Here is a 55,215-nt window from a genome sequence, read left to right as displayed (position 1 = left end):
TGACCTGCGAGGGGAGAGTGTGCAGAACCCCACACCAGCCCCTGCCCGCACACGACGACCGGGCGGCGCGGGACCGAGGTCCCGCACCGCCCGGCGGCACGGTGTGCGATCGGGCCCTCAGGCCACGATCAGATAGATCCCGTAACCCACGGCCGCCGCGCACGCCGCGAAGCAGGCGTACGCTCCGGTGACCGCGAGCCCGGCGGACCCGCCCTGCGCCACCGCGCGCTCGCGGCGCGACAGACCGGTGATGCCGAGGGTGAACAGGCCGACGAGTGCCACGGTGACCACGAGGCTGACACCGAAGACGGAGCCGAGGGCCGCCCAGTCGATCTTCATATCGGAGACTCTTCCTTGTAACCGGTGGACGGGGTCAGAGCGTGGTGGTCGTGGTCGGCGTCCGTTCGGCGGTGGCCTGCGCCGGGAACGCGGGGACCGGCTCCTCGGACGCGGTGCCACCCGTCGGCGGCGGCGTCACCGCGGCGATCGCCGTGGTCACCACACCGGCCGGCTCGGCCTCCACGGTGTCCTCGGTGTCGTTGACGTTGGTATGGTCGACGACCTCACGCCGCGAGAGCTTCCAGATCGCCGCGCTGGAGGCGATGAGGAAGACGGCCACCACGGCGGTGCCCCAGCTGCCGAAGCCGGTGACGTACTCGGCGAGCGCGCCCACCAGAGCGGCCGCCGGCAGCGTCAGGCCCCACGCGACGAACATCCGCGTGGCGGTGGACCAGCGGACCACGCCGCCCTTGCGGCCGAGCCCCGCGCCCATCACCGAGCCGGACACGGAGTGCGTGGTGGAGAGGGAGAAGCCCAGGTGCGAGGAGGCCAGGATGACCGTGGCCGCGGAGGTCTGGGCGGCGAAGCCCTGCTGCGGCTGGAGGTCGGTCAGTCCCTTGCCCATGGTGCGGATGATGCGCCAGCCGCCCAGGTACGTGCCGAGCGCGATGGCGAGACCCGCCGAGAGGATGACCCACATGGGCGGGTCCGAGTCGGGGGCGACGGCGCCGCCGGCGACCAGGGCGAGGGTGATGACACCCATCGTCTTCTGTGCGTCGTTGGTGCCGTGGGCCAGGGAGACCAGGCCCGCGGAGGCGATCTGACCGGCCCGGTAGCCCTTCTTGGACGCCTGGCTGTCGGCCTTGCTGCCGAGGGAGTAGGTCAGCCGGGTGGCGATCATGGCCGCGATGCCCGCGACCAGCGGGGCGGCGATCGCCGGGATCAGCACCTTGGTGACCAGCACGTCACCGTGCACCGCGCCGACGCCCGCCGAGGCGATCGTGGCGCCGATCAGACCGCCCATGAGGGCGTGCGAGGAGCTGGACGGCAGTCCGACCAGCCAGGTCAGCAGGTTCCAGAGGATCGCGCCGACCAGGGCGGCGAAGATGACCTCGGGACGGATGCCGGCCTCGTCGACGAGGCCTTTGGAGATCGTGTTGGCGACTTCGACGGACAGGAAGGCGCCGACCAGGTTGAGGACCGCGGACATGGCCACCGCAACCTTGGGCTTCATGGCGCCCGTGGAAATGGTCGTGGCCATCGCGTTCGCGGTGTCGTGGAAACCGTTCGTGAAATCGAACGCGAGTGCGGTTACCACCACAATCGCGAGGATCAGCGAGAAGCTTTCCATTTACCCAGGCAATCGTTCGAGGTCATTGGCGAGACGAACGTAGGCAACCTGAGTGAACGGAAGATGAACTGAGAGGGGCGCAGGGGTGACCGTGAAGGAGGGTTGCCGTTCCGCCCGTCGCGCTCTCCCGGCCGGGCGCCGCCGTCGCCGCCGCGGGGGCCCGCCGGCCGGGTCCGCGGAGCGGCCGGAAGTCGCCCCGCCGGGCACCGCGCCGCGCCTCCGGCTGGCAGGATCGCGGCATGGCTGAGCAGCGGAGCGACGGACAGGCCGGGGGCGAGCGGGACGGCGGAGCGGGGGCGGGGGAGCCGCGGCGCAGGAGCGCGCGCCCCGAGGAGGCGCGGGCCTGGGAGGACCTCGTCGCGACGGCCCGCCGGACGGTCGCGGACGGCCTCGTCGTCGGCACGTCCGGCAACGTCTCGGTGCGCGTCGGCGACACGGTCCTGGTCACGCCCTCGGGCGTGCCCTACGACCGGCTGGCGCCGGGCGACGTGACCGGCGTCGACCTCGACGGCCGGCAGGTCCTCGGCACGCTCGTCCCGACCAGCGAACTGCCCATGCATCTCACGGTCTACCGCACCACCACCGCTACGGCCGTCGTCCACACCCACGCCGTGCACGCGACGGCCGTCTCGACCCTCGTCGACGAGCTCCCGCTGATCCACTACATGGCCGCCGCGCTCGGCGGCCCCGTCCGGGTCGCCCCGTACGCCACGTACGGCACCGACGAGCTGGCCGAGCACATGCTCCGCGCCCTCGCCGGCCGCTCCGGCTGCCTGCTGCGCAACCACGGCACCGTCACCCACGGCACCACCCTCGCCCAGGCCTACGACCGCACCGCCCAGCTGGAGTGGATGTGCCGCCTGTGGCTGACCGCCTCCTCGGTGCCGGGCCTGACCCCCAGCCTGCTGTCCCGGGGCCAGCTCGCCGAGGTGGAGGAACGCCTGCGCGGCTACGGCCAGCGCGGCTGAGCCCTCCGCACGCCCCCCGACGGCGTCACCCCGCCGCCGTCCCCCCACTGGTCGGCCGCGACCCGGGCCGGGACACTGGAGCCGTGCGCACTGTCAAAGCGACGGCCGCTGCCGTCACCGCCCTGCTCGGAGCCGGTGCCGCCGCGGTGGCCGCCGGCCGGCTCGCCAGCGACGCCGCGCTCAAGGCGCCCCCGGGCAGGCCCCTGCCCACCGAACCCCGGCTCACCGTGCACGGCACCGCCGCCGGGCACATCACACTCACCCGGGACCTCGCCGCCCTGCGCCCCGGCCGCTACGGCCTCTCCGGCGACGGCTGCCACGCGGTCGTCGGAGAGGTCCTGGCCGACGCCCCGCACACCGCCGACACCGTCGTGCGCCGCCTGGAGAGCGTCACGCACGGCACCCTGAACCGCGGCGACAAGGTCTGGCTCACGCCGAACGTGCACGTCGGCAACCCCGGCGCCGCGCTCGGGCTCGAACACGCCGACGTCGACGTCCCGGGCGAACTCGGCGCCCTGCCCGCGTGGTTCGTACCGGGCAAGCGGGACACCTGGGTGATCGCCGTGCACGGCCTGGGCACCACCCGCGAACTGGCCATGAACGTCATGGGGTTCCTGCACCGCAGCCAGTTCCCCGTGCTCGCCCTCGCCTACCGCGGGGACCTGGGCGCGCCCCGCCCGCCCGACGGCCTGAACCACCTCGGCGAGACCGAGTGGCGCGACCTCGACGCGGCCATCCGCCACGCCGTGCGCCACGGCGCCCGCCAGGTCGTCCTGCACGGCTGGTCCACCGGCGCCACGATGGCCCTGCGCGCCGCCGCGCGGTCCGGGCTGCGCGAGCGGATCTCCGGGCTCGTCCTGGACTCCCCGGTGCTCGGCTGGGAGACCACCCTGCGCGCCCTCGCCTCGGCCCGCCACACCCCGGGCGCGCTGCTGCCCCTGGCCGTCCGCGCCGCCCAGGGCCGTACCGGCCTGTCCGCCGACCGCGTCGCGCGGGCCGTCCCCGGCGACGGCCTGCGCGTCCCGGCCCTCCTGCTCCACGGGCCGGACGACACCGTGGCTCCCTGGGCACTCTCCCGCCGGCTGGCCGGCGCCCGCCCCGACATGGTCACCCTCCACACGGTCCGCGCCGCCCCCCACGGAGCGATGTGGAACGCCGACCCCGAGGCCTACGAGGAGGCTCTCCGGCGTTTCCTGACGCCCCTGATGTGACCGACGTCCACAGCCGCCCGCGGACCGGCCCCCTCGAGGTGATCTCCCGCACACCCCCCGTTCACGCCCCCTTCGCCCCGTCGCAACCGGCTCTCGTGCCGTCCTCCGCCGACCGGTCGCGATGATTCCGTTTAGCGTCGTACCACTGGCCGGTTCCCGGCCTTCGACCACTCCCGGCACCCGGTGCGTTGGCCATCCTCGTCGCCCGCCGTGACATTCCGTTTGGGTTTTCGGACCGTCAACCGGAAGACTGCACCCGTGACGTCCCGTATCCCGCGCGACTCCAGGCTCCGACTCGTCCGCCCGCGACCCCTGGCCGCCGCCCCTCCAGCGATGAACCAGCGGCGCTCGCGCCGACCCGCCCCGCGCCCCCCGGAGGGCACCCCGGCCCCGGCGGAGCTGGCCAGAATGGCACGCTCAGGTCTCGCCGCCGCGGCCCGTGTCGCCCGCTGGGCCGACGCCGCGCTCGGTCCCGGCCGGGACAGCGCCACCGACGACGGCAAGGCCACCCTCTCCGACCCGACCGCGGAACGCGCCGCACGAGAGCTGGGCCTGACCCCCGCTCAGGTCCGGGCCGACTGGGACACCGCCCGCCTCGCCGGTCTCGTCGAGGTGCACGGCGACAGCGCCCGCCCCGGATGGCGGCTGCGCGCCTGGGACCGTGACGACAGCGCCGTGCTGCGCGGCTGGGTCGCGCTCTTCGACGCCTGGTCCCTCGCCCACCCGGAGCCCGCCGACCACGAGCCCGCGGCCGTCGCCGAGGTCGTCTCGGCCATGCCGCAGGTGCTCTCCTTCCTCCAGCTGTCCGCCGGGCCCGTCCCCGTGGAGCAGCTCCTCGACCTCCTGGAGCAGCGCGTCACCGAGCTGCGCACCGCCCGCTGCGAGATCCCCTACGGACCGCAGCCCGAGCCGCCGGCCGAACCGGAGCCCACCGACGCCCCGCTCGCCCCCCTGCTCGACTGGGCCCTGCGCGCCCTCGCCTCCGTCGGCGCCCTCACCTACGGCGACGGCCAGGCCACGCTCACCCCGCTCGGCAACTGGGCCGTCTGGGTCAAGCTGGAGCAGATCTGCGTCGCCGCGCAGAGCCCCGCCGGGAACATCGAGCAGGCCGCCGACGACATGCTCCGCGGCTGCGCCCAGCTGCGCCCGAACGCGGCCCGGGCCGAGTACCGCGCCTGGCTCGCCGCCCGCCCCGTCGGCAGCGCCGTCACCGAGCTCCTCGACGCCGCCCGGGGCGAGGACGCCCTGCTGCGCGGCCTCGCCTTCGAGGCCCTGCGCGTGGTCGGCGCCCCGGCCGAGCCGGACGTCCGCGCCGTGCTGAACGAGCCGACGCTCAGGCCGTACGCGCTGCTGTGGCTGGCCGAGCACGACGGGGCCGACCCGGAGGACGCCCACGAGGTCCTCACCCGTGAGGAGGCGACCTGGCTGTGGGTGGACACCGCCGCCGCCGTCGCCGACCACGGTGAGGCGCCGCTGCTGGTGCGCCACCTGGAGTCCGCGGTGCAGCCCACCGTGCCGATGCTCCTGGACGAGGTACGCGCCGTGGGGCACCCGCGCACCGTGCAGGTCCTGGTCGCCCTGGCCGCCGCACATCCCGACCCGGCCCTGGCCAAGGCGGTGCGCCGGGCCGCCTTCCAGGTGCACACCGGCGGCAGCTGACACCCGGGGCGAGGCGCGGCCCGCCCTGCGGGCCGTCAGCCCGGCAGGTCCGGCGCGTACGTCCCGAAGCTCCACACGTTGCCCTCGAGGTCCCGGGCCATGTAGTCCCGCGAGCCGTAGTCCTGGTCCGTCGGGGGCATCAGGATCTCCACGCCGTGGTCCACGGCGTGGCGGTGATGCCCGTCCACGTCGTCCACGACGACGTAGACGCCGGTGGTGCCCGCGTTCTTCATGGCCGTGTCGAACAGGCCGCCCCGGCCCTTGCTGCCGACCATCACCGCCCCGTTGCCCTGCGTCAGCTCGGCGTGCATCACCGCGCCGTCCTCGCCCTCGTACACCGACAGCTCCGTGAAGCCGAAGGCCTCCGTGAGCTGCCGGATCGCCGCCTTCGCGTCGGCGTACAGCAGCGTCGGGTAGATGCTCGGACGCCCGCCGGACGTGCCTGTCATGACGATCACTTCCCCGGGTCTCGCGGCGCGTGTCCCCCTCAGTGTTCCACCGGCCACCGGCGACGGCCCCGCCTCCGGCCACCGGTGATCGAACACCCGCACACAGAAAAAGTGGTTGCACGCCCCCGTTAGACTGTCCCCCATGGCCATTCTCCTCGCGCATTAGACGGCGGGAACGCCCGCCCGTCGCCCGCCACCGCCCTTCCAACGGCGCGCTACGTGCGGCACCCCCCCGATTCGTCCATCCCGCCCCCGTATCCGCCTGGAGTCTGTCCGTGATCTCCGCTTCCGGTATCGAGCTGCGCGCCGGTGCCCGCGTCCTCATCGAAAACGCCTCGTTCCGCATCGCCAAGGGTGACCGCATCGGACTGGTCGGCCGCAACGGCGCCGGGAAGACCACCCTCACCAAGTGCCTGGCGGGCGAGGGCATCCCGGCCGGCGGCACCATCACCCGCTCCGGCGAGGTCGGTTACCTCCCACAGGACCCCCGCACCGGCGACCTCGACGTCCTGGCCCGCGACCGCATCCTGTCCGCCCGCGGCCTGGACGTCCTGATCCGCAAGATGCGCGACAACGAGCAGCGCATCGCCAACGGCCAGGGCGCCACCCGCGAGAAGGCGCTCAAGCAGTACGAGCGCCAGGAGACGGAGTTCCTGACCAAGGGCGGGTACGCCGCCGAGGCCGAGGCCGCCACCATCGCCGCCGCGCTCAATCTGCCCGACCGGGTGCTCGGCCAGCCGCTGCACACCCTCTCCGGCGGTCAGCGCCGCCGTATCGAGCTGGCGCGGATCCTCTTCTCCGACGCGGACACCCTGCTGCTCGACGAGCCCACCAACCACCTCGACGCCGACTCGATCGTCTGGCTGCGCGACTACCTCAAGACCTACCGCGGCGGCTTCATCGTGATCTCCCACGACGTCGACCTGGTCGAGACGGTCGTCAACAAGGTGTTCTACCTCGACGCCAACCGCGCCCAGATCGACGTCTACAACATGGGCTGGAAGCTCTACCAACAGCAGCGCGAGGCCGACGAGAAGCGCCGCAAGCGCGAGCGGCAGAACGCCGAGAAGAAGGCCTCCGCGCTGCATTCGCAGGCCGACAAGATGCGGGCCAAGGCCACCAAGACCGTCGCCGCGCAGAACATGGCCCGCCGGGCGGACAAGCTGCTGGCCGGCCTGGAGGCCGAGCGCAAGTCCGACAAGGTCGCCAAGCTCCGCTTCCCCGAGCCCTCCCCGTGCGGCAAGACCCCGCTCATGGCCGAGGGCCTGTCGAAGTCCTACGGCTCGCTGGAGATCTTCACCGACGTCGACCTGGCCATCGACAAGGGCTCGCGCGTGGTCATCCTCGGCCTCAACGGCGCGGGCAAGACCACCCTGCTGCGCCTGCTCGGCGGGGCCGAGAAGCCCGACACCGGCAGGGTCATCGAGGGCCACGGCCTCAAGCTCGGCTACTACGCGCAGGAGCACGAGACCCTCGACCCGGAGCGCACGGTCCTGGAGAACATGCGCTCGGCCGCTCCCGACCTGGACCTGGTCGAGGTCCGCAAGGTGCTCGGATCGTTCCTGTTCTCCGGCGACGACGTCGACAAGCCGGCCGGGGTCCTCTCCGGCGGCGAGAAGACCCGCCTCGCCCTGGCCACCCTGGTGGTGTCCTCGGCGAACGTGCTGCTCCTGGACGAGCCGACCAACAACCTCGACCCGGCCAGCCGCGAGGAGATCCTCGGCGCGCTGCGCACCTACAAGGGCGCGGTCGTCCTCGTCACCCACGACGAGGGCGCGGTCGAGGCGCTCCAGCCGGAGCGGATCATCCTGCTGCCGGACGGCGTGGAGGACCTGTGGGGCGCCGACTACGCGGATCTCGTCGCCCTCGCCTGACCGCCCGTCGCCTCCGCTTGATCGAATGCGTGATCAACGGCGTATGGATCATTCGGCCTAGCGGTGATCCATCATCTGTGTGAGATCTCCTCGTACCGAGGTGTGTCCTACATCGATTTCGCGGCCGACCCCCCGATTCTGCGGGGCTCGGCCGCGCCGCCTTGCTGACCTGGCCTTTTCACGCGCCGTCCGTTCGGCCGAACCGCCATCACCCTTCGGAATTCCAGATTCCGGATGTGGGGACGCGCTCCCGTCGTCACAACCTTGTCTCACGGACCTTGCCGAATGGGTGGCCATGACGGCCCGGAGGGGTGATCATGAGGAGACCAGAGCGCACTTCCCATGAGGAGGCACGGGTGGCCGAGACTCTGAAGAAGGGCAGCCGGGTGACCGGCGCCGCGCGCGACAAGCTCGCGGCAGACCTGAAGAAGAAGTACGACGCCGGTGCGAGCATCCGGGCGTTGGCCGAGGAGACCGGCCGCTCGTATGGCTTTGTGCACCGCATGCTCAGTGAGTCGGGTGTCACGCTGCGAGGGCGTGGCGGGGCGACCCGGGGCAAGAAGGCCACGGCCTGACCCCGGGTGGCCCCTCGGCTTCGATGGTGGCCACCCGGTCGGTCGACTGATCGGCCGGGTGGTTACTGTGCAGTCACTTAGGTGTGTCCTGCCACGGCGGTGAAGCCGTCGTGCGGCACGCAGACGACCGCACACATCGGAGGCGTCCCATGGCTTCGCCCGACCAGGACCTCGTTCCCGTACTCGACAAGGACGGCGTACGGCTCACCGTCGACGACGCGATCGCCACGGTGACGCTGACCAACCCCGCCAAGCGCAACGCGCAGAGCCCCGCTCTGTGGCGGGCGCTGACCGAGGCCGGCCGGCAGTTGCCGGGCACCGTCCGTGTCGTCGTGCTGCGGGCCGAGGGCAAGTCCTTCTCGGCCGGGCTCGACCGGCAGGCGTTCACGCCCGAGGGCTTCGACGGCGAACCGTCGTTCATCGACCTCGCGCGCGGCGCCGACACCGAGCTGGACGCGACCATCGCCGAATACCAGGAGGCGTTCACCTGGTGGCGGCGCAGCGACATCGTCTCCGTCGCCGCTGTCCAGGGGCATGCCATCGGGGCGGGCTTCCAGCTCGCCCTCGCCTGCGACCTGCGCGTCGTCGCCGACGACGTGCAGTTCGCCATGCGCGAGACCAGCCTCGGACTCGTGCCCGACCTGACGGGCACGCATCCGCTGGTGGGACTCGTCGGCTACGCCCGCGCGCTGGAGATCTGCGTGACCGGGCGCTTCGTCACGGCCGAGGAGGCCGTGAACACCGGTCTCGCGAACCTCGCCGTGCCGGCCGGCCAGCTCGACGACACCGTGCGCGACCTCGCCTCGGCCGTGCTCGCCGCGCCCCGTGACGCGGTCGTCGAGACCAAGGCCCTGCTGCGCGGCGCCCAGGACCGCACGTACGAGGAGCAGCGCACGGCGGAGCGCCAGGCCCAGGCCCGCCGCCTGCGGGACCTCGCGGGCATCGGGGACTGAGGGCCGCCGGGCCGGCCGGGAGCGCGGTCAGCCGATCGCGCTCACCACGACTGCCACCGTCGGGTGATCCGGCAGCACCCTCCTGACCGCCGTCCGGACCTCCCGGGCCACGTCCCGGGCCCGCCGGTCCGCGCCCACGGCCAGCTCCAGCCGGACATGGCGGTGCGACAGCGCGGCGTCCTCCCCCGGGAGTTCCTCGATGTGCACCGGGTGGCCCAGCGTGCCGGTCAGACGCAGCACGCCCGGGACCCCCAGCGCGGCGGCGGCCACCCGGGCCTCGTCGCCCTCCTCGGCCCGCGCGGCGCCCGGCAGTTCGGGAAGGGGCGCTGCGGGCCCGGCGCCGGCCCGCTCCTGATCGTCCAGCAGCCCCGTCACTCGCAGATCCACCTCCGTCACCGTCAGACCCAGCCGCTGGGTGGCTGCGGTCGCCAGCGTCGCCCGCAGCAGGGACGCCGTCGCCGGCAGGGGCTGCGAGGCCGTCGCCGCGATCTCCGCCGTCACCTTCAGCGGCCCCGGCGGCAGGGCACTCGGCGGAGCCGGTACGGCCGGCTCCGCGGTGTCCTCCGTCTCGCACAGCGCGACCCGCAGCGTCGCGAGGCGTACGCCCGGCGCGTCCCCCGCCGCGCCGCGCAGCACCGCCTCGACTGCCCGCTCCGCGATCCACGCGCCGTCCCGCGCGTCACCCAGCGGCAGGAGCCTGCCGATTCCCAGTTGATGTCTCACTGCCTGCGTCCATCGATCGGCCGTCATTCCTCCAGCCTGCCGCATCAGAGGCGCGCTCCCACGTAACCGTGCTTACGGTGGTCCAAGGACGACAACCGAGAAGGACGTGCGGCGATGACTGACATGACCGAGAACCGGGGCGGGGAGTCCGAGACGGCGGCGGCGCGCAGGAGCCCGCTGGTCAAGCGCGGTGGGGGAGACCCGGGTTCCCGGGGCCGGACGACCATCGCGGACGGCGTCGTGGAGAAGATCGCCGGACTCGCCGCGCGCGACGTCGACGGCGTGCACGCCATGGGCAGCGGTCTGTCCCGCACCTTCGGCGCCGTGCGCGACCGGGTGCCCGGCGGCGCCAAGTCGGTGACGCGCGGGGTGAAGGCCGAGGTCGGTGAGGTGCAGGCCGCCCTCGACCTGGAAATCGTCGTCGAGTACGGCGTGTCGATCGCCGATGTGGCCCGCGGCGTACGGGAGAACGTCATCACCGCCGTCGAGCGGATGACCGGTCTCGAGGTCGTCGAGGTCAACATCGCGGTGAGCGACGTGAAGCTGCCGGACGAGGAGGAAGAGGAACCGGAGCGCCGGATCCAGTGAGGCAGGGGCATCGGACACCACAGCGGCTGAGGAGCTGAGACGCGCATGAGCATGGCCGTGGTCGGCATGATGGCCGGCATGGCGCTGGCCTTCGCTGGATATTTCGGCGGATTCGGCGCCTTCCTGCTGGTGGCGGCACTGGGCGCCGTCGGCTTCGTCGTCGGGCGGTTCCTGGACGGGGACATGGAACTCGGCGACTTCTTCCGTCCCCGTGAACGGCGGCGGTGACGCCCGTGAGCACTGCGGCCGGTGAGCTCGACCGACCACGGACCGTCGTCCCGGCGGGTGAGCGCGGCGCGACCCGGATCGCCGACCGGGTCGTCGCGAAGATCGCCTCGCAGGCGGCCCGGGAGGCCGTCGGCACGCTGCCGCCCGACGCCGACCGGCCGTCCGCGTCGGTCGTCGTCCACCACGAGGTGGCCCACGTCCGGGTGCACATCGAACTCGACTACCCGTGTGACATCGGCGCCCGCTGCCGCGAGGTGCGTCACCGCGTGGTCGAGCGGGTGCGCACCCTGGCCGGCATGCAGGTGCCGGAGGTCGTCGTCCAGGTGGAGCGGCTGCATCTGGTCGCGGCGCCCGGCGCCGTACAGGGGAGGACGCGATGAGCGAACCCCGCGGCACGGAACCCCCCGAGGGCGCCACACAGCGCCTGCCCGTGCTCGAACCGCGGGATGCCGGGCACGGGGACGGCCTCGACGGGTCCGGGACACCGGCCGGTGACGCACCGCCGCCCGCGTCCGAGGCCGGGGGCGGCGGCCGTGCGGGCCGCTTCTGGTCGGCGCGCCGCGTCCCCGCTGGCATCGTCGCCCTGCTGCTCCTGGGCCTCACCGGCCTGTTCCTCTACGACATCGTCTCCGTGCGGGCGGGCCGGCCCGGCATGTACTGGCGCCGGGAACTGGCCCGGCAGCTCGCCGAACGCCCCCTCGACGACACGTGGGTGCTCGTCGGCGCCGCGGTCACCGCGGTACTGGGCCTGTGGCTGCTGAGCCTGGCTCTCACACCCGGCCTGCGGGACGTCCTCCCGATGCGGCGCACGCACGGCGACGTGCGCGCCGGACTGCACCGGGACGCCGCCGCGACCGCGCTGCGGGACCGGGCCATGGAGGTGGCCGGCGTGCAGTCGGCACGGGTCCGGGTGCGCCGGAGGCGGGCGGACGTCCGCGCCGCGGCGCACTTCCGGGACCTGGACGAGGTACGAACCGATCTGGACGCCGTGCTCGCCGACGCGGTCCACGGGCTGGGGCTGGCCAAGCCGCCCTCGCTGTCGGTGCGCGTGCGGCGGCCCGGCCGGAAGGGGTGAGAGCGGTGCTCAGGACCGTCAACCGCGTGTTCCTCGGCCTGGTGGGCCTGGTGCTGCTGGTGCTGGGCGGCTCCGTCCTCGCCGTCGGCCTGGGCGCCCCGGTGCCCTCGTGGTGGATCCACGACAGCAAGCACGACGTGCTGCTGAGCGATGCCGAACGCACCCGCTGGCGCGACGAAGGCTGGTGGTGGCCGGTCGTCATCGCCGCCCTCGCGGTCCTGCTGCTGCTCGCCCTGTGGTGGCTCGTCGCCGTACTGCGCCGGCGCCGCCTCGCCGAGGTGCTGGTCGACACCGGTGACGGCGAGGGCGCGTTGCTGCGGGGCAGGGCCCTGGAGAAGGCCCTCACCGAGGAGGCGGGCCACGTCGACGGCGTGGACGGGGCCCGCGCCCATCTGAGGGGCCGCCGCAGCACCCCCGAGGCCCACGTACGCCTCGCGCTGGAGCCGCACGTGGACCCGGGGACGGCCCTGCACGAGTTCACGACCGGAGCCCTGACCCATGCCAGGGCATCGGCGGGCCTGGCCTCACTGCCGGCGGAGGTACGGCTGAGGGGCGTCAAACACGGCGCGGAACGGGTGAGTTGAGCCCCCGCTCCACCCCGGCCCGACGGCGTACGGCCGCTCAGAACCCGTGCCGCGCTCCGCCGTCGACCGGCACCATGACGCCGGTCAGATAGGAAGCCGCCGGCGACATCACGAACGCCGCCACCCGCCCGAACTCCTCCGGCTTCCCGTACCGCCGCAGCGGGATCCGCGACTCCGAAGCCGCCCGGGTCGCCTCCGGGTCCGCCGACAGCGCGTCCAGCTGCCGCACCCGGTCGGTGTCGATGCGCCCGGGCAGCACACCGACGACCCGGATGCCGCGCGGCCCCAGCTCGTCGGAGAGCGACTTGGCGAAGCCCGCGAGCCCCGGCCGCAGTCCGTTGGAGATGGTCAGCCCCGGAATCGGCTCGTACACCGACCCGGACAGCACGAACCCGATGACACCCCCGGCCTCCATCTCGGCCGCGGCGGCACGGGCGAGCCGCACCGCGCCGAGGAACACCGACTCGAACGCCGTCTGCCACTGCTCGTCGGTGTTGTCCGCGACGAACCCGGCCGGCGGCCCGCCCACGCTGACGAGGACACCGTTGAAACGGCCGAAGTGCTCCCGCGCGGCCCCGATCAGCCGGGCCGCCGCGTCCGGGTCGGCGTTGTCGACGGCGACGCCGACCGCGTTCGGTCCCAGCTCGGCCGCCGCCTCGGCCACGCTCTTCTCGTCCCGCCCCGAGACGACCACCTTCGCCCCGTCCGCCACGAGCTCGCGCGCGGTGGCGTTGCCGAGGCCGCGCGTGGCCCCGGTGACGACGTACACCCGGTCCTTCAGTCCAAGATCCATGGTCCCTATCCTGCCCCGTCCTCGCCGAACAGGGCGAGGGCGGTGTTCACCAGACCGATGTGGCTGAACGCCTGCGGGAAGTTGCCCAGCTGCCGGCCGGTCACCGGGTCGAACTCCTCGGACAGCAGCCCCACGTCGTTGGCGTGTCCCACCAGCCGCTCGAACAGTTCGCGGGCCTCCTTCGTGCGGCCCGTCATGTGCAGGGCGTCCGCGAGCCAGAACGAGCACACCAGGAAGGCGCCCTCGTCGCCGGGCAGCCCGTCGACCTGCGCGTCGTCCGTGCTGTAGCGGCGCAGGAAGCCGTTGTGGGACAGCTCCTCGCGGACCGCGTCGATCGTGCCGATCACCCGCGGGTCGTCCGGCGGCAGGAATCCGACACGCGGGATGAGCAGCAGCGCGGCGTCCAGTTCGCGTGAGCCGTAGGACTGCGTGAAGGTGTTGCGGTCCCGGTCGTAGCCCTTCTCGCACACCTCCCGGTGCACCTCGTCGCGCAGCTCCCGCCAGCCGTCCAGGTCGCCGTCCAGCTCCGGATGGCGTTCCAGGGTGCGTACGGCACGGTCGGCGGCCACCCACACCATCACCTTCGAGTGCACGAACTGGCGCCGGCCGCCGCGCACCTCCCACAGCCCCTCGTCCGGCTGCTGCCAGTGGGTCCGCAGGAAGTCCAGCAGGGCCGACTGCAGCGCCCACACGTCGGGCTGGGGGGACAGGCCCGACTCGCGGGCCAGGGACAGGGAGTCCATGACCTCGCCGTAGACGTCCAGCTGGAGCTGGTTGACCGCGTCGTTGCCGACGCGTACCGGGGCGGAGCCGTCGAAGCCGGAGAGCCAGGGCAGCTCGAACTCGGGCAGCCGCCGTTCACCCGCCAGCCCGTACATGATCTGCAGGTCGGCCGGGTCGCCCGCGACCGCGCGCAGCAGCCAGTTCCGCCAGGCCTCGGCCTCCTCCTGGTAGCCCGCCGCGAGCAGCGCGTTCAGGGTGAGGGTGGCGTCGCGCAGCCAGCAGTAGCGGTAGTCCCAGTTGCGCACCCCGCCCGGCTCCTCCGGCAGCGAGGTGGTGGGAGCGGCGACGATGCCGCCGGTCGGGGCGTAGGTGAGCGCCTTGAGCGTGATCAGGGAGCGGACGACGGCGTCCCGGTAGGGGCCGTCGTAGCGGCAGTGCGACACCCAGGCCCGCCAGTCCTCCACGCTGTGGCGCAGCGCGTCGTACGGGTCGACGAGCGGGGGGCGCTCCTCGTGGGAGGGGTGCCAGGTCAGGACGAAAGCGACCTTTTCCCCCTTCTTGACGGTGAACTCGGCGTGCGTGGCGAAGTCCTCGCCCCAGCTGTGCACCTCCGGCTCACTGCGCAGCCAGGTCGAGTCCGGACCGGCCACGGCGACGCGGTGCCCGTCGGAGCGGCGCATCCAGGGGACGATCGAGCCGTAGTCGAAGCGCAGCTTGAGGACGCTGTGCAGGGTCACCTCGCCGTCGAGGCCCTCGACGACGCGGACGAGGTCGGGGGCGCGGTCACGCTGCGGCATCAGGTCGGTGACCCGGACCGCTCCGTGTTCGGTCTCCCACTCGGTGTCCAGGACGAGGGTGTCGCGGCGATAGGCGCGCCGGGTGCAGCGGTCCGCCCCCACGGGGGCGATGCGCCAGTGGCCGTTGTCCTCGTCGCCGAGCATTCTGGCGAAGCAGGCGGCCGAGTCGAAGCGGGGCAGACACAACCAGTCGACGGACCCGTCCGTGCCGACCAGGGCCGCGGTCTGTTCGTCGCCGATGAGCGCGTAGTCCTCGATGCGGGGGTGCACGGAGTGCGGGTTCCCGGCAACTCGCCGCGGCAATCAGGGCGGGGGCCGGGGGAGTGACGTGTCCGTGCCGGCAAGGGCGCGGTGCCGCGCGCCCCCCCGCACGCGCCTGGACGGGCGGGTGGCTAGACCGCCGCCGGTTCGTTCTCCGTCGCGCCGGACGCGGCCGCCGCCTCCTGGGCCCGCTCCCTGGCCTCGCGGCGGGCGAGGACCACCCAGCCGACCGGTACGGCCGCGGAGAACAGCCACCACTGGACGGCGTACGCGTAGTTCAGCGCGGCGTCCTCCTTGCCCGGGTCGCCCAGCAGCTCGGGGACGTCGCCCTTGGGCTCGGGAGACGTCTGGGCGAGGTAGCCGCCGAGCACCCTGGCGTCCAGGCGACGGGCCTGCTGCTCGCTGTTGATCAGCATGATCTGCCGGTCCGGCAGGCCCTTGAGGTTCTTGATGCCGCTGCCGGCGGTCGTCTCGTCGGGCATCAGCCGCCCCTCGACGGTGACCTCGCCGCCGGGCGGCGCGGGGACCTTCGGGAACGTGGTCTGACTCGGGCCGTCGGAGGGGATCCAGCCCCGGTTGACCAGCAGCACCTTGCCGTCGTCGAGGACGAACGGGGTCAGGACGTGGTAGCCGACCTCGTCGTCGGAGTTGGTGCGGCGCCGGACGACGACCTCGTCCCGGGCGTCGAAGCGGCCCTTCGCCGTGACGGTGCGGTAGCGCTCGGCACTGGTGACGGTGTGCCCGGGCGAGGTCAGCTTCTCCACGGGTACGGGCTCGGCCGCCAGCGCGTCGGTGACCAGCTGGTTCCGGGCGGTGCGCTCCTCGTAGCGGTGCATCTGCCAGATGCCCAGCCTGATCATCGTGGGGATGAGGAGCAGGGCGATCAGCGTGAGGATCACCCACTGCCGGGACATCAGGAAGCGGTACACCCCACGACCGTACAACTCGGTCGTGGGGTGCATTCAGGCGGGTACGGGTTCACACCTTGTCGACAATTCCCACCTTTCCCTCCGCGCGGGCGCAGTGGGCGCCGCAGTACCAGTGGCCCTCGACCTCGACGCCCTGGCCGATGATCTGCACCCGGCAGTGCTCGCAGATGGGGGCCATGCGGTGGATCGCGCAGGCGAAGCAGTCGAAGACGTGCACCGCGCCCTGCGCGTGCACCTCGAAGGTCATGCCGTACTGATTGCCACATACCTCACAGGTCGCCATGCGCCACAGGGTGAGCCGTCGCACCCGCGCGGGCGAGCGGCCACCGGGCGAGTCGCCCGGCAATCACCCGTCCGTACGGTCACCCCCCGGACGCCGGCTCCACATCCGCGAGGAGTTGCCCGAACGCCGCCTCGTCCACGACCGGCGTCCCGAACTGCCGCGCCTTGACCACCTTCGAGGTGCCCGAGTCCGGGTCGTTCGTGACGAGCAGGCTGGTCAGCCGGGACAGGCTCGTGGCCACATGCAGCCCCGCCTCGGTCGCGCGGTCCTCCAGCAGGTCCCGCTCGATCGAGGTGTCGCCCGAGAAGGCGACCCGCATGCCCTGCTTGAGCCGCCCGCCCACCTCGTAGCGCCCGGGGTTGGGGTAGGGGCAGGCGGGGCGCTTGCGGGACGGCCGCCAGCTGCTGGGCCGGTAGGCGCCGTAGCCCCCGGGGCCCGCCTGCTGCCCGATGCGGGGCGCGGCGGGGCGGTCGCTCCACTCGGTGAGCGGCCGGCACTCGTGCAGCGGCAGCCGTACGTTGTTCGCCGCCGCGGCCCGCAGGCTCGGCCGGAACGCCTCCGCCAGCACGCGCGCGTCGTCCAGCGCGTGGTGCGCCCGCTGCTGGACGACGCCGAAGTGCGCGGCGAGGGACTCCAGCTTGTGGTTGGGCAGCGGCAGCCCGAGCTCCTTGGACAGCGCGATGGTGCACAGCCGCTGCCGCACCGGCGCCTCGCGCTCGGCGCGCGCGTACTCCCGGGCGATCATCTGCCAGTCGAAGACGGCGTTGTGCGCCACGAGCACGCGTCCCGCCAGCCGGGCCGTGAACTCCTCGGCGATGTCCGGGAAGAGGGGGGCGCCCTCGAGCGCCTCGCTCGTCAGCCCGTGGATCCACACCGGGCCCGGGTCACGCTCGGGGTTGACCGTCGTGTACCAGTGGTCCTCGACCTCGCCGCGCTCGTCCAGCCGGTAGACCGCCGCGGAGATGATGCGGTCGTCCCGGGCCAGGCCCGTGGTCTCCACGTCGACGACCGCGTACCCCTTGGGATACGCGGCCGGCCACGGCGTGGCAGAGAACACTGCGGTCGTCAGGTCTTCCAGCATGGTTCCTGAGGATACGGGCCACGACTGACACCACCGCCCGCCAGGTGCGCCCGGCCGCTCCTCCGATGCCCCCTCAGACGGGTTGTCCGGTCTGTCCGTTCGTGGGTCGTACGTCTGATCGGTACTCAGTCGATCAGCCGGCGTCCTGTCCGCCGGTGTCACCAGCGGATGGGCACCGGAACCACCGTCAGCAGTCCGGACGCCGCCACCACCAGGCCCAGCGCGACGACCTCCGCACGGGCCGGGGCGCAGGCGGTCAGCGGGTCGGCCGCCCGGCGCAGCCGATGCCGGGCCCACAGGGCGAGGACGGCGACGGCGGCCACGAGGAGCACCTTGGCGAGCAGCACCCGCCCGTACGCCGTCCCCGTCAGCTGGTCCAGGATCGTCTCCGGCGGCATCCGGCGCAGCGAACTGCACACGCCCGTCGCGGTGATGGCGGCGAGCAGCACGGCCGCCACGCGCGCGTAGAGCCCCAGCAGACTCACGCCCGCCGACGTACCGCCGCGGCCGTGCCACAGCCGCAGCAGGCGCAGCGCGTGCAGCAGGCCGCCCGTCCACAGTGCCGCGCAGAGCAGGTGGACGAGCGTCAGCCCGGAGCCGACGAGGGGGCTGTGCTCGGTCGTGGGGTGGGCACGCAGGGCCTCCGCCACGACCACGGCGGCCAGCGGCCACACCTGCGTGACCGGCCGGCGGGAGACCGCGCACAGCCACGCGACCAGGAACGCGTTGACCTCCAGCAGGGCGAGCTTGCCGTCCCGGGACGCGTAGAGCCCGCCGAGGTCCACGTCCGCCACCTCACCCGGCATCAGATTGCCGGTGGCCACGATCGAGGCGAGTCCCAGGGCGGCGAGGAAACCGGCGACGGCCGCGGGCGGGGACCAGCTGCGGGGCGTGCGCGGGGAAAGGGACTTCGAGCCGGGCAGCGAACGCGCCAGCCGGTCCACGAACAGTTCGCCGACGGGTATGCACAGCGCCGCGAACAGCACCGTGCGCAGCAGGCCCACGCCACCCGCGCCGGGCGCCTCGGCCTCCCCGGTGCCGTGCAGCGCGGCGGCCGGACCGAGCAGCGGGATCAGCGCGGCCGACGCCACCAGTGCCAGGACGGCGAGGGCCCGGCCCGCACCGGCACGCCGTCCCGCCGCCCCCGGGGCGGGTCTTGTCGAGGTCACCCCAGGATCTTCACCAACCTCCACACGGCCGGGCAACTCGACGGACCTCGGCCGCGGACACGATCCGGGCCGGACGGGTGTCCCCGTCCGGCCCGGATCGCCTTCACACGAGCTCTACTTGGTCACCGCGTCCAGCGCGTCCGCGATGCCCCAGCCGTAGAAACCGTTGCGGTTCTTCGAGCCTTCGCACACCGCGTCGATCTTGCCGTCGGCGTTGATGTCGTACGGGTCCGTGCACGCCTTGGCGTCGGCCTCGGCGTACAGCAGGGCCTTCACCAGGGCCGGAGAGGCGTACGGGTGCGTCGACTTGATGAGGGCGGCGACGCCCGCGACGTGCGGGGACGCCATCGACGTACCGGCCATGTAGCCCCACTTGCCGCCCGGCAGCGTGCCCAGGATGAGGCCGCTCGTGGCCGGGGCGTCCGGCTTCTGGTAGGCGGTCGAGTCACCGCCCGGAGCGGCTATGTCGACGACGCCGAGACCGTGGTTGGAGAAGGACGACTTGATGCCCTTCGCGCCCGTCGAGGCGACCGTGACGACACCCGGCAGCTGGGTCGGGATGTCGAGGCACTCCGAGGGGTCGACGACCCGGTCGCCCGGCGTGCTGTCGTTCGGGGACGACGAGTCGGTGATCTCGTCGGAGGCGAGGTCGTAGTTCTCGTTGCCGGCCGCGGCGACGTTGACCGCGCCCTTCTTCTCCGCGTACCGCGAGGCCCGGGTGACGGCCTCGACGAGGGCCTTCTGGTCCGGGTCGTTCTTGCAGTTGAAGTACCAGGGGTCGGTGTAATAGCTGTTGTTCGTCACGTCGACCCCGTGCTCGGCCGCCCACACGAAGCCGCACACCACGGCCTCGGTGTAGAAGAAGCCCGCCGTGGTGGACACCTTGATGCCGGAGACCTTCACCCCGGGCGCCACACCGGTCATGCCGACGCCGTTCTTGGCGGCGGCGATCTCACCGGCGACGTGGGTGCCGTGCGGGCTCTCCTCGGCGCTCGGCCGCCAGGCCCCGTCGGTCGTGTCCGGCTTGCCCGACACGCAGTTGACCGACGCGCCCCGGTCGAAGTTGGGCGCGATGTCGGGGTGGGTGTCGTCGACACCGGTGTCGATCACGGCGACCGTGACCTTCTTGCTGCCCAGCGTCTTCTCGTGCGCCTTGTCCGCCTTGATGGCCGGCAGGTCCCACTGCTGCGGCTCCAGCGGGTCCTGCCCGGCGGGGGCCTCGGCCGCGGCGACCTCCGCCGCGCTCAGCACCTTCGGCGCGCCCAGGTCGCCCGTGGAGGCCGAGGGCAGCGGCGCGGTGCGGGTGGCACCGGCGGACTGCACGCCCCGCACGGTGCGGATCTTCTCGGCGAAGTCGGCGTTCGAGGAGTGGACGACGATGACGCCGATCTGGTCGTACGACATCACGATCGTGCCGCCGGCCTTCGCGACGGCCTTCTTCACATGCGCCGAAGTGCCGTGCCCCGGCTTGACGTTGACGACGTAGCTGAGCGCACTCGCGTCGGTCTGGGCCGCCGCGGCGGGGGCGGGGGCGTCCTCGGCGGCCGTGGCCGCGGTGTTCGGAAGGAACGCCAGGGCCGTGGCCATGGCCATCCCGGCCGGTATCGCTGCGGCGCGGCGATAGCGCGCGTACGGCGCAGTCATGGTGTCTCCAGTTCGTTCACGGTGAGCTGATCCTGCGGAAGGTCTCGGAGGCGGGCCGGATCACTTGACCGCGCGCAGCGCGTTGACGATGCCGTGGCCGTAGAAGCCGTTGAGGCGCTTGCCGCCCTCGCAGACCGCGTCCTGGTCGCCGTCGCCGTCCTGGTCGTAGGAGGCCGGGCAGGCGGTCTCGTCGGCCTGTGCCTTCAGCAGCGCCTGGAGCCGGGCCGGGGACGCCGAGGGGTGCTCGGACTTCAGCAGCGCGGCGACGCCCGAGGCGTGCGGCGAGGCCATCGAGGTGCCCTGGAGGAAGCCCCACGCGCCGTTCGGCAGGGTGGACAGGATGCGGCCGTCCTTCGAGGGGGTGTCCGGGATCTGGTAGCGGCGGTCACCACCCGGCGCGGCGACGTCGACGACGCCCTCGCCGTAGGTCGAGAAGTACGACTTGCCCTTGTCGACGCCCGTCGAGCTCACCGTGACGACACCCGGGAGCATGTTCGGCACGTCGAAGCACTCGTGCGGGTCGATGGTGCGCTCGACCGGGGTGGAGTCGTCCGGGCTGGAGTCGTCGACGATCGCGTCCGAGGCCAGGTCGTGGTTGGAGTTGCCGGCCGCGGCGATGTTGAGCGTGCCCTTCTTCTGCGCGTACAGCTGCGCCCGGTTCACCGCGTCGACGATGGCCCGCTGGTCCGGGTCGTCCATGCAGTTGTACAGCCACGGGTCGACGTAGTAGCTGTTGTTCGTGATCTCGACGCCGTGGTCGGCGGCGAACACGAACGCGCACACGACGCTCTCCGGGTAGAAGAGGCCGTTCGCCCGGTCGGTGACGTTGATGCTGGAGACCTTCACACCGGGAGCGACGCCCGCCACGCCTATGCCGTTGCGGGCGGCGGCTATCTCACCGGCGACATGCGTGCCGTGGTAGTCCTCGGGCGTGTACGGCCGCCAGGCGCCCTCGCTGGTGTCGGGCTTGCCGCCCGCGCAGTTCGCGGACTGGGAGGCGGAGAAGTTCGGGGCGATGTCGGGGTGGGTGTCGTCCACGCCGGTGTCGATCACGGCGACGGTCACCTTGCGGCTGCCCGGGTTGATCTGTGCCGCCTTGTCGGCGCCGATCGCGCGCAGGTCCCACTGGTCCGCCTCGAGGGGCTCGCTCTCGGGCGTCTTCGCCGAGGCGGCCTCGATGCGCTCGGCCTGGGCGCCCGTCAGGTACTCGACCGCGCCCTCCTGCTTCGTCCCGGCGGCCGTCAGCGGCGTCGTGCGCGTCGCGCCCGCCGACCTGACCCCGCGGGCCTCGCGGATCGTCTTGGCGAAGTCGGGGTTCGAGGAGTGGACGACGAGCACGCCGATCCGCTCGTACGTGGCGACGACCGATCCGTCGGCCTTGCCGATCGCCTTCTTCACCGAGGCGATCGTGTGGCGGTCCAGCTTGGTGTTGACGACGTACGCCAGCTTCGGCGCATCCGCCGTCCGGGTGGCCGACTCCGCGTGCGGGGCCGCCGACGCGGCGGCCGGCAGGAAGCCCAGCGAGGCCGTCAGGGACAGCACGACGGGCACGGCGAGGGCGAGCCGGCGTCTGGAACGCAAGTGAGACATGGGGTCTCCACATCCTCCGGAAACGAAACCGGCCCGAGGCACAGGTGGTGCTCGGGCAGGTACATGACGTGGTGGTGCAGGGCGAAGCTATCCCGGCCTCTCGCTGGCCAGCAACGCTTTGTCGAAACGACTTCGGAAAGAACGCGGGGCCGTTGAACCGGTTCTCGTGCGCCGCCGTGACGTTGAGCAGGGAGCGCGAGGACACACTCGCCCCCGTCCCCGTTCACAACCGCTTCCGTCATTGCGAGGAGACTCCGTGGCCACCGACGCACCGCCCCCGTCGAAAGAGCAACACAAGCTCCCCTCACCCGAGGAGTTCGCCGAGGTGCAGGAGAGCGCGGAGTTCGGTGAACTGCGCCGCTCCTACCGCTCCTTCGCCTTTCCGCTGACCGTCGGCTTCATCGCCTGGTACCTGCTGTACGTGCTGCTCTCGAACTACGCGGGCGGCTTCATGGGCGCCAAGCTGTTCGGCAACATCAACGTCGCCTTCGTCTTCGGCGTCGCCCAGTTCCTCACCACGTTCCTCATCGCCTGGTGGTACTCCAAGCACGCCGCCGCGAAGCTCGACCCCAAGGCCGAGGCCATCAAGACCCGGATGGAGAGCGGCGCATGAGCCCCGTACAGCACACCTTCCTCGCCGCGAACGAGGCCAGCGAGCACCGCCCGCTGATCATCACCCTGTTCGCGCTGTTCGTCCTCGCGACCCTCGGCATCACCATCTGGGCGGGCCGCCAGACCAAGGACGCCGCCGACTTCTACGCCGGCGGCCGCCAGTTCAGCGCCTTCCAGAACGGCCTCGCCGTCTCCGGCGACTACATGTCCGCCGCGTCGTTCCTCGGCATCGCCGGCGCCATCGCCATCTTCGGCTACGACGGCTTCCTGTACTCCATCGGCTTCCTGGTCGCCTGGCTGGTCGCCCTGCTCCTGGTCGCCGAGCCGCTGCGCAACTCCGGCCGCTACACCATGGGCGACGTCCTGGCCTACCGCATGCGCCAGCGCCCGGTCCGCACCGCCGCCGGCACCTCCACGATCGTGGTGTCGATCTTCTACCTGCTGGCCCAGATGGCCGGCGCGGGCGTCCTGGTCTCCCTGCTGCTCGGCATCACCTCCGACGCCGGCAAGATCCTCATCGTGGCCCTGGTCGGCCTCCTGATGATCGTCTACGTCTCCATCGGCGGCATGAAGGGCACCACCTGGGTCCAGATGGTCAAGGCCGTGCTCCTCATCGGCGGCACCATCCTGATCACCTTCCTCGTGCTGCTGAAGTTCAACTTCAACATCTCCGACCTGCTCGGCAAGGCCGCCGAGAACAGCGGCAAGGGCGCCGCCTTCCTGGAGCCCGGTCTCCAGTACGGCGCCACCGGCACCTCCAAGCTGGACTTCATCTCCCTCGGCATCGCCCTGGTCCTCGGCACCGCCGGCCTGCCGCACATCCTGATCCGCTTCTACACGGTGCCCGACGCCAAGGCCGCCCGGAAGTCCGTGAACTGGGCCATCGGCATCATCGGCGGCTTCTACCTGATGACGATCGCGCTCGGCTTCGGCGCCGCCGCGCTCATCTCGCAGGAGGAGATCCTCGCCTCCAACCCGTCCGGCAACACGGCCGCGCCCCTGCTCGCCCTGCACCTGGGCGGTGTCGACTCCACCTGGGGCGCGATCCTCCTCGCCACGATCTCGGCGGTGGCCTTCGCGACGATCCTCGCCGTCGTCGCCGGACTCACCCTCGCCTCGTCGTCCTCCTTCGCGCACGACATCTACGCCAACGTCATCCGCAAGGGGAAGGCCTCCGGCGCCGAGGAGGTCCGCGCGGCCCGCTGGGCGACCGTCTTCATCGGCGTCGTCTCCATCGGCCTGGGCGCCCTGGCCCGCGACCTGAACGTGGCCGGCCTTGTCGCCCTCGCCTTCGCGGTCGCCGCCTCCGCCAACCTCCCGACGATCCTCTACAGCCTGTTCTGGAAGCGCTTCACCACCCAGGGCGCGCTGTGGTCGATCTACGGCGGCCTGATCGTCGCCGTCGGCCTGGTGCTGTTCTCGCCCGTCGTCTCCGGCGACCCCAAGGCGATGTTCCCCGAGGTCGACTTCGCCTGGTTCCCGCTGAAGAACCCGGGCATCATCTCCATCCCGTTCGGCTTCCTGATGGGCTGGCTCGGCACGATCCTGTCCAAGGAGGAGCCCGACGCCAAGAAGTACGCGGAGCTGGAGGTCCGGTCCCTGACCGGCACCGGAGCGCACTGAGCACGACCCCTCCGGCGCGGCCGGCTCGTAGGAACCTCCAGGTCCCTGCGGCCCGGCCGCGCCGTGCGTCGTGGGATCGGGCCTGTGGTGTTGTCGGTGGGGTCGCGTAGGCTCGCAGGTGTCGGGCAACAGTGCCGCACGCACGATCCACGACGAGGGAGGGGGCCCACGTGCTCATCGACACCTACGGCCGGGTGGCCACCGACCTGAGGGTCTCGCTGACCGACCGGTGCAACCTGCGCTGTACGTACTGCATGCCGGAAGAAGGCCTGCAGTGGCTGGCGAAGCCGGATCTGCTCACGGACGACGAGATCGTCCGCCTCATCGACATCGCGGTCACCTCCCTCGGCATCGAGGAGGTCCGCTTCACCGGCGGCGAGCCCCTGCTGCGTCCGGGCCTGGTCGGCATCGTCGAGCGCGTCGCGGCGCTGGAGCCGCGCCCCCAGATGTCGTTGACCACCAACGGCATCGGCCTCAAGCGCACGGCGGCGGCCCTGAAGGAGGCGGGCCTTGACCGGGTCAACGTCTCCCTGGACACGCTCCGGCCGGACGTCTTCAAGACCCTGACCCGCCGCGACCGCCACAAGGACGTCATCGAGGGCCTGCACGCCGCCCGCGACGCCGGCCTGACCCCGGTGAAGGTCAACTCGGTCCTGATGCCGGGGCTCAACGACGACGAGGCCCCCGACCTGCTCGCCTGGGCCGTGGAACACGACTACGAGCTGCGCTTCATCGAGCAGATGCCCCTGGACGCCCAGCACGGCTGGAAGCGTGACGGCATGATCACGGCCGGCGACATCCTGGCCTCCCTGCGCACCCGCTTCGAGCTGACCGCCGAGGGCGAGGAGAAGCGCGGTTCGGCCCCGGCGGAGCGCTGGCTCGTCGACGGCGGCCCGCACGTGGTCGGTGTCATCGCCTCCGTCACGCGCCCCTTCTGCTCGGCGTGCGACCGCACCCGCCTCACCGCCGACGGGCAGGTCCGCACCTGCCTGTTCGCGCAAGAGGAGACGGACCTGCGCGCCGCGCTGCGCTCGGGCGCCCCGGACGAGGAGATCGCCCGCATCTGGCGCCTGGCGATGTGGGGCAAGAAGGCCGGAGCGGGCCTGGACGACCCGTCGTTCGTGCAGCCCGACCGGCCGATGTCGGCCATCGGAGGCTAGGAGCTCGGACGCGGGGAGTCCTCGGACTCCCACTCCTCCAGCACCACCACGTCCTTCAGGAATCCCCGCACCCCGAGGAACTGCGACAGGTGCTCGCGGTGCTCCTCACAGGCCAGCCAGGTCTTGCGCCGCTCCGGCGTGTGGATCTTCGGGTTGTTCCACGCCAGCACCCACACGGCGTCGGCACGGCAGCCCTTCGCGGAACAGATGGGAGTCTCGTCACTCACGGTTTCGTCTCGCAGAAAAAGGCGACGCCGAGCAGCCACGGGGGGAGCTGCCCGGCGTCGGTCCGTCGCTCCGACGGGGGATGCGGAGCGCGTACGAAGTATGTCATGGGTAACCCCGGGCCCGGCACCGGAACAACATGATTGATCTGAGCTTTTCTTGAGCTTGGCGGGAAGGTGACTTCCCTTCCCGCCCGGTCGTGATCTCGCCCCGGGAGGCCTATCGCTCGTGCGACTCGCTCCGCGCGCCCGCACCCGGCCCGGACACGGCATCTTCCGCAACGGGTTCCGCCGGGCCGTCGCCCGGCCCCGGCGGCGCGATCATCGGGCGCACCGGCGCCGCCACGAACGTCGACGGCAGGGACGGCGCGTTCTCGCGCCCGGCGTTCGCGATCACCACCGCGATGTACGGCAGCACCAGCCCGAGCACCAACGCCACGATGGCCACGTGCCGTTCGACGTTCCACAGCGTGGCCGCGAGGATCACCGAGATCGTGCGGACCGTCATCGAGATCACGTAGCGGCGCTGCCGCCCGCGTACGTCTTCCTGGAGTCCCGTCCGGGCGCCGGTGATCCGGAAAACCTGGACGTTGCCACCGCCGTGCTGCTTCCGCATCGCGTTCCACCATCCGCCCGTATCGGACTCTCCCCGCCCCGTAGCCGCCCACGGCCGGTCGGGGAGCCCGACCGGGACAGCTCCCACGGTACGCCGCGGCCGCACCGGCCACGAGAGCGGGTGGGGCACCTCCCGGGCGGACGGCCTGCGCCGTAGCGCGTACGGCCCGCGTCGGCATGCGGCGTAGGGCACCTGGGCCGACACTTGCCGTAGTGCTCACGTCGAGCCGTACGAGGAGGCAGGGATGGGCTGGTTGTGGGCGATCATCGTAGGACTGGTGCTCGGCCTGATCGCGAAAGCGATCATTCCGGGCAAACAACACCTTCCCCTGTGGCTGACCGTCATCCTGGGCATGATCGGCGGCATCGCCGGCAACGCCATCGCCCGGGCGGCGGGCGTCGACGCCACCGCGGGAATCGACTGGTGGCGGCACGTCTTCCAGCTGGTCATGGCGGTCATCCTCGTCGGTCTGGGCGACCGGGCCTGGACGGCGGCCAGGGGAGACAGACGCAGGGCATGACGGGACACACGCCCGAAGGGGGCGGTCTCCGGCACCGCCGGAGACCGCCCCCTTCGCCGTGCACTCAGCCGCCCGTGACCTCGACGGCCGCCAGGTTCTTCTTGCCCCGGCGCAGCACCAGCCAGCGGCCGTGCAGCAGGTCCTCCTGCGCGGGGACGGCGTCCTCACCGGCGACCTTCACGTTGTTCACGTAGGCGCCGCCCTCCTTGACCGTGCGGCGCGCGGCCGACTTGCTGGCCACCAGCCCGACCTCGGCGAACAGGTCCACGGCCGGGCCGAGCTCGGCGACCCGGACGTGCGGCACCTCCGAGAGGGCCGCGGCCAGCGTCCTCTCGTCGAGGTCCGCCAGCTCGCCCTGCCCGAAGAGGGCCTTCGACGCGGCGATCACGGCGGCCGTCTGGTCGGCGCCGTGCACCAGCGTCGTCAGCTCCTCGGCGAGGGCCCGCTGAGCGGCCCGGGCCTGCGGACGCTCCTGCGTCTGCCGCTCCAGCTCCTCCAGCTCCTCGCGGGAACGGAAGGACAGGATGCGCATGTACTTCGAGACGTCCCGGTCGTCCACGTTCAGCCAGAACTGGTAGAACGCGTACGGCGTCGTCATCTCCGGGTCGAGCCAGACGGCGCCGCCCTCGGTCTTGCCGAACTTGGTGCCGTCCGCCTTGGTCATCAGCGGCGTCGCCATCGCGTGCACGGTCGCGTCGGGCTCCAGGCGGTGGATCAGGTCCAGGCCCGCGGTGAGGTTGCCCCACTGGTCGCTGCCGCCCTGCTGGAGGGTGCAGCCGTAGCGGCGGTAGAGCTGGAGGAAGTCCATGCCCTGGAGCAGCTGGTAGCTGAACTCCGTGTAGCTGATGCCCTCGGAGGACTCCAGGCGGCGGGCCACGGACTCCTTCGTCAGCATCTTGTTGACGCGGAAGTGCTTGCCGATGTCGCGCAGGAACTCGATCGCGGAGAGGTTCTGCGTCCAGTCGAGGTTGTTGACCATGACGGCCGCGTTCTCGCCCTGGAAGTCCAGGAACGGCTCGATCTGGGCGCGCAGCCTGTCGACCCAGCCGCCGACCGTCTCCGGGTCGTTCAGCGTGCGCTCCGCGGTCGGGCGCGGGTCACCGATCAGACCCGTGGCCCCGCCGACCAGGGCCAGCGGCCGGTGACCGGCCTGCTGGAGCCGGCGCACGGTGAGCACCTGCACCAGGTGCCCCACGTGCAGCGACGGCGCCGTCGGGTCGAAACCGCAATAGAACGTGACGGGACCGTCCGCGAGCGCCTTGCGCAAAGCGTCCTCGTCGGTGGACAGGGCGAACAGCCCGCGCCACTTCAGCTCGTCGACGATGTCCGTCACGGTTCTCGTGTCTCCTCGATGTTCTCCGGGCAGTCGGGTGACAGCCGGGTACGAGGTTATACGCCCTGGCTGACAGAGCTCATATTGAAATCGGGGACGCGCAGCGCCGGCATCGCGGCCCTGGTGAACCAGTCGCTCCACTCGCGCGGCAGCGTCTTCTCGGTCCGGCCCGCCTCCGTCGCACGGCCGAGCACGCCCACCGGGGACTCGTTGAACCGGAAGTTGTTCACCTCACCCGTCACCTCGCCGTTCTCGACGAGGTAGACGCCGTCCCGGGTCAGACCGGTGAGCAGCAGCGTCGCCGGGTCGACCTCGCGGATGTACCACAGGCAGGTCAGCAGCAGCCCGCGCTCGGTGTTCGCGACCATCTCGTCCAGGGAGCGGTCCTCGCCGCCGTCCAGCACGATGTTGTCGATGCCCGGCGCGACGGGCAGGCCGGTCAGGCCCGCGCTGTGCCTGCTGGTCGTCAGGTGCCGCAGCACGCCCTCGCTCATCCACTCGGTGGCCCCGAGCGGCAGCCCGTTGTCGAACACCGACTGATCGCCCCCCGAGGAGTGCGCGATCACGAAGGGCGCCGACTCCAGGCCCGGCTCGTCCGGGTCGCTGCGCAGGGTCAGCGGCAGATCGGTCAGCCTCTCGCCGACCCGCGTGCCCCCGCCCGGCTTGGAGAACACCGTGCGGCCCTCGACCGCGTCCCGGCCCGAGGCCGACCACATCTGGTAGATCAGCAGGTCCGCCACGGCCGTCGGCGGCAGCAGTGTCTCGTAGCGCCCGGCGGGCAGCTCCACACGCCGCTCGGCCCACCCCAGACGCACGGCCAGCTCCGCGTCCAGCGCCGCCGGGTCGACGTCCTCGAAGTCCCGCGTGGAGCGCCCGGCCCACGCCGACCGGGTCCGGTCCGGGGACTTGGCGTTCATCTCCAGCGTCCCGTTCGGCTGGTCGTGCCGCAGCCGCAGACCGGTGGAGGTGCCGACGTACGACGACACCAGCTCGTGGTTGGCGAAGCCGTACAGCTCACGGCCACCCGCACGCGCGCGTGCGAAGGCCTCGCCGAGCGCCGGGGCGAAGTCGGCGAACACGGCCGAGGAGGTCTCGGCGGGCGCCTCCATGAAGCCGGGCGACCGCTCCACACCGGTGACCAGCGGCTGCGCGTCCTCGGCGGGCGCGGCGCCGCGCGCGGCGGCCTCGGCGGCCCGCACCAGCGGCTCCAGCTCGTCGGCGGTCACGGCGGACCGTGACACCACGCCGGAGGCCGTGCCCTCCTTGCCGTCGACCGTGGCGATCACGGTCAGCGTGCGCCCGCGCGTCACACCGTTGGTGGTCAGCGCGTTGCCCGCCCAGCGCAGGTTGGCGGTGGACTGCTCGTCGGCGATGACGACACAGCCGTCCGCCCGGGACAGTTCGAGGGCGCGCTCGACGACCTCGTGGGGCTTGGTGGTGCGCGCGCTCATCGACCGGCCTCCTGGGTCGTGTTGAGGATGTTGACGCCCTTGAACAGGGCCGACGGGCAGCCGTGCGACACGGCCGCGACCTGCCCGGGCTGCGCCTTGCCGCAGTTGAAGGCACCGCCGAGCACATAGGTCTGCGGTCCGCCCACGGCCGACATCGAGCCCCAGAAGTCGGTGGTCGTGGCCTGGTAGGCGACGTCGCGCAGCTGCCCGGCGAGCCGCCCGTTCTCGATGCGGTAGAACCGCTGACCGGTGAACTGGAAGTTGTAGCGCTGCATGTCGATCGACCAGGACCGGTCGCCGACGACGTAGATGCCGCGCTCCACGCCCCCGATGAGGTCCTCGGTGGACATTCCGGCCGGGTCCGGCCGCAGGGAGACGTTGGCCATGCGCTGCACCGGGACGTGGCCGGGGGAGTCGGCGTAGGCGCAGCCGTTGGACCGTTCGAAGCCGGTCAGCTTCGCGATGCGCCGGTCCAGCTGGTAGCCGACGAGGGTGCCGTTCTTGACCAGGTCCCAGGACTGCGCCGCGACGCCCTCGTCGTCATAGCCGATCGTGGCCAGGCCGTGCTCGGCGGTGCGGTCGCCGGTGACGTTCATCAGCTCCGAGCCGTAGCGCAGCCTGCCCAGCTGGTCGAACGTGGCGAAGGAGGTGCCGGCGTAGGCGGCCTCGTAGCCGAGCGCGCGGTCGAGTTCGGTGGCGTGCCCGATGGACTCGTGGATGGTCAGCCACAGGTTGGACGGGTCGACGACCAGGTCGTACAGGCCCGGCTCGACGCTCGGCGCCCGCATCTTCTCGGCGAGCATCTCCGGGATCCGCTCCAGCTCGCCCTCCCAGTCCCAGCCGGTGCCCTTCAGGTACTCCCAGCCGCGTCCCGCGGGCGGGGCGAGGGTGCGCATCGAGTCGAACTCGCCGCTGGACTCGTCCACCGACACGGCGTTGAACACCGGGTGCAGCCGCACGCGCTGCTGGGTGGTCACGGTCCCGGCCGTGTCGGCGTAGAACTTGTTCTCGTGGACCGTGAGCAGCGAGGAATCGACGTGGTCGACCCCGTCGGCCGCCAGCAGCCGTGCGCTCCACTCGGCGATGAGCCCGGCCTTCTCCTCGTCGGGCACCGAGAACGGGTCGATCTCGTACGACGAGATCCACGTCTTGTCCGCGTGCACCGGCTCGTCGGCCAGCTCCACACGCTCGTCGGAGCCGGCCGCCTTGATCACCTGGGCGGACAGCCTGGCCATCGCCACCGCCTGCCCGGCGACCCGGGCGGCGGCGTCCATGGTGAGGTCCACGCCGGACGCGAAGCCCCACGTACCGCCGTGCACCACCCGCACCGCGTAGCCGAGGTCGGTGGTGTCCGACGACCCGGCGGGCTTGGCGTCCCGGAACCGCCAGGAGGCGCCCCGCACCCGCTCGAACCGGAAGTCCGCGTGCTCGGCGCCCAGCGCACGCGCGCGTGCGAGGGCCGCGTCGGCGAGGGCGCGTAGGGGGAGGGCCGTGAAGGCCTCGTCGATGGTATGAGGCACCGCCGTCTCTTTCTGTCGAGGTGACCGTGGTCGTCGTGTGTCTGGCTGCTCCGATCATGTCGCCCATCCCGCGCGCGGGCCATGAGTTTCATGCTCCGGACCCGCGGCTTTCTGTAGGGATCCGACAGTGAGTCCCGTACGCCACTGTGGGTGCCCGATTGTCCGAGGGGCTGTCCGGACCGATAGGTTTTCGAGGAAGCCGCCTGTCATCGCTGCCTGTCGTCCGGGCGCGGGGGCGGAGTATTCAGACCGCTATCGAAAGGGTGATCCGTTGAGCCGCTCGGTTCTCGTCACCGGAGGCAACCGGGGCATCGGCCTCGCCATCGCCCGCGCCTTCGCCGATGCCGGCGACAAGGTCGCCATCACGTACCGCTCGGGCGAGCCGCCGGCCGCCCTGACGGAACTGGGCTGCCTGGCCGTCAAGTGCGACATCACCGACGCCGAGCAGGTGGAGCAGGCCTACAAGGAGATCGAGGAGGCCCACGGCCCCGTCGAGGTCCTCGTCGCCAACGCCGGCATCACCAAGGACCAGCTCCTGATGCGCATGTCCGAGGAGGACTTCACCTCGGTCATCGACACCAACCTCACCGGCACCTTCCGCGTGGTCAAGCGCTCCAACCGCGGCATGCTGCGCGCCAAGAAGGGCCGCGTCGTGCTCATCTCGTCGGTCGTCGGGCTGTACGGCGGTCCCGGCCAGTCCAACTACGCCGCCTCCAAGGCCGCCCTGGTCGGCTTCGCGCGCTCCCTCGCCCGTGAGCTGGGCTCGCGCAACATCACCTTCAACGTCGTCGCGCCCGGCTTCGTCGACACCGACATGACCAAGGTTCTCACCGACGAGCAGCGCTCGGCCATCGTGTCGCAGGTGCCGCTCGGCCGGTACGCGCAGCCGGAGGAGATCGCCGCGACGGTGCGGTTCCTCGCTTCGGACGACGCCTCGTACATCACTGGAGCCGTCATTCCCGTTGACGGCGGACTGGGAATGGGTCACTGATCACCATGAGCGGAATTCTCGAGGGCAAGCGCGTCCTGATCACCGGTGTGCTGACGGAGTCCTCCATCGCCTTCCACACCGCCAAGCTGGCCCAGGAGCAGGGCGCCGAGATCATCCTCACGGCGTTCCCGCGGCCCACGCTGACCGAGCGCATCGCCAGGAAGCTCCCGAAGCCCACCAAGGTCATCGAGCTCGACGTCACCAACGACGAGCACCTGGCCCGCCTGGCCGACGTCGTCGGCGAGGAGCTGGGCGGCCTGGACGGTGTCGTGCACTCCATCGGCTTCGCCCCGCAGGACGCCCTCGGCGGCAACTTCCTCAACGCGCCGTTCGAGTCCGTCGCCACCGCCATGCACGTCTCGGCGTACTCCCTGAAGTCGCTGACCATGGCCTGCCTGCCGCTGATGCAGAACGGCGGCTCGGTCGTCGGTCTGACCTTCGACGCGCAGTTCGCCTGGCCGCAGTACGACTGGATGGGCCCGGCCAAGGCCGCGCTGGAGGCCACCAGCCGCTACATGGCCCGTGACCTGGGCAAGCAGAACATCCGCTGCAACCTGATCTCGGCGGGCCCGATCGGTTCCATGGCCGCCAAGTCCATCCCGGGCTTCAGCGAGCTGGCCTCCGTGTGGGACAGCCGCTCCCCGCTGGAGTGGGACCTGAAGGACCCCGAGCCGGCCGGCCGCGGCATCGTCGCCCTGCTGAGCGACTGGTTCCCGAAGACCACGGGCGAGATCGTCCACGTCGACGGCGGTCTGCACGCCATCGGAGCCTGATCTCCCGGTACCTCGCCGACGCCCCGTCCCCGCAGCGCGCGGGGAGCGGGGCGTCACCCGTTCGGCTCAGCAGGCCGGGCGGGAAGGGCCGGCAACTGGGCACTGTGGAGTACGCGTTCACCACGCGAGCCCCTCCCCAGCACGGCCGAGGAGGTCCCCTTGTGCGCTTGTCCCGCCGAACGGCCTCACTGTCCGTCGCCGCGCTCGTGCTGACCCTGGCGTACGAGGCGGTTCCCCACACGCACGCGCCGGCCGCCGGGCACGAGTCCGCCGGGCCCTTCGGCGCCGCGTGCCGGATCCGCGTGACCGGCTCCAAGGTGACCGCGTACTGCCACAACCCCTACCCGGAGACCGACCGGGTGAGTCTGCACGTGGAGTGCGCCCGCTGGTGGGACATCGACACCGACAGCTCACCCGTGGAGGCCGGGCCCGCGCAGACGGTGCGGCTGACGGGGCGGTGCTGGAAAGAGGTCGGCCACGTGTGGATCAGTCACCGGCGGGAGAGCTGATCCCGCCCGGCCGGCACAGGAAGGGATAACGGGCGGCCTCCGCCGCGGCCGTGTCCGCCTCGCCCGCGCGGATGGCGTCGAGCAGCCGCCCGTGGTCCATGTACGTCTCCGGAGTCAGCTCCTCGCCGACGTCCTCGCGCAGCCAGTCCCGCAGCACCTCGCCCAGGTCCGCGTACATGGCCGTCATCACGTCGTTGTGGGAAGCGGACACGACGGCCAGATGGAAGGTCGCGTCGGCGGTCACGAACGCCTCCTTGTCGCCCGACTCCCAGGCCTCCTCGCGCCGCAGCAGCAGCGCGTCGAGCTGTTTGAGGTCCTTCTCGGTGCGGCGCCCGGCGGCCAGCCGGGCGGCGGCCGACTCCAGCGTGGAGCGCAGTTCGGCGATGTGCCGGGGATCGGCCTCGGCGAACCGCCGCTGCATCACGCCCGCCAGCTCGCTGGTGGCCACGACGTACGTGCCGGATCCCTGGCGGATGTCCAGCAGGCCGTTGTGCGACAGGGCGCGCACGGCCTCGCGGACCGTGTTGCGGGCGACACCCAGCTGCTCGACCAGTTCCGGCTCGGTCGGGATCCGGGAGCCGACCGGCCACTCGCCCGAGGTGATCTGGGCTCGCAGCGCGGCGATGACCTGCTCGGACAGGGCCGAACGACGGGGATGGCTCAGAGGCATGGCACACCTTCCCACGACCGGGGCACCGGAGGGCTGCCGCCCACTGGACAGTCAATCATCCCATGATTCTATGATGGGGTTCATGCCCCATGAGGAAACCCGGACGATGACACCCCCGCCCGTACGCGACCCGGCCGCGCCCGGCGCCGCGAAAGAGGGCGGCGCGGCCCCGCGCGCGTGGACCGTGCGGCTGCTCGTCCTCGGCATCGTGCTGTCCGCGCTGAACCTCCGCCCCGCGATCACCAGCCTCGGCGCCCTCCTGGAGGAGGTCCGCGACGGTCTCGGCATGAGCGGCAGCGTGGCCGGGCTGCTCACCTCCGTGCCACCGCTGTGCTTCGCCGTCTTCGGCGTCATGGCCCCGCGGCTCGCCCGCCGCTTCGGAGCGGGCGCCGTGGTGTGCGCGGGCATGGCCGCCATCGCCACCGGCCTGATCGTGCGGCCCTACGCCGGCGGCACGGCCGGTTTCCTGGCCGGCAGCGCCCTGGCCCTGATGGGCATCGCGGTCAGCAACGTCCTGATGCCGGTCATCGTCAAGCACTGGTTCCCCGACCGGGTGGGTTCCATGACCGGCCTGTACTCGATGGCCCTCGCCCTCGGCACGGCCCTCGCGGCCGCCGTGACGGTGCCCCTGACCGACACCCTGGGCGGCAGCTGGCAGACGGGTCTGGCCCTGTGGGCGGGGCTCGCGGTGGCGGCGGTCCTGCCGTGGCTGCCCTTCGTCCGCGGACGCCGGACGCCCCCCGGGACGGGGGAGCAGACCGCGGCAGCGGCGGCCGGCGGCGACGCACCCGGCCCGGACCGGGACCCGGCGACCCGGGCACAGCCTCCCGCCGCGACGCCGCACGCGCGCGTGGAGGCGCCCCGGCTGCGGATGGCCCGCAGCCGCACCGCCTGGGCCCTGGCCGTCTTCTTCGGGCTCCAGGCCACCGCCGCCTACATCACCATGGGGTGGATGGCGCAGATCTTCCGGGACGCCGGTGTGCCCGCCGGTACTGCGGGTTTGCTGCTCGCGGTCACCATGGTCATGGGCGTGCCCCTGGCCTTCGTCATACCCCGCCTGGCCACCCGGCTGCCCCACCAGGCCCCGATCGTGCTCGCCCTGGGCCTCTGTGGCCTGGCCGGCTACGCCGGGCTGTACCTCGCGCCCGCCGCCGGCGCCTGGGCCTGGGCCCTGCTCCTCGGCATCGCCAACTGCGCCTTCCCGCTCGCCCTGACCATGGTCGGCATGCGGGCCAGGACGGGCCCCGGCGTGGCCCAGCTGTCGGCCTTCGCGCAGAGCACCGGCTACCTGATCTCCATTCCCGGACCGCTCCTGGTGGGCGTCCTCTACCAGCACAGCGGCGGCTGGGGCCTGCCGATCGCGCTGATGAGCGCCCTGATGATCCCGCAGATGGCCGTCGGCTTCCTCGCCGGCCGCGACCGCACGGTGGAGGACGAGGCCGCCCGCTGAGCCGCCCCCAGGGGCCGCGCGTCACCCCGGGGCGTGCGGCGCGCACCAGGAGTGGGACACTTGCCCCATGCCAGTGCTCGACCCGAATCCCCAGCACGGTCAGAAGAAGATGCTGCTCGTCTTCGGTGCCTTCTTCGCGATCTTCCTCGTCATCGCCGTCATCGCGACCATCGCCTCGCCATGACCCGCCGGCGCGCGACCCGGGGTGGGGCCAGCCCCCCTGTCCCCTAGGGGGCCAGGGTCAGGGTCAAGTGGGTGGATCACCGGATGGGTCGGCAGCCGCGGATTCCGTAGCGTCGAGTGTGTGGCCGCGAGACGGCCACCGACCACTCGGAGAGCGGAGGCACCCATGTCGGCCCCTACGCACACCCGGCTCCACCCGGCCACCCGGGCCGGTGCCGCCGGCCGGCTGCCCTGGTGGGCTCTCGCCCTGCCCGTGCTCGCCTTCACCGCGCTGCTCGCCCTGATCCTGAACCCGTCCGGCGCCCACGCGGCCACCGGCGACCCCGCGATCACCCAGCTCTTCGAGCGTCTTCAGGAGCTGACAGCCCGCTGACCACGGCCGACGCCGGCGGTCAACTCCCTGCGCCCGATGGCGTGTTTCATGCGAAGCTGGATCTCATGAGCGTCGCAGAACCCCGCAGGATTGTCCTCTTCCGCCATGCGAAAGCCGACTGGCCGCAGGTGAACGATCACGAGCGTCCGCTCGCCGACCGGGGCCGCATGGACGCGGCGGAGGCCGGACGCAGGCTGGCCGACACCGGCATCGCCTTCGACCTGGCCCTGTGCTCCACCGCGGTCCGCACCCGGGAGACCTGGAAGCTCGCCGTCCAGGAGTTCCCGCAGCGGCCGAAAACCGTCTACGAGGAGCGGATCTACGAGGCCTCCCCGGGCGAGCTGATCGCCCTGCTCAACGAGACCTCCGACGACGCCCGGAACATCCTCGTGATCGGGCACAACCCGGGCATCCAGGGTCTCGCCGAGGTCCTGGCGGGCTCCGGCGAGGACGAGGCCCGGGAGCGGATGGTCCGCCGGGGCTTCCCGGCCGCCGCCTTCGCCGTGCTGTCGTTCACCGGCGCGTGGAAGGGCCTGGAGCCGGGTGTGGCCACACTGCGGGACTACTGGGCGCCTGCCGAGTGACGGCCCCCGTCTGACAAGGGGCCCGGCGCCGGTATGGCGCCGGGCCCCTGCCGCACGCTTCAGCCGATGTCGAGGATGTCCGCCGCCTCGACCTCTTCGCGCGTGATGCCCAGCAGGTACAGGACGGTGTCCAGGAAGGGGAAGTTCACGGCGGCGTGCGCGGCCTCGCGCACCACCGGCTTGGCGTTGAAGGCGACCCCGAGCCCGGCCGCGTTCAGCATGTCCAGGTCGTTCGCACCGTCACCGATCGCCACGGTCTGCGACAGCGGCACACCCGCCTCCGCGGCGAACCGGCGCAGCAGCCGGGCCTTGCCCGCCCGGTCGACGATCTCGCCGGTGACCCTGCCCGTCAGCCGGCCGTCGACGATCTCCAGGGTGTTGGCATGGGCGAAGTCCAGCCCGAGCCGCTCCTTCAGATCGTCGGTGACCTGGGTGAAACCGCCCGAGACGACACCGACCTGGTAGCCGAGCCGCTTCAGCGTACGGATCAGGGTGCGGGCGCCGGGCGTCAGCCGCACCTCGCTGCGCACCTTGTCCACGACCGAGGCGTCCAGCCCCTCCAGCAGTGCCACGCGCGCGTGCAGGGACTGCTCGAAGTCCAGCTCCCCGCGCATCGCGGCGGCCGTCACCTCGGCGACCTTGTCCTCGCAGCCGGCGTGCGCGGCGAACAGCTCGATGACCTCGTCCTGGATCAGCGTCGAGTCGACGTCCATGACGACCAGGCGCTGCGCGCGCCGGTACAGGCCGGCGGCGACGACCGCCACGTCGATGCCGAGTCTGGCCGCGTCCGTCACCAGGGCGGTGCGCAGCGGCTCGGTCTCCACGCCGGAGACGGCGAACTCCACGGCGGTCACGGGGTACTTGGCGAGCCGGAAGATACGGTCGATGTTGCCGCCGGTCTGCGTGATCCGCGCGGCGATCGCGGCCGTCGCCTCGGCGGTGAGCGGGTGCCCGAGCACGGTGACCAGGGAGCGGCCCAGTCCGCGCGGGCGGTTGTCGCCGCGGCCGGAGATGATCTCCGCCTGCATCTTCATCGACTCCGCCCAGCTGTGGACGGTCGCCCGCAGGTCGCCTTCGAGCCCGGGCGGCGGCTCGGTCACGAGCGCGCACAGCACCATCCGGCCACGGGTGACGACCTGCTCGATGTCGACGACGTCGACCGAGTAGGCGGCGAGGGTGTCGAAGAGACCGGCGGTGATGCCGGGCCTGTCCTTGCCGAAGATCTTCACCAGGAGGGTGGGGACGTCGGCAGGGAGGTCGGAGGACGAGGTCTGCGAAGCGCTCATGGTGGTTCCACCGTATCCGGCGGGCAGGGCGGACCGCCCTCCAGGTCCGTCTGGCGGACAGCGAACTCTGGATGTCGCGCCGGTGACGCGAACCTGACGCACCGGTACCGCGTCCCGGCCCCCTCGGCGGTCACCTCCCACCCCGCGGTTTCCGCGGCGGCGGCGGGGGAGGGGGCGGCGGAGGCGGCGGCCCGTCGTCCGGCCGCGCGGGCGGCCCGTTGTCGTTCCCGGGCCCTGCCCCCTGGCGCGGACCGCGCGGCGGCGGCTTGACCGGCCGTATGACGGTGGGAGCGGCGTAGAGGTCGCGGGGGGCGGGGGGCCCGTCGTCCGGCGGTGCGGCGGGCCGGGGCTCGGCCGCCGCGCCTGCGTCCTCCGGCACCCGGAGGTAGGGGTTGGTGCCCGGGTCGGGCGGCCGGTACGGCGTGCCCGGTGTGTACGGCCCGACCTCCTCACCGCGCGAAGCCCGCCCGGCCCGCCCGGCCCCGGCGTCGGACCCACCCCCCGCCGCCTCGCCCTGCCCTGGCCGCTTCGACCCGGCTCCCTGGCCGTGTCCGGCGGGTCCGGAGCCGTCGCTCGAGGCCTGAGCCTGGCCGTAGGGGGCGTCGTCTGCGGGCAGGTGCGTGGCGCCGCGGGGCCCAGGCCAGCCCTGCCCGGCTTCCTGGCCTTCTCCGGCGGGTCCGGAGCCGTCGTTCCGGGCCTGGGCTTGCCCGTAGGGCGTGTTGTCTGCGGGCTGCTGCGTGGCGTTGCCGGGTTCCGGCCATCCCTGCCCGGTCCCGTGGCCGTGTCCGGCGGGTCCGGAGCTGTCGCTCCAGGCCTGGGCTTGCCCAGGGGTGTTGTCTCCGGGCGGCTGCACGAGGTTGCCGGGCCCAGGCCATCCCCGCTCGGTTCCCTGGCCGTGTCGAGTCGGCCCGGAGCCGTCGCTCCAGGCTTGGGTCTGCTCGACGGGCGTGTTGTCTCCGGGCTGTTGCATGGCATTGCCAGGTCCAGGCCGTCCCTGCCCGGCCCCGTGGCCGTGCCCAGCGGTCCCGGAGCCCTCGCTCCAGGCCTGGGCTTGCCCGAAGGCGGCGTTGTCTCCGGGCCGCTGCACGGCGTCGCCGGGGCCAGGCCGTCCCCGCCCGGCGCCCTCACCCTGCCAGGCCCCCTCGGCGGCCTCGCCTCGGTGCGGCTGCCCGGGACCACCCCTCCACGCCCCCGTGCCGAGCCCGGCACCGCCCGCACCCCCGCCGGCCCCCCGAGCCATCGCCGTGGCGTGGCGGCCCGCCGCTCCGCAGGCCCGTGCGAGGCCTGCCCCCGCCGCTCCGGCCCCCGCGCCCCACACCGCGCCCAGCAGGAAGGCCATGCCGAGGTGGCCGTGCAGGGCGAGGCCCGCGCCGAACGCGTCGAAGCCGAGGACGGACAGGGAGGCGGTCACGGAGACGTCCGTCAGCCAGGCCAGCAACGGCAGGGTGAACGCCGTGGCGGTCCCCAGCCGCAGCGCACACCGCCCCGCGAAGCGAACCCCGCCCGGCTCTTCCACGACCGGCGTACGGACCCCGGTCAGCACCCCCGCGAGCAGCATCATCGACGCCGCCGCCACCCCCAGCAGCCATACCCGGCCGTCCAGCTCGGCCAGCCGGCCCAGGGTCACCGGCCGGTCGCCCCCGGCGCCGAGCAGGTCGTCCAGCGGGTCCGGCAGGAAGCGGGTGAGTTCACCCGTCGCATGCCCGTCCCACGGCACGAGAAGGCCGATCGGGATGCCGAGCCACACCCCGTTCGGCGCCCCGAGCAGAGCCGCGCCGGCGATGCGCCGGGGATGGTCGTCGCCGACCGTCGCGTACGCCGCCGCGGCGAGCCCCGCCGCCACCGCGACCGACAGCACGGTCACCACCGCCGACACGGCCGGCCGCACGACCCGGTGCACGGCTTCCCAGCCCGGCGGCAGCGGCGTACGGCGCGAGGCCAGCAGGGCGATGACGAGGACGCCGGTCGACCAGCCGAGCCCGCCGAGCAGCGTCGGGGCGGTATCGACCGTGAAGCCGACCGCGGCCCGCGCGTCGACCAGGTCGCCGAGCCGGTCCGGCAACAGCCCCCCGATGTCCCCGAGCCCCGGTACCTCGACGCCCCCGCTGCCGCCGGTCACGTCGTCCAGCCCCAGCGACCCACCGTCGATCGTGATGACATCGTGCCCCGCCCACGCCAGCCCGCCCAGCATCGCCACGAACAGCGCCACCACCGCCCCCGCCCGCGCGGCGAGTTCGGCCGGTGAGATCACAACTCCCGCCGCCCGCAAGGACCTCAGGAAGAAGAACGCCAGCAGCACCGCCCCGACCAGGCTCACCCCCAGTGGCGTGATCTCGATGGCCGTGTCCGCCTCCGCGCCCGTCAGGCCGAACGCCGACACATCACCGGACGGCGTCACCGACCCACCCGCCCCCAGAGCCACCGCCGCCGCCGTCATCGGCCCCAGCGATCCGGCCGCATCGGCCTCCAGCAGCCGCAGGCCCAGCGCCGCCGTCCCCGCCATCCCGATCAACGCCCAGCTCACGGCGGCCACGGCGGACATCAGCACGTCCCCCCACGGCACCCGCGTGCCGTCCCTCACCGTCTCGGCCCCTGTGGCAGCACTCATGGCAGACCCCCCGATCCGCTGCGCGGCGGGAACACCGAGCATGTCCCCCTCGCGTCGAAATACCACTCTCCGGCCCGATTTCAACCCCGTCAACGGAATCGGCCGACGCGTCCGAACGCGGTCCGCACAAGGCCCGACTTTCGGTCAGAGGCCAGCTCCTGAAATAGTTCCCCCCGATGTTCGACATCCCTAGACTCCCCATGCCGGGGGTAAATCGGGGGACAACTCAGTGGGGCATGGAGTGCCGGAACTCGTACTGGAATCAAACGGACGTACCTGGACGCTCGATCCGTCCAGGGCATACACCCTCGGACGTGATCCGCAGGGGGACGTCGTCTTCGACGACGCCAGGGTCTCCTGGCGTCACGCCACCATCAGCTTCAACGGCCGCGGTTGGGTCATCGAGGACCACGGAAGCACCAACGGCACGTTCGTGCAGGGACAGCGCATCCATCACCTGGAGCTCGGTCCCGGCTCGGCCGTCAACCTGGGCAACGCGACCGACGGCCCGCGCCTGAACCTGTCCGGGTCCGGCGCCGCGGCCTCCGTCGCCACGCCGCAGGCCCAGCCCCAGCAGCAGCCGTACGCGGCGCAGGGGGCGAACCCCGGCTGGGCCCAGCAGGCCCCGGCCCAGCAGCCGCCGCAGCAACAGCCGCAGCAGCAGGCCCCGCAGGCCGGCTGGCAGCAGCCGCAGCAGGCCGCGGCGCACATTCCGCAGCAGCAGGGTCCCGGTGGTGTCGCGGGGGCGCCGCCGGTCTACGGCGACCGCAGTCCGACCACGTTCCACCAGTTCTCCCTCGGCCGCGTGATGCGCATCGGCCGTGCGCTGGAGAACGAGCTGGTCGTCTCCGACCTCCAGGTCTCCCGGCACCACGCCGAGTTCCACGCCACGCCCGACGGCCGCATGGAGATCCGCGACCTCGGCTCCCACAACGGCACGTACGTCAACGGCCAGCCGATCGCCAAGGGCGGCTCGCAGCTGCTCGGTCCGGCCGACGTCGTCGGCGTCGGTCACTCGACGTTCCGCATCGTCGGCGACCGGCTCGAGGAGTTCGTCGACACCGGTGAGGTGTCCTTCTCCGCCCGCCACCTGACCGTCACGGTCGACGGCGGCAAGCAGATCCTCAAGGACGTCTCCTTCGGCGTCCCCGAGAAGTCGCTGATCGCGGTCATCGGCCCGTCCGGCTCCGGCAAGTCGACCCTGCTCAAGGCGCTCACGGGCTACCGCCCCGCCAACCAGGGCGAGGTGCTGTACGACAACAGGAACCTCTACAAGCAGTTCGCCGAGCTGCGCCAGCGCATCGGTCTGGTCCCGCAGGACGACATCCTGCACAAGGAGCTGACCGTCAAGAAGGCCCTCAAGTACGCGGCCAAGCTGCGCTTCCCGGCCGACACCACGGGCGCCGAGCGCGAGGCCCGCATCGACGAGGTGCTGCGCGAGCTCAAGCTCGACATCCACAAGGACAAGAAGGTCACGTCCCTGTCCGGCGGCCAGCGCAAGCGCGTCTCGGTCGCCCTGGAGCTGCTGACCAAGCCGTCGCTGATCTTCCTGGACGAGCCGACCTCCGGCCTCGACCCGGGCATGGACCGTGACGTCATGCAGCTGCTGCGGGGCCTGGCCGACGACGGCCGTACGGTCCTTGTCGTGACCCACTCGGTGGCCGAGCTGGCGATCTGCGACAAGCTGCTGGTGATGGCGCCGGGCGGCTCGGTCGCCTACTTCGGGCCGCCCGAGGAGGCGCTGAACTTCTTCGGCTACGACACCTGGGCCGATGTCTTCTCCGCCTTCGAGAACTACCGCGACTACGACTGGGCGGGCCGCTGGAAGGGTTCGCAGCACTACCAGATGTACGCCGCGGACATCGACGCGGTCGCGCCGCAGTCCGTACAGGTTCCGCCCATGCAGGCGATGAAGCCGCCGAAGCCGCAGGGCTGGATGTCCCAGTTCGTCACGCTGGTCCGGCGCTACGTCTCGGTGATCGCGTCCGACAAGGGCTTCCTGGCGCTGATGGTGATCCTGCCGGCCGTGCTCGGCGCGGTCAGCCTGCTCATCGACGCGGACAAGGGGCTGCTGCCCAACCCCGTCAACCCGCAGACCGGCCGGATCATCCCGAACGGCACCGCGACGACGGTCCTGCTGATCCTCGCGGTCGGCGCCTGCTTCGCCGGCGCCGCGAACTCGGTCCGCGAGCTGATCAAGGAACGGGTCATCTACGAGCGGGAGCGCGCCACCGGCCTGTCCCGCTCGGCGTACCTGATGTCGAAGGTGTTCGTGCTCGGCATGATCACCGTGCTCCAGGGCCTGCTGGTCGGCGTCATCGGCTTCTCCAGCCGCGAGATCCCCGAGGAGGGGCTCGTCTTCGGCAGTGCCACGCTGCTGGAACTGTCGGTGCCGATCATGGCGCTGGGCTTCACCTCCATGATGTTCGGCCTGATCATCTCCTCGCTGGTGAAGACCGCCGAGAAGACCATGCCGCTGCTGGTGATGTTCGCCATCATCCAGGTCGTCTTCACCGGCTGCCTGTTCACGCTGCACGGCTCGATCGGCGTCAACCAGTTCTCGTTCCTGATGCCGTCGCGCTGGGCGGTCGCCGCTTCCGGCGCCACGCTGGACTTCAACAAGATCAGCCCGCCCGAGACGGCCGGTGACACCGACCCGCTGTGGGAGCACACGGCCGGGGCCTGGGCCATGGACATGGGCGCGCTCCTCGTCCTCGGCGTGATCTGCGGCTTCTTCGTGGCACGCTTCCTGCGCCGCCACGAGCCCGAGGTCATGCGCAAGTAGTCGCGGCCTCTCGCCAGCACGCCCGAAGGGCGGCACCCCGTCAGGAGGGTGCCGCCCTTCGGCGTTCGTCCAGCTGTCAGAGAGGTCCGCGCCGACCTCAGTACGCGCTGTTGACGTTGTCCATCGAGCCGTACTTGTCGGCCGCGTAGTTGCAGGCGGCGGTGATGTTGGCTACCGGGTCGTAGATGTCCCAGGAGGTGCCGGGGACGTGCCAGTGCGCGAAGGTCGGCGGGATGACCTGGAGCAGGCCCTTGGACGGGATGCCGTTGATGGCGTTGATGTCCCAGTTGTTGATCGCCTTCGGGTTGCCCGAGGACTCCCGCATGATGTTGCGGTGGATGCCGTCGTAGGACGCCGGGATGTCGTGCTTCTTCAGGATGGCGAGGGACTCGCGGATCCAGCCGTCCAGGTTGTTCGGGTAGCTCTTGACGGCGGCCTTCTTGACCTCGGCGCGCTTGGCGGCGCGGCTCGCGGCCTCCTTGGCCTTGCGCGCGGCCTCGGCCTTCTTCTTCGCCGCCTCGGCGGCGGCCTTCTTCTTGGCGGCGGCCGCGGCGTCGGCCTTCTTCTTCGCCGCGATCTGCTCGGCCTTCAGGCTGGCGCCGGCCATCTGGTCGGTGACGCTCGCCTTGACGTCCTTGATCTGCTGGTTGCTGAACGCCACCGCAGCCGGCTGAGCGGCCTCGGTCGTGGTCGTCGTCGAGGCGCCGCTCGGCACCGCGGAGAACCCGATGGCGGCGGCACCGAGGGTGGCGACACCGGCCATGGCGATCTTGTGGTGGCGGGTCAGGCTACGACTCTGAACACGGCTGAAGATGTTCTTGGGCATGCTGCGTGGACCTCTTCGAATAGCGCGGGAGTCGCTCGGCGTCCGGCGTTGGACTCGGTGTGTTTCCGACACGAACGCCGCGGAGGTGAACCCACGGCGCTGAGCGACGTCAGCAATTCTTAGCGGCCGCAAAATGGCGTGGCAAAGGTGTGACGTACGAAAGAAGATAGTGGTCAGGGAGGGGCAAAACGGGGCAGTTTGGACTGTCTGGGCCGCTCAAGAGGTGCGGCTTTGTCTCCTATGCACTTTCGTACGTGACGTGCGCCCTATGCGCGGGCTCACATCGCACCCTCTGCGTTTTCACTGCCCGTTGCACGAGCGATGCTCTATGTGAGGGGCCTTCAGCGCAGTACGAGGTGCACGTCCCCGAACTCGTGCCACAGATACCGGCCCTGGAGCGCGGCCTCGTATCCCCGCTCGATCGCCACCCGCCCCGCGACCGCCTCCAGCATCAGCAGATGCGAGGCCTCCGGCTCGTGCAGCCCGGTCAGCAGCCCGTCCACCACCCGCACCCCGCGCTCCGGCGTGACGACGAGATCCGTCCACCCCGCACACGCGCGCACGGCCCCGTCGGCTCCCGCCGCCGACTCCACCGCCCGCACCGCCGTCGTCCCGACCGCCACGACCCTGCCCCCACCGGCCCGCGCGGCGTTGATCAGCCGCGCGGACGCCCCGGGCACCGCGAAACGCTCCGGGTACGGCGGCTCGTGCGCCTCCGCCGAGGCCACCCCCGTGTGCAGCGTGACCGGCGCGAACTGCACACCACGGCTCACCAGCTCCGCCACCAGCCGCGCCGTGAAGGGCCGCGCCGCGCTCGGCATCTCCGCACTGCCCGTCCCGTCGGCCGACGGCAGCGCGAACACCGTCTGATAGGCGGACAGCGGCTGATCGCGCTCCGTATAGGCGTAGCGGATGGGCCGCCCGTGCTCCCGCAGCAGTTTTGGGATCCCCGGCCCCGACACCCGCGCCCACCACAGCCGCTCGCCCCGCCCGCTCAGCGGTTCCTCCAGAACCAGCCGTACGCCACCCGGCAGGCACACCTGACTGCCCGCGGGCCCGCCCGCACGCGCGCGCGTGGTGCCCCGCCCGTCGGGCTCCCGCAGCTCCACCGCCCAGCGGCCGTCGTCCCCGCGCGTGGAGAAGTGCACCACCACGCGCGCGTGCCCGGTCCGTCCGTCCACGGCCGCCGCCAGCGTGGGCGAGGTGTTGATCACGAGCAGGTCCCCGGCCCGCAGCAGCAGCGGCAGCTCCGTGAACGTGTGATGCGCCACCTCGGCGCCCCGCGACACCAGCATCCGCACGGCGTCCCGCTCCAGCCCAGGGCCCCGCTGCTCGACCGGCACCCGCGCCGACAGCTCCTCCGGTACCCGCACCGCCAGGCTCATCGGGCCCCGTCCAGCAGGGCCGCGGCCCCGTACCGCCCGCTCACCGGACGCTCGTCCAGCAGCCGCAGGAACGCCGGCACCACCGTGGCCGGCCCGGGCCGCGGCTCCCGGTCGTCCGGCACCGCCGCCGCGTACAGGTCCGTCGCCATGTCCCCGGGATCCACCGCCCACACCCGCAGCCCCGGCTCCTCCACGGCGAGCACCGCCGCCAGCTGCTCCAGCGCCGCCTTGGACGCCCCGTACCCGCCCCACGTCTCGTACGCCTCGGCGGCCGCGTCCGAGCTGACCGCGACGACGCTGCCCGCCCGCGCGGCCCGCAACAGCGGCAACGCCTCCTGAACCAGACCCAGCCCCGCCACCAGGTTCACCTCCAGCGCCCGGCGCAACCCCTCCAGAGGCAGCTCCGCCAGCCGTACCAGCGGCTCGGCGCCCAGCGCGCTCGCGTTGTGCACCAGCAGGTCCACACCGCCCAGTCGCCAGGCCGCCGCCACCAGCTCCGCCCGGTGCGAGGCGTTCGTGACGTCCCCCGGCAGGGCGCTCACGCGCGTGCCGTGCGCCGAGACCGCCTCGGCCGTCTGTGCCAGGGCCTCGGCACCCCTGGCGTCGAGCACCAGGTCCCAGCCCCGCCCGGCCAGGGCCTCGGCCAGCGCCCGGCCCAGGCCCTTCGAGGCCCCGGTGATGATCGCAACCGGCATGATCGGCTCCCTCCACCTGATCGAATTGCCCTCACCGTAGGAACGGGGCCTCCCGCGACGCCTCCGACCCGGGCCGCGATCCGCCCGTCCCTTCGCCCTACGCCAGGGGCCCGGCGCCCGCGGACCTACACCCCGCCGTCCTGCGGCCTCGGCCCCGGGACCTAGGCCCACCGACCGGGCACCAGGCGGCCACCGGCCCGATCCGCCCTGTCACAGCCCGCCGGTACCGTGAGGTCATGAGTCACGGTCCCCGGTCCGGCCTCGCCGCGGTGAGTTCCGCGCTGCTGGCCATGAGCAGACATCTCGAAGTGCGCGACGTCCTCAAGACGATCGTCGCCTCGGCCCGCGAGCTGCTCGACGCGCAGTACGCCGCGCTCGGCGTCCCGGACGACCACGGCGGCTTCGCCCAGTTCGTCGTCGACGGCGTCAGCGAGGAGCAGTGGAAGGCCATCGGCCCCCTCCCGCGCCAGCACGGCATCCTCGCCGCGATGCTGCACGAGGCCAGGGCCGAGCGCCTCGCGGACGTCCGCAAGGACCCCCGCTTCGAGGGCTGGCCGAAGGCCCACCCGGACCTGGTCGACTTCCTCGGGCTGCCCATCCGCGACGGCGACGAGGTCATCGGCGCCCTGTTCCTCGCCAACAAGAACTGCCCGAAGGCGGACGGCAGTTGCGGCTTCACGGCGGACGACGAGGAACTGCTCGGCATCCTCGCCCAGCACGCCGCGATCGCCCTCACCAACGCCCGTCTCTACGAGCGCAGCCGCGAACTGACCATCGCCGAGGAGCGCTCCCGGCTCGCCCACGAACTGCACGACGCGGTCAGCCAGAAGCTGTTCTCGCTGCGCCTGACCGCCCAGGCCGCGGCCCGCCTGGTGGACCGCGATCCCTCCCGCGCCAAGGGCGAACTCCAGCAGGTGGCGGCCCTCGCCGCCGAGGCCGCCGACGAACTGCGCGCCGCGGTCGTCGAGTTGCGCCCCGCCGCCCTCGACGAGGACGGCCTCGTGGCGACCCTCCGGACGCAGATCCAGGTCCTGGACCGCGCCCACAGCGCCCGCGTCACCTTCGCGGGCCACGGCGTGAAGGCCCTGCCCGCCTCCCAGGAGGAGGCCGTCCTGCGCGTCGCCCAGGAAGCCCTGCACAACGCCCTGCGCCACTCCGGCGCCGACCACGTCGACGTGACCCTGGAGCGCCGCGGCGGTGGAGCCGTCCTGAGGGTCACCGACGACGGCGGCGGCTTCGACCCGAGTGTCGTCCGCCGCGCCGGCCGTCACCTCGGCCTGGTCTCGATGCGGGACCGGGCGAGCGGCGCCGGCGGCACGCTGAGCGTGGAATCGGCGCCCGGCAAGGGCACCGTGATCGAGATGGAGGTCCCCGGTGGCTGACGCAATCAAGGTACTGCTCGTCGACGACCACCAGGTCGTCCGCCGGGGCCTGCGCACCTTCCTCGAAGTGCAGGACGACATCGAGGTCGTCGGCGAGGCGGCGGACGGCGCCGAAGGAGTCGACCGGGCCGAGGAACTGCGGCCCGACGTCATCCTCATGGACGTCAAGATGCCGGGCATGGACGGCGTCGACGCCCTGCGCAGACTCCGCGAGCTCGACAACCCCGCGCGCGTGCTGGTCGTCACCAGCTTCACCGAACAGCGCACGGTGGTCCCGGCCCTGCGCGCCGGTGCCGCCGGATACGTCTACAAGGACGTCGACCCCGACGCCCTCGCCGGAGCCATCCGCTCGGTCCACGCCGGGCACATCCTCCTCCAGCCGGAGGTGGCCGGCGCCCTGCTCGCCCAGGAGGAGACCAACTCGGGCACCGGGCGGGCCGGTTCACTCACCGAGCGGGAGCGCGAGGTCCTCGGTCTCATAGCGGACGGCCGCTCCAACCGGGAGATCGCCCGGGCGCTCGTCCTCTCCGAGAAGACGGTCAAGACCCACGTCTCGAACATCCTCATGAAACTCGACCTGGCCGACCGGACCCAGGCCGCCCTGTGGGCCGTCCGCCATGGCGTGACCGGCTGACACGCTCACCCCGGGGCAACGCGGAAGGTTGCGTTCCGGACCGAGATTCATACTGTCGTGGGAACGTCCCCCGGATGGCGCAACCTCAGTGGATCTCCGCCGTTCTCCAGAGCGTGCCGCGGCGCCTGCCGCGGCGATCGCTAGGAGGGCTCAGAAGTGAAGAACCTGAAGAAGGCAGCGGCCGTGACGATGGTGACGGGTGGCCTGCTGGCCGCCGGCGCGGGCATGGCCTCCGCCACCAGCGCGCACGCCGACGGCCAGGCCGTGGGCTCCCCGGGTGTCGGCTCGGGCAACGTCGTCCAGGCCCCGGTGCACGTCCCGGTCAACGTGTCCGGCAACAGCGTGAACGTCGTGGGCATCCTGAACCCGGCCTTCGGCAACCTCGCCGTCAACCACTGACGCACCACCTCCGTCTCCGAGCCGGAGGTGACCCCGGCCTCCCGGTCCTGCCCGGGAGGCCGGTCCGCTCAGCTGCGGGCAGTCGTGCCACCCGCGTTACCCGGGCATCCCGAGAAGCCGATCACCGCACCCCCCGCTCACGCTCCTCCACAACGGAGTTGTACGCCGCGACCTGAGCCCGCCGAGCCGTCCGCTCCACCGGCCGCAACGCCTCTCGCCGCGCGGAGATCTCCGACGCGCTCACCGCGCCCCCGTGCCCGCTCTCCGTCGCCACGGCGATGAGCGCCCCCACCCGCTGCGCCAGCTCCAGCACCCGTACCGCCCGCGGCGGATACCCCGGTGCCAGCACCTCGCGCCCCCGCTCGGCCCGCGCCCGGTACGCGTCGACCGCCGCCTCCGCCACCGGCCCCGATCCGGCCACGTCCAGCCGCGTCAGCACCTCCGTGGCATCCCGCAGGGCCTCCGCCAGCTCCCGCTCCGCCTCGCCCAGCGACGGCACATCCGCGGGCGGCGCCTCGCGCACGGGGAGCACATGCCACACCACCTCGACCCGCACGCCCACAGGTCCGGCCTCGTACACGTCGGGCACCAGCCCGTAGGCGGCCCCGTGACAGACCACCGCCTCCTCGGCCTCCAGCGCCCGCGCGTTGAACTCCGGCGGCCCGCTCAGCCCCAGCGGATGCCCCGGCGCGGGCAACGCCACCCTCAGTCCGGACACCCCGAGCGTCCGCAGCCGACCCAGCGCGAGGGTCAGCCCGACCTGCCCCGGCTCACCCGGCAGCCCCTCCACCCGGTGCACCGCGTCCTCGCCGACGACGGCCTGCACCGCGTCATCCGGAGAGACATGTCCGGCCAAAAGGGCATTTCCCCAAGCTGCGAGACGTCCAGCACGTGGTTCCGAGAGCATGCCCCCAGCCTAGGACCCTCCAAGGACCGGACCGAGGGAATGTCCGGACCGAGCGGTGGCGTAGATTTCATGGAGGGCTGCGCCCACCGGCGCGGCGGACCGAGCCACAGGCTTACGCGACAGCCGAGACCGGCCACACTGCAAGGGGAGACAACGCGCTCATGAGCGATGTTCTGGAGCTTCAGGACGTATCCGTGGTCCGTGAGGGCCGGGCTCTGGTGGACCAGGTCTCCTGGTCGGTCAAGGAGGGCGAGCGCTGGGTCATCCTCGGCCCGAACGGCGCCGGCAAGACCACCCTCCTGAACCTCGCTTCCACCTACCTCTACCCCAGCTCGGGCACCGCCACCATCCTCGGTGAGCCCCTCGGCAGGCCCGGCACCGACGTCTTCGAACTGCGCCCCCGCATCGGTATGGCCGGCATCGCCATGACCGAGAAGCTCCCCAAGCGCCAGACGGTCCTGCAGACGGTCCTCACCGCCGCCTACGGCATGACGGCCACCTGGAACGAGGACTACGAGGACATCGACGAGCAGCGCGCCCGCGCCTTCCTCGACCGCCTCGGCATGAGCGAGTACCTGGACCGCAGGTTCGGCACGCTGTCCGAGGGCGAGCGCAAGCGCACCCTGATCGCCCGCGCCCTGATGACCGACCCCGAACTGCTCCTGCTCGACGAGCCCGCCGCCGGCCTCGACCTCGGCGGCCGCGAGGACCTCGTCCGCCGCCTCGGCCGCCTCGCCCTCGACCCGATCGCCCCCTCGATGCTCATGGTCACCCACCATGTCGAGGAGATCCCCCCGGGCTTCACCCACGTCCTCATGATCCGCCAGGGCAAGGTCCTGGCGGCCGGCCCGCTGGAGCTCGAACTCACCTCCCGCAACCTCTCCCTCTGCTTCGGCCTCCCGCTCGTCGTCGAACAGTCGGGCGACCGCTGGACCGCCCAGGGCCTCCCGCTCTCCTGAACCCGCCGCCACCGAGCAAATCCCGGCACGAGGACGGGATTTCGCACCACGGGCGCCCTGTCGGCGACAGGGCCCGCGGACCTACCATGACCATGTGGAAATCGACGCATGGCTGTGGTGGCTGATCGGCGCGGCGGCGCTCGGCATCGCGCTCGTGGTCACCGCGATGCCCGAACTCGCGATGCTGGCGGTGGGCGCCGTCGCCGCGGCGGTGGTCACCGGCGTCTTCGGCGGCGGAGCGGTCGCGCAGGTCGTGGTCTTCGCCGCCATCTCGACCGCGGGCATCGCGGTGGTACGGCCCATCGCGAACCGGCACCGCGCCCAACGGCCCCAACTCGCCACCGGCGTGGACGCGTTGAAAGGCAGACAAGCCGTCGTCCTGGAACGCGTCGACGCCGGCGGCGGCCGGATCAAACTGGCCGGAGAGGTCTGGTCGGCCCGCGCCCTCGACACCGGCCGCGCCTACGAAGTGGGCCAGGAAGTCGACGTCGTGGACATCGAAGGAGCCACCGCGATCGTCATGTGACCTCGCAGGACGTAACTGGAGTGAACTCCTCGCCAGCTACGCGACGGTCTGTCAGACTCGACCAGCAAGATCTTCGACAACCATAAGATCTGCCGAAGACGCCGCAGCGGAGAAGGGACACGGGGAACGACGATGGAACCGGTCATCATCGTCCTGATCATTCTGGTGGTGTTGGTCTTCATCGCCCTGATCAAGACGATCCAAGTCATCCCACAGGCCAGCGCGGCCATCGTCGAGCGCTTCGGGCGCTACACGCGGACACTCAACGCGGGCCTCAACATCGTCGTCCCGTTCATCGACACCATCCGCAACCGCATCGACCTGCGCGAACAGGTCGTGCCGTTCCCGCCGCAGCCGGTGATCACCCAGGACAACCTGGTCGTCAACATCGACACCGTCATCTACTACCAGGTGACCGACGCCCGCGCCGCGACGTACGAAGTCGCCAGCTACATCCAGGCGATCGAGCAGCTCACCGTCACCACGCTCCGCAACATCATCGGCGGCATGGACCTGGAGCGGACCCTGACCTCCCGCGAGGAGATCAACGCGGCCCTGCGCGGCGTCCTCGACGAGGCCACCGGCAAGTGGGGCATCCGCGTCAACCGCGTCGAACTCAAGGCGATCGAGCCGCCCACCTCCATCCAGGACTCGATGGAGAAGCAGATGCGCGCCGACCGTGACAAGCGCGCCGCGATCCTCCAGGCCGAAGGTGTCCGGCAGTCCGAGATCCTGCGCGCCGAGGGTGAGAAGCAGTCCCAGATCCTGCGCGCCGAAGGTGAGGCCAAGGCCGCCGCCCTGCGCGCCGAGGGCGAGGCCCAGGCCGTCCGCACGGTCTTCGAGGCCATCCACGCCGGCGACCCGGACCAGAAGCTCCTCTCCTACCAGTACCTCCAGATGCTCCCGAAGATCGCCGAGGGAGACGCCAACAAGCTCTGGATCGTCCCCAGCGAGATCGGCGACGCCCTCAAGGGCCTGTCCGGCGCCATGGGCAACTTCGGCGGCATGGGCGGCGGTGGCGGCAACGGCGGTGCGTCCTCCGGCGGTGTCCCCGCCCAGGAACGCCGCGAGAAGCCGTCCATCGACTGACCGCACCTCCAACGCACTTTCCCCGCACCCCTCAAGGGGCGCGGGGAACTGCGCGACAAGCCACGAACCACCCGCAAGCCGTGGAACCACCTGAGCCCCTACGGCGACTGGTCACGCCGCGTCCAGTGCCAGCCAGTCCGGCAGCGCCGCGAAGTCCTCACGACCCAGCGCCAGCAGCATCGCATCCGCCGGAGTCGGCTCGAACGGCTGCCGCAGCAACGGCATCCCCGCCTCCTCCGGAGTCCGGTTCGCCTTGCGGTGATTGTCCTGCGCACACGAGGCCACCGTGTTCAGCCACGTGTCCTGACCACCCTGCGACCGCGGCACCACGTGGTCCACGGTCGTCGCCCGCCTCCCGCAGTACGCGCACCGGTGCCGGTCCCGGACCAGCACACCCCGCCGCGACCACGGAGCTCGTCTTCGGAACGGCACCCGCACGTATTGGCAGAGCCTGATCACGCGCGGCGCCGGTATGTCGACCGCGGCTCCCCTCATCCGCAGTTCGGGGTGGGACTGCTCGACGACGGCCTTGTCCTGAAGCACCAGAACGACGGCTCGGTTCAGCGTCACCGTCGACAGCGGCTCGAAGCTCGCGTTCAGTACCAGCGTGTCCCGCATACCAGCCCACCTCCCGTGTGCACCGGCCCACCCCCTGGCGGGCTGGGATCAACTCTGGCCGGGCACGCCGAGATGGACAACGCAATATCTGCTGCTCCCACGGGGGACAACCCCCGCGACCCCCGGCAACAAAAATGCCCGCTCCTGATCAATTCCAAGACCAGGAGCGGGCAAACGTCCCGTGAACACCGGGATCGCCCGGCGGGCGGTTCAGCCTTCGGCGGGCACCTCGTACTCACCGATCAGCTGGGCCCGCCCGATCGTGTGGAACCGCAGGTTGAAGCCGACCACGGCCGGCGACGCGTCCGCGTCCGGACCGAGCTTCTCCTGGTCCACGGCGTAGACCGTGAACACATACCGGTGCGGCCCGTCCCCGGGCGGCGGGGCGGCCCCGCCGAACTCCTTGTCGCCGTAGTCGTTACGAGCGTGGATCGCGCCTTCCGGCAGACCCTCGAACGAGCCGCTGCCCGCACCCACCGGCAGCTCGGTCACCGACGCCGGGATGTCGAACAGCACCCAGTGCCAGAACCCGCTGCCCGTCGGGGCGTCGGGGTCGTAGCAGGTCACGGCGAAGCTCTTGGTCTCGGGCGGGAAGCCCTCCCACCGCAGCTGCGGCGAGGTGTTGCCGGCCGCTTGGACCTGAGCGTCCTTGAGCGTCGCGCCTTCCGTGACGTCCTCGCTCGTCACCGTGAACGACGCGACGGGCGGATGGAAGTCGTGGGGGAGCGGCCGCCGCTTGAGCTCGGTCACCTCGGTACCTCCTGATCGTTTCTTGCAGTCGCCTCCGAGCCTAGAACCAGTTGCGCTTGCTGCCGACCTCCGACAGCCACTGGTTGAGGTACGCGGCCCAGTCGGTGCCCTGGTAGTCGTTCAGACCCACCTGGAAGGACCGGAAGGTGTCACTGCTCTCGCTGAACAGTCCGGGCTTCTTGTCCATCTCCAGCACCACGTCCATGGCGTTCTGGTCGGCCACGAAGCTCAGCTCGACCTGGTTCAGCCCGCGGTACTGCTGCGGCGGGTAGAACTCGATCTCCTGGTAGAACGGCAGCCGCTGCCGCGTACCGCGGATCACACCGCGCTCCATGTCCGCGTTCTTGAACCGGAAGCCGAGCTGGATGAACGCGTCGAGGATCGCCTTCTGCGCCGGCAGCGGATGCACGTTGACCGGGTCCAGGTCGCCGGAGTCCACCGCACGCGCGATCTCCAGCTCGGTCGACACCCCGATGTTCATGCCGCGCAACGCCTGACCGTCGATCGTAGTGATCGGGGTCTCCCACGGGATCTCGAGCCCGAACTGCACCGCGTGCACCGCGCCCGCCTGAAGCTCGAACGCACCGCCCAGCCGCGACTTCGTGAACTCGATGTCCTGCTTGTACTCCTGGTCGCCGCTCTCCACCTCGACCTTGGCCTGCAGCCCGACCGAGAGCCCCTCGATCTGCTGGTTGACGGAACCGCCCTGGATCCGCACCTCACCCTGGACGACGCCGCCCGGGACGACGTTGACCTCGTGCAGCACCGTCTCGACCGAAGCCCCGCCGGCCCCCAGGCTCGCGAGCAGCTTCTTGAACGCCATGTCTCTCCCTCTCGCCCACTACGGGTGGATCCCTGATCCCTGTAAACGCGATCCGGCCGTGGCCGGTTCCACTTCCCTCACCCTGGCAAGGCCGGTGCCCGCAGGCCACCCCGCCGCACCGCGCGTCTCCAGTACCCTCGGACGGCATGATCGCGACCCCCGACCGTACGCCCCTGCCCAGGAACTTCTTCGACCGGCCCGTCCTCGAGGTCGCCCCCGACCTCCTCGGCCGCATCCTGGTCCGCACCACCCCGGACGGTCCGATCGCCCTCCGCCTCACCGAGGTCGAGGCATACGACGGTGAGAACGACCCCGGCTCCCACGCGTACCGCGGCCGCACGGCCCGCAACAGCGTGATGTTCGGCCCGCCCGGTCATGTGTACGTCTACTTCACCTACGGCATGTGGTTCTGCATGAACCTGGTCTGCGGCCCCGAGGGAAAGTCGAGCGCGGTCCTGCTCCGCGCCGGCGAGATCATCGAGGGCGCCGAGCTGGCCCGCACCCGTCGGCTCTCGGCCCGCAACGACAAGGAACTGGCCAAAGGACCGGCCCGTCTCGCCACGGCCCTGAACGTGGACCGCTCCCTGGACGGTACGGACGCGTGCACGACCGAGGACACCCCGCTCCGCATCCTGACCGGCACGCCCGTGCCCTCCGACCAGGTACTCAACGGCCCGCGCACGGGGGTCGGCGGTGACGGGGCCGTGCACCCCTGGCGCTTCTGGGTCGCCAACGACCCGACCGTGAGCCCGTATCGGGCCCATGTCCCGAGGCGCCGCCGAAGTTGACGTGCCCTGCCGGGGTGCGTAATGTAGTCCGAGCCGCTGAGCCGGGTATGGCGTTCGCCAGCAACCGGAAGCGGCCAAACCAACTACCTAGCGACTCCCCTCAGCAGGGGCGAATTCGGCGTGCTCGCATGCCTGAATTCGACGCCGGCAGACTCGATTATGAGTTGGACGGGGAATCCGCTAACGTAGTGAATGTCGAAAGGCCGACGAGCGAAAGCCCGGGCCGAACGGCAAATCCCGCCGACAGGGAATCGGATCGAAAAGGATCTGATAGAGTCGGGAACGCAAGACCGAAGGGAAGCCCGGAGGAAAGCCCGAGAGGGTGAGTACAAAGGAAGCGACCGTTCCTTGAGAACTCAACAGCGTGCCAAAAGTC

General features: G+C 71.8%; 56 protein-coding genes and 1 pseudogene. 30 read left to right on the top strand and 27 right to left on the bottom strand.

All coding sequences use genetic code 11. The features are described 5' to 3' along the window. Window positions 1-117: 117 nt before the first annotated feature. Together AB0I06_RS27740 and AB0I06_RS27735 are read right to left on the bottom strand one after the other, a co-directional pair. Window positions 118-339 carry a hypothetical protein gene (locus AB0I06_RS27740; protein ID WP_059422310.1) on the bottom strand — a complete coding sequence of 74 codons (222 nt, stop codon included), beginning with the start codon at window positions 337-339 and terminating at the stop codon, window positions 118-120. 34 nt (window positions 340-373) lie between these two features. Further along, window positions 374-1,630, bottom strand: coding sequence for an inorganic phosphate transporter (locus tag AB0I06_RS27735; RefSeq protein WP_363121555.1), 1,257 nt, complete (start codon window positions 1,628-1,630; stop codon window positions 374-376). A gap of 239 nt (window positions 1,631-1,869) precedes the next feature. On the opposite strand from AB0I06_RS27735, the gene AB0I06_RS27730 reads away from it, so the two are divergent. From AB0I06_RS27730 to AB0I06_RS27720, 3 genes are all read left to right on the top strand, one after another. Continuing rightward, entirely contained in the window at window positions 1,870-2,598 is a 729-nt protein-coding gene (locus AB0I06_RS27730; RefSeq protein ID WP_363121554.1) for a class II aldolase/adducin family protein, read from the top strand. An 83-nt stretch (window positions 2,599-2,681) separates the two neighbouring features. Further along, complete coding sequence (locus tag AB0I06_RS27725) at window positions 2,682-3,809, top strand: alpha/beta fold hydrolase (RefSeq protein WP_363121553.1); 1,128 nt, start codon at window positions 2,682-2,684, stop codon at window positions 3,807-3,809. Window positions 3,810-4,067: 258 nt separating this feature from the next. Continuing rightward, window positions 4,068-5,468, top strand: coding sequence for a hypothetical protein (locus tag AB0I06_RS27720; RefSeq protein ID WP_363121552.1), 1,401 nt, complete (start codon window positions 4,068-4,070; stop codon window positions 5,466-5,468). 35 nt (window positions 5,469-5,503) lie between these two features. Here the strand turns inward: AB0I06_RS27720 and AB0I06_RS27715 are convergent, their stop codons facing one another. Continuing rightward, window positions 5,504-5,917: a VOC family protein gene (locus AB0I06_RS27715; protein ID WP_363121551.1), complete on the bottom strand. Its 414-nt coding sequence runs from the start codon at window positions 5,915-5,917 to the stop codon at window positions 5,504-5,506. A 275-nt stretch (window positions 5,918-6,192) separates the two neighbouring features. On the opposite strand from AB0I06_RS27715, the gene AB0I06_RS27710 reads away from it, so the two are divergent. The 3 genes from AB0I06_RS27710 to AB0I06_RS27700 all read left to right on the top strand — a co-directional run bounded on the left by AB0I06_RS27710 (window position 6,193) and on the right by AB0I06_RS27700 (window position 9,319). After that, a complete protein-coding gene (locus tag AB0I06_RS27710) occupies window positions 6,193-7,791 on the top strand; it encodes an ABC-F family ATP-binding cassette domain-containing protein (RefSeq protein ID WP_363121550.1) in 1,599 nt (532 codons plus the stop codon). 356 nt (window positions 7,792-8,147) lie between these two features. Further along, window positions 8,148-8,366: a helix-turn-helix domain-containing protein gene (locus tag AB0I06_RS27705; RefSeq protein WP_010037790.1), complete on the top strand. Its 219-nt coding sequence runs from the start codon at window positions 8,148-8,150 to the stop codon at window positions 8,364-8,366. A gap of 149 nt (window positions 8,367-8,515) precedes the next feature. Beyond that, on the top strand, window positions 8,516-9,319 hold the full coding sequence (locus AB0I06_RS27700) for an enoyl-CoA hydratase/isomerase family protein (protein ID WP_363121549.1): 804 nt from the start codon (window positions 8,516-8,518) through the stop codon (window positions 9,317-9,319). A gap of 27 nt (window positions 9,320-9,346) precedes the next feature. Here the strand turns inward: AB0I06_RS27700 and AB0I06_RS27695 are convergent, their stop codons facing one another. Further along, on the bottom strand, window positions 9,347-10,069 hold the full coding sequence (locus AB0I06_RS27695; RefSeq protein ID WP_363121548.1) for a nucleopolyhedrovirus P10 family protein: 723 nt from the start codon (window positions 10,067-10,069) through the stop codon (window positions 9,347-9,349). Window positions 10,070-10,156: 87 nt separating this feature from the next. On the opposite strand from AB0I06_RS27695, the gene AB0I06_RS27690 reads away from it, so the two are divergent. The 5 genes from AB0I06_RS27690 to amaP are packed head-to-tail and all read left to right on the top strand — an operon-like array spanning window position 10,157 to window position 12,517. Continuing rightward, entirely contained in the window at window positions 10,157-10,630 is a 474-nt protein-coding gene (locus AB0I06_RS27690; RefSeq protein ID WP_363121547.1) for an Asp23/Gls24 family envelope stress response protein, read from the top strand. Window positions 10,631-10,675: 45 nt separating this feature from the next. Then, a complete protein-coding gene (locus AB0I06_RS27685; RefSeq protein ID WP_363121546.1) occupies window positions 10,676-10,858 on the top strand; it encodes a hypothetical protein in 183 nt (60 codons plus the stop codon). After that, the gene (locus tag AB0I06_RS27680; RefSeq protein WP_363121545.1) at window positions 10,855-11,238 is read left to right on the top strand and encodes an Asp23/Gls24 family envelope stress response protein; all 384 of its coding nucleotides are present in this window, start codon (window positions 10,855-10,857) and stop codon (window positions 11,236-11,238) included. Before AB0I06_RS27685 ends, AB0I06_RS27680 begins: the two co-directional genes overlap by 4 nt. Then, complete coding sequence (locus AB0I06_RS27675; RefSeq protein WP_363121544.1) at window positions 11,235-11,933, top strand: DUF6286 domain-containing protein; 699 nt, start codon at window positions 11,235-11,237, stop codon at window positions 11,931-11,933. The genes AB0I06_RS27680 and AB0I06_RS27675 overlap by 4 nt, the downstream gene beginning before the upstream one ends. Next, entirely contained in the window at window positions 11,930-12,517 is a 588-nt protein-coding gene (gene amaP, locus AB0I06_RS27670; RefSeq protein ID WP_363121543.1) for an alkaline shock response membrane anchor protein AmaP, read from the top strand. Before AB0I06_RS27675 ends, amaP begins: the two co-directional genes overlap by 4 nt. Before the next feature lie 37 nt (window positions 12,518-12,554). On the opposite strand, the gene AB0I06_RS27665 is transcribed toward amaP, so the two are convergent. The 8 genes from AB0I06_RS27665 to AB0I06_RS27630 all read right to left on the bottom strand — a co-directional run bounded on the left by AB0I06_RS27665 (window position 12,555) and on the right by AB0I06_RS27630 (window position 21,787). Further along, window positions 12,555-13,310 (bottom strand): SDR family oxidoreductase, encoded by a 756-nt coding sequence (locus AB0I06_RS27665; RefSeq protein WP_363121542.1) that lies wholly within the window; start codon window positions 13,308-13,310, stop codon window positions 12,555-12,557. Between the two features lie 5 nt (window positions 13,311-13,315). Then, window positions 13,316-15,100 carry a glycoside hydrolase family 15 protein gene (locus tag AB0I06_RS27660; protein ID WP_363121541.1) on the bottom strand — a complete coding sequence of 595 codons (1,785 nt, stop codon included), beginning with the start codon at window positions 15,098-15,100 and terminating at the stop codon, window positions 13,316-13,318. A gap of 122 nt (window positions 15,101-15,222) precedes the next feature. Beyond that, window positions 15,223-16,020, bottom strand: a complete 798-nt coding sequence (locus AB0I06_RS27655) for an SURF1 family protein (RefSeq protein WP_363121540.1) — start codon at window positions 16,018-16,020, stop codon at window positions 15,223-15,225. A gap of 49 nt (window positions 16,021-16,069) precedes the next feature. Continuing rightward, entirely contained in the window at window positions 16,070-16,303 is a 234-nt protein-coding gene (locus tag AB0I06_RS27650) for a hypothetical protein (RefSeq protein ID WP_114251243.1), read from the bottom strand. Between the two features lie 79 nt (window positions 16,304-16,382). Further along, the gene (locus tag AB0I06_RS27645; RefSeq protein ID WP_363121539.1) at window positions 16,383-17,384 is read right to left on the bottom strand and encodes a DEDDh family exonuclease; all 1,002 of its coding nucleotides are present in this window, start codon (window positions 17,382-17,384) and stop codon (window positions 16,383-16,385) included. A gap of 158 nt (window positions 17,385-17,542) precedes the next feature. Continuing rightward, entirely contained in the window at window positions 17,543-18,553 is a 1,011-nt protein-coding gene (locus AB0I06_RS27640; RefSeq protein WP_363121538.1) for a CopD family protein, read from the bottom strand. 114 nt (window positions 18,554-18,667) lie between these two features. Beyond that, window positions 18,668-20,197, bottom strand: coding sequence for a S8 family serine peptidase (locus AB0I06_RS27635; protein ID WP_363121537.1), 1,530 nt, complete (start codon window positions 20,195-20,197; stop codon window positions 18,668-18,670). 60 nt (window positions 20,198-20,257) lie between these two features. Continuing rightward, window positions 20,258-21,787: a S8 family serine peptidase gene (locus AB0I06_RS27630; RefSeq protein WP_363121536.1), complete on the bottom strand. Its 1,530-nt coding sequence runs from the start codon at window positions 21,785-21,787 to the stop codon at window positions 20,258-20,260. Between the two features lie 256 nt (window positions 21,788-22,043). Between AB0I06_RS27630 and AB0I06_RS27625 the strand changes: the two genes are divergently transcribed. The 3 genes from AB0I06_RS27625 to moaA all read left to right on the top strand — a co-directional run bounded on the left by AB0I06_RS27625 (window position 22,044) and on the right by moaA (window position 25,182). Next, on the top strand, window positions 22,044-22,400 hold the full coding sequence (locus AB0I06_RS27625; RefSeq protein ID WP_363121535.1) for a DUF485 domain-containing protein: 357 nt from the start codon (window positions 22,044-22,046) through the stop codon (window positions 22,398-22,400). After that, complete coding sequence (locus AB0I06_RS27620; RefSeq protein WP_363121534.1) at window positions 22,397-24,022, top strand: cation acetate symporter; 1,626 nt, start codon at window positions 22,397-22,399, stop codon at window positions 24,020-24,022. The genes AB0I06_RS27625 and AB0I06_RS27620 overlap by 4 nt, the downstream gene beginning before the upstream one ends. Window positions 24,023-24,192: 170 nt before the next feature. Beyond that, window positions 24,193-25,182: a GTP 3',8-cyclase MoaA gene (gene moaA / locus AB0I06_RS27615; RefSeq protein ID WP_363121533.1), complete on the top strand. Its 990-nt coding sequence runs from the start codon at window positions 24,193-24,195 to the stop codon at window positions 25,180-25,182. Here the strand turns inward: moaA and AB0I06_RS27610 are convergent. After that, a complete protein-coding gene (locus AB0I06_RS27610) occupies window positions 25,179-25,409 on the bottom strand; it encodes a hypothetical protein (RefSeq protein ID WP_363121532.1) in 231 nt (76 codons plus the stop codon). The genes moaA and AB0I06_RS27610 overlap by 4 nt on opposite strands. Before the next feature lie 217 nt (window positions 25,410-25,626). Continuing rightward, entirely contained in the window at window positions 25,627-26,022 is a 396-nt protein-coding gene (locus AB0I06_RS27605; RefSeq protein ID WP_363121531.1) for a DUF3099 domain-containing protein, read from the bottom strand. Between the two features lie 244 nt (window positions 26,023-26,266). Here AB0I06_RS27605 and AB0I06_RS27600 point away from each other — a divergent pair, with 244 nt between their 5' ends. Beyond that, entirely contained in the window at window positions 26,267-26,542 is a 276-nt protein-coding gene (locus AB0I06_RS27600) for a GlsB/YeaQ/YmgE family stress response membrane protein (protein ID WP_363121530.1), read from the top strand. Window positions 26,543-26,606: 64 nt separating this feature from the next. Here AB0I06_RS27600 and tyrS read toward each other — a convergent pair whose 3' ends face one another. From tyrS to AB0I06_RS27585, 3 genes are read right to left on the bottom strand one after another with little or no spacing between them, the layout of a single operon-like run. Next, window positions 26,607-27,875: a tyrosine--tRNA ligase gene (tyrS, locus tag AB0I06_RS27595; RefSeq protein WP_363121529.1), complete on the bottom strand. Its 1,269-nt coding sequence runs from the start codon at window positions 27,873-27,875 to the stop codon at window positions 26,607-26,609. A gap of 56 nt (window positions 27,876-27,931) precedes the next feature. Further along, on the bottom strand, window positions 27,932-29,326 hold the full coding sequence (locus AB0I06_RS27590) for a metallopeptidase TldD-related protein (protein ID WP_363121528.1): 1,395 nt from the start codon (window positions 29,324-29,326) through the stop codon (window positions 27,932-27,934). Further along, complete coding sequence (locus AB0I06_RS27585; RefSeq protein ID WP_363121527.1) at window positions 29,323-30,846, bottom strand: TldD/PmbA family protein; 1,524 nt, start codon at window positions 30,844-30,846, stop codon at window positions 29,323-29,325. Before AB0I06_RS27585 ends, AB0I06_RS27590 begins: the two co-directional genes overlap by 4 nt. A gap of 271 nt (window positions 30,847-31,117) precedes the next feature. On the opposite strand from AB0I06_RS27585, the gene fabG reads away from it, so the two are divergent. The 3 genes from fabG to AB0I06_RS27570 all read left to right on the top strand — a co-directional run bounded on the left by fabG (window position 31,118) and on the right by AB0I06_RS27570 (window position 33,119). Next, entirely contained in the window at window positions 31,118-31,837 is a 720-nt protein-coding gene (gene fabG / locus AB0I06_RS27580; RefSeq protein WP_363121526.1) for a 3-oxoacyl-[acyl-carrier-protein] reductase, read from the top strand. Between the two features lie 5 nt (window positions 31,838-31,842). Then, a complete protein-coding gene (fabI, locus tag AB0I06_RS27575) occupies window positions 31,843-32,610 on the top strand; it encodes an enoyl-ACP reductase FabI (protein WP_363121525.1) in 768 nt (255 codons plus the stop codon). Between the two features lie 161 nt (window positions 32,611-32,771). Further along, on the top strand, window positions 32,772-33,119 hold the full coding sequence (locus tag AB0I06_RS27570; RefSeq protein WP_363121524.1) for a hypothetical protein: 348 nt from the start codon (window positions 32,772-32,774) through the stop codon (window positions 33,117-33,119). Here the strand turns inward: AB0I06_RS27570 and AB0I06_RS27565 are convergent. Further along, window positions 33,097-33,789, bottom strand: a complete 693-nt coding sequence (locus AB0I06_RS27565) for a FadR/GntR family transcriptional regulator (protein ID WP_363121523.1) — start codon at window positions 33,787-33,789, stop codon at window positions 33,097-33,099. The two genes, AB0I06_RS27570 and AB0I06_RS27565, sit on opposite strands and share 23 nt — an antisense overlap. Window positions 33,790-33,859: 70 nt before the next feature. Here AB0I06_RS27565 and AB0I06_RS27560 point away from each other — a divergent pair, with 70 nt between their 5' ends. The 4 genes from AB0I06_RS27560 to AB0I06_RS27545 all read left to right on the top strand — a co-directional run bounded on the left by AB0I06_RS27560 (window position 33,860) and on the right by AB0I06_RS27545 (window position 36,379). Then, complete coding sequence (locus AB0I06_RS27560; protein WP_363121522.1) at window positions 33,860-35,239, top strand: CynX/NimT family MFS transporter; 1,380 nt, start codon at window positions 33,860-33,862, stop codon at window positions 35,237-35,239. 67 nt (window positions 35,240-35,306) lie between these two features. Further along, window positions 35,307-35,423 (top strand): SGM_5486 family transporter-associated protein, encoded by a 117-nt coding sequence (locus tag AB0I06_RS27555; protein ID WP_363121521.1) that lies wholly within the window; start codon window positions 35,307-35,309, stop codon window positions 35,421-35,423. Between the two features lie 165 nt (window positions 35,424-35,588). Continuing rightward, window positions 35,589-35,795: a hypothetical protein gene (locus AB0I06_RS27550; RefSeq protein ID WP_363121520.1), complete on the top strand. Its 207-nt coding sequence runs from the start codon at window positions 35,589-35,591 to the stop codon at window positions 35,793-35,795. 65 nt (window positions 35,796-35,860) lie between these two features. After that, on the top strand, window positions 35,861-36,379 hold the full coding sequence (locus tag AB0I06_RS27545; RefSeq protein WP_363121519.1) for a histidine phosphatase family protein: 519 nt from the start codon (window positions 35,861-35,863) through the stop codon (window positions 36,377-36,379). A gap of 59 nt (window positions 36,380-36,438) precedes the next feature. Here AB0I06_RS27545 and serB read toward each other — a convergent pair whose 3' ends face one another. Both serB and AB0I06_RS27535 read right to left on the bottom strand, forming a co-directional pair. After that, window positions 36,439-37,665 carry a phosphoserine phosphatase SerB gene (serB, locus tag AB0I06_RS27540; RefSeq protein WP_363121518.1) on the bottom strand — a complete coding sequence of 409 codons (1,227 nt, stop codon included), beginning with the start codon at window positions 37,663-37,665 and terminating at the stop codon, window positions 36,439-36,441. 1,189 nt (window positions 37,666-38,854) lie between these two features. Beyond that, window positions 38,855-40,273: pseudogene (locus tag AB0I06_RS27535) on the bottom strand (streptophobe family protein); the annotation flags it as partial. Between the two features lie 241 nt (window positions 40,274-40,514). Between AB0I06_RS27535 and AB0I06_RS27530 the strand changes: the two are divergent. After that, a complete protein-coding gene (locus AB0I06_RS27530; RefSeq protein ID WP_363121517.1) occupies window positions 40,515-43,058 on the top strand; it encodes an FHA domain-containing protein in 2,544 nt (847 codons plus the stop codon). A gap of 97 nt (window positions 43,059-43,155) precedes the next feature. On the opposite strand, the gene AB0I06_RS27525 is transcribed toward AB0I06_RS27530, so the two are convergent. The 3 genes from AB0I06_RS27525 to AB0I06_RS27515 all read right to left on the bottom strand — a co-directional run bounded on the left by AB0I06_RS27525 (window position 43,156) and on the right by AB0I06_RS27515 (window position 45,964). Further along, window positions 43,156-43,884 (bottom strand): transglycosylase SLT domain-containing protein, encoded by a 729-nt coding sequence (locus AB0I06_RS27525; protein ID WP_363121516.1) that lies wholly within the window; start codon window positions 43,882-43,884, stop codon window positions 43,156-43,158. A 341-nt stretch (window positions 43,885-44,225) separates the two neighbouring features. Further along, on the bottom strand, window positions 44,226-45,269 hold the full coding sequence (locus AB0I06_RS27520; protein ID WP_363121515.1) for an S-adenosylmethionine:tRNA ribosyltransferase-isomerase: 1,044 nt from the start codon (window positions 45,267-45,269) through the stop codon (window positions 44,226-44,228). Continuing rightward, a complete protein-coding gene (locus AB0I06_RS27515) occupies window positions 45,266-45,964 on the bottom strand; it encodes an SDR family oxidoreductase (RefSeq protein WP_363121514.1) in 699 nt (232 codons plus the stop codon). The genes AB0I06_RS27520 and AB0I06_RS27515 overlap by 4 nt, the downstream gene beginning before the upstream one ends. A gap of 236 nt (window positions 45,965-46,200) precedes the next feature. Here AB0I06_RS27515 and AB0I06_RS27510 point away from each other — a divergent pair, with 236 nt between their 5' ends. The 3 genes from AB0I06_RS27510 to AB0I06_RS27500 all read left to right on the top strand — a co-directional run bounded on the left by AB0I06_RS27510 (window position 46,201) and on the right by AB0I06_RS27500 (window position 48,379). Further along, the gene (locus AB0I06_RS27510) at window positions 46,201-47,346 is read left to right on the top strand and encodes a GAF domain-containing sensor histidine kinase (protein ID WP_363121513.1); all 1,146 of its coding nucleotides are present in this window, start codon (window positions 46,201-46,203) and stop codon (window positions 47,344-47,346) included. Further along, window positions 47,339-47,980 carry a response regulator transcription factor gene (locus tag AB0I06_RS27505; RefSeq protein WP_361309345.1) on the top strand — a complete coding sequence of 214 codons (642 nt, stop codon included), beginning with the start codon at window positions 47,339-47,341 and terminating at the stop codon, window positions 47,978-47,980. Before AB0I06_RS27510 ends, AB0I06_RS27505 begins: the two co-directional genes overlap by 8 nt. Before the next feature lie 156 nt (window positions 47,981-48,136). Beyond that, window positions 48,137-48,379, top strand: a complete 243-nt coding sequence (locus AB0I06_RS27500; RefSeq protein WP_030852293.1) for a chaplin — start codon at window positions 48,137-48,139, stop codon at window positions 48,377-48,379. A gap of 121 nt (window positions 48,380-48,500) precedes the next feature. Here the strand turns inward: AB0I06_RS27500 and AB0I06_RS27495 are convergent, their stop codons facing one another. Beyond that, complete coding sequence (locus tag AB0I06_RS27495; protein WP_363121512.1) at window positions 48,501-49,286, bottom strand: hypothetical protein; 786 nt, start codon at window positions 49,284-49,286, stop codon at window positions 48,501-48,503. Window positions 49,287-49,447: 161 nt separating this feature from the next. On the opposite strand from AB0I06_RS27495, the gene AB0I06_RS27490 reads away from it, so the two are divergent. The 3 genes from AB0I06_RS27490 to AB0I06_RS27480 all read left to right on the top strand — a co-directional run bounded on the left by AB0I06_RS27490 (window position 49,448) and on the right by AB0I06_RS27480 (window position 51,860). After that, on the top strand, window positions 49,448-50,245 hold the full coding sequence (locus tag AB0I06_RS27490; RefSeq protein ID WP_363121511.1) for an ABC transporter ATP-binding protein: 798 nt from the start codon (window positions 49,448-49,450) through the stop codon (window positions 50,243-50,245). Window positions 50,246-50,339: 94 nt separating this feature from the next. Then, window positions 50,340-50,771, top strand: coding sequence for an NfeD family protein (locus AB0I06_RS27485; protein WP_363121510.1), 432 nt, complete (start codon window positions 50,340-50,342; stop codon window positions 50,769-50,771). Window positions 50,772-50,903: 132 nt separating this feature from the next. Further along, entirely contained in the window at window positions 50,904-51,860 is a 957-nt protein-coding gene (locus AB0I06_RS27480) for an SPFH domain-containing protein (protein ID WP_363121509.1), read from the top strand. A 111-nt stretch (window positions 51,861-51,971) separates the two neighbouring features. On the opposite strand, the gene AB0I06_RS27475 is transcribed toward AB0I06_RS27480, so the two are convergent. The 3 genes from AB0I06_RS27475 to AB0I06_RS27465 form a co-directional block, all read right to left on the bottom strand. Then, window positions 51,972-52,478 carry an HNH endonuclease gene (locus tag AB0I06_RS27475; protein ID WP_363121508.1) on the bottom strand — a complete coding sequence of 169 codons (507 nt, stop codon included), beginning with the start codon at window positions 52,476-52,478 and terminating at the stop codon, window positions 51,972-51,974. Window positions 52,479-52,688: 210 nt separating this feature from the next. Continuing rightward, entirely contained in the window at window positions 52,689-53,228 is a 540-nt protein-coding gene (locus AB0I06_RS27470) for a YbhB/YbcL family Raf kinase inhibitor-like protein (protein ID WP_363121507.1), read from the bottom strand. Window positions 53,229-53,268: 40 nt separating this feature from the next. Further along, window positions 53,269-54,051, bottom strand: coding sequence for a sporulation protein (locus tag AB0I06_RS27465; protein WP_363121506.1), 783 nt, complete (start codon window positions 54,049-54,051; stop codon window positions 53,269-53,271). Window positions 54,052-54,197: 146 nt separating this feature from the next. Between AB0I06_RS27465 and AB0I06_RS27460 the strand changes: the two genes are divergently transcribed. Then, window positions 54,198-54,839 (top strand): DNA-3-methyladenine glycosylase, encoded by a 642-nt coding sequence (locus AB0I06_RS27460; protein ID WP_363121505.1) that lies wholly within the window; start codon window positions 54,198-54,200, stop codon window positions 54,837-54,839. The last annotated feature ends 376 nt before the right edge of the window (window positions 54,840-55,215 follow it).

The sequence above is a fragment of the Streptomyces sp. NPDC050674 genome, assembly GCF_040654575.1.
Classification (GTDB): Bacteria; Actinomycetota; Actinomycetes; order Streptomycetales; family Streptomycetaceae; genus Streptomyces.
The sequence above is the reverse complement of the archived record's forward strand: the minus strand, read 5'-3'. Positions and strand labels throughout refer to the sequence as shown.

Excerpts from the sequence above, each read along its gene's own strand:
- AB0I06_RS27555 (WP_363121521.1), top strand. The coding sequence starts at position 35,307 with ATGCCAGTGCTCGACCCGAATCCCCAGCACGGTCAGAAGAAGATGCTG.
- AB0I06_RS27695 (WP_363121548.1), bottom strand. The coding sequence starts at position 10,069 with ATGACGGCCGATCGATGGACGCAGGCAGTGAGACATCAACTGGGAATC.
- AB0I06_RS27620 (WP_363121534.1), top strand. The coding sequence starts at position 22,397 with ATGAGCCCCGTACAGCACACCTTCCTCGCCGCGAACGAGGCCAGCGAG.
- AB0I06_RS27565 (WP_363121523.1), bottom strand. The coding sequence starts at position 33,789 with ATGCCTCTGAGCCATCCCCGTCGTTCGGCCCTGTCCGAGCAGGTCATC.
- AB0I06_RS27635 (WP_363121537.1), bottom strand. The coding sequence starts at position 20,197 with ATGACTGCGCCGTACGCGCGCTATCGCCGCGCCGCAGCGATACCGGCC.
- fabI (WP_363121525.1), top strand. The coding sequence starts at position 31,843 with ATGAGCGGAATTCTCGAGGGCAAGCGCGTCCTGATCACCGGTGTGCTG.
- AB0I06_RS27645 (WP_363121539.1), bottom strand. The coding sequence starts at position 17,384 with ATGCTGGAAGACCTGACGACCGCAGTGTTCTCTGCCACGCCGTGGCCG.
- AB0I06_RS27715 (WP_363121551.1), bottom strand. The coding sequence starts at position 5,917 with ATGACAGGCACGTCCGGCGGGCGTCCGAGCATCTACCCGACGCTGCTG.
- AB0I06_RS27550 (WP_363121520.1), top strand. The coding sequence starts at position 35,589 with ATGTCGGCCCCTACGCACACCCGGCTCCACCCGGCCACCCGGGCCGGT.
- AB0I06_RS27675 (WP_363121544.1), top strand. The coding sequence starts at position 11,235 with ATGAGCGAACCCCGCGGCACGGAACCCCCCGAGGGCGCCACACAGCGC.
- AB0I06_RS27480 (WP_363121509.1), top strand. The coding sequence starts at position 50,904 with ATGGAACCGGTCATCATCGTCCTGATCATTCTGGTGGTGTTGGTCTTC.
- AB0I06_RS27590 (WP_363121528.1), bottom strand. The coding sequence starts at position 29,326 with ATGAGCGCGCGCACCACCAAGCCCCACGAGGTCGTCGAGCGCGCCCTC.
- AB0I06_RS27460 (WP_363121505.1), top strand. The coding sequence starts at position 54,198 with ATGATCGCGACCCCCGACCGTACGCCCCTGCCCAGGAACTTCTTCGAC.
- AB0I06_RS27495 (WP_363121512.1), bottom strand. The coding sequence starts at position 49,286 with ATGCTCTCGGAACCACGTGCTGGACGTCTCGCAGCTTGGGGAAATGCC.
- AB0I06_RS27465 (WP_363121506.1), bottom strand. The coding sequence starts at position 54,051 with ATGGCGTTCAAGAAGCTGCTCGCGAGCCTGGGGGCCGGCGGGGCTTCG.
- AB0I06_RS27690 (WP_363121547.1), top strand. The coding sequence starts at position 10,157 with ATGACTGACATGACCGAGAACCGGGGCGGGGAGTCCGAGACGGCGGCG.
- AB0I06_RS27740 (WP_059422310.1), bottom strand. The coding sequence starts at position 339 with ATGAAGATCGACTGGGCGGCCCTCGGCTCCGTCTTCGGTGTCAGCCTC.
- AB0I06_RS27685 (WP_363121546.1), top strand. The coding sequence starts at position 10,676 with ATGAGCATGGCCGTGGTCGGCATGATGGCCGGCATGGCGCTGGCCTTC.
- AB0I06_RS27515 (WP_363121514.1), bottom strand. The coding sequence starts at position 45,964 with ATGCCGGTTGCGATCATCACCGGGGCCTCGAAGGGCCTGGGCCGGGCG.
- AB0I06_RS27510 (WP_363121513.1), top strand. The coding sequence starts at position 46,201 with ATGAGTCACGGTCCCCGGTCCGGCCTCGCCGCGGTGAGTTCCGCGCTG.
- AB0I06_RS27560 (WP_363121522.1), top strand. The coding sequence starts at position 33,860 with ATGATGGGGTTCATGCCCCATGAGGAAACCCGGACGATGACACCCCCG.
- AB0I06_RS27600 (WP_363121530.1), top strand. The coding sequence starts at position 26,267 with ATGGGCTGGTTGTGGGCGATCATCGTAGGACTGGTGCTCGGCCTGATC.
- AB0I06_RS27735 (WP_363121555.1), bottom strand. The coding sequence starts at position 1,630 with ATGGAAAGCTTCTCGCTGATCCTCGCGATTGTGGTGGTAACCGCACTC.
- AB0I06_RS27650 (WP_114251243.1), bottom strand. The coding sequence starts at position 16,303 with ATGGCGACCTGTGAGGTATGTGGCAATCAGTACGGCATGACCTTCGAG.
- AB0I06_RS27490 (WP_363121511.1), top strand. The coding sequence starts at position 49,448 with ATGAGCGATGTTCTGGAGCTTCAGGACGTATCCGTGGTCCGTGAGGGC.
- AB0I06_RS27605 (WP_363121531.1), bottom strand. The coding sequence starts at position 26,022 with ATGCGGAAGCAGCACGGCGGTGGCAACGTCCAGGTTTTCCGGATCACC.
- AB0I06_RS27525 (WP_363121516.1), bottom strand. The coding sequence starts at position 43,884 with ATGCCCAAGAACATCTTCAGCCGTGTTCAGAGTCGTAGCCTGACCCGC.
- AB0I06_RS27730 (WP_363121554.1), top strand. The coding sequence starts at position 1,870 with ATGGCTGAGCAGCGGAGCGACGGACAGGCCGGGGGCGAGCGGGACGGC.
- AB0I06_RS27700 (WP_363121549.1), top strand. The coding sequence starts at position 8,516 with ATGGCTTCGCCCGACCAGGACCTCGTTCCCGTACTCGACAAGGACGGC.
- AB0I06_RS27545 (WP_363121519.1), top strand. The coding sequence starts at position 35,861 with ATGAGCGTCGCAGAACCCCGCAGGATTGTCCTCTTCCGCCATGCGAAA.
- AB0I06_RS27520 (WP_363121515.1), bottom strand. The coding sequence starts at position 45,269 with ATGAGCCTGGCGGTGCGGGTACCGGAGGAGCTGTCGGCGCGGGTGCCG.
- AB0I06_RS27665 (WP_363121542.1), bottom strand. The coding sequence starts at position 13,310 with ATGGATCTTGGACTGAAGGACCGGGTGTACGTCGTCACCGGGGCCACG.
- AB0I06_RS27475 (WP_363121508.1), bottom strand. The coding sequence starts at position 52,478 with ATGCGGGACACGCTGGTACTGAACGCGAGCTTCGAGCCGCTGTCGACG.
- AB0I06_RS27630 (WP_363121536.1), bottom strand. The coding sequence starts at position 21,787 with ATGTCTCACTTGCGTTCCAGACGCCGGCTCGCCCTCGCCGTGCCCGTC.
- serB (WP_363121518.1), bottom strand. The coding sequence starts at position 37,665 with ATGAGCGCTTCGCAGACCTCGTCCTCCGACCTCCCTGCCGACGTCCCC.